Here is a 57,671-nt window from a genome sequence, read left to right on the forward strand (position 1 = left end):
TCGGATTGTGCTTCACAATGTATGGCCACATTGCTTTTGTACCATAAAAACGCAAGGAAACCCTAGTTAAAGTTTCTCCTTCTTTGATTGTATATTTTGTTTTGGTTCCTGTAATTTTATAAGATGCTGAATCCAAATAAGCAGATGTAGCGGGTTGCTGTGGAGCTGTCTGGGGTTCTGCTTTGGCAGGAGCAGTTTCTTCTTTTTGGGCAACAGGTGGTGTGGGCGTAACAACTTTAGGTACATCAGGAGTTATTTCCTTTATGGTATCCTTCTGTTCAATTGTATCGGAAAGTTGTGTTTCCGGTTGAACGGGTTGAGTTGTCACAGGTGGCATATCCAGCGCATTCTTGTCAGATGAAGAAGAAAATAAATCCGGGTAATAAATAAACAGGATAACCCCTCCACATAATAACAAAACGATTACAATAACAGCTATTAAATAAGGTACAGGAGATTTTTCCTTCACTGGAGCTGTTTTTTTAGAAGCCGGTTGGGATACATGTTCTGATTTGACCGGTTTTATCGTTTCTTTTTTAGCAGGAGGTATTATAGGAGCCACAGGTTGCAGATTTGCTTTCATAAGCTCTTGTTCTATAATTTTCTCGGCAGTGATCTCCTCTTTTTCTTCTATTATAGGTGCTGCTGGTTGTTGTTCTACCATTGCGACTTCCTCTTCCGGGACTTCTTCATCTTCCAGCTGTTCGACTTTCTCTTCAATATTAGTTTCTGTGCTGGTCCTTTTAGGTTCTACATGAGAGGATGGCTCAATAGATTCTTCTACTGTAGATACATTTTCAACGATAACAGGTTCTTCAATGGAGTCTTCCACAGATGGTTGAGCAGTTATTTGCTCTTCCTGAATCAACTCTTTTTCTGAAAGCTCATCATCAGTGCTTTCATATTCCTCCGTTACAAGGGGGGGCGTATTCTCACCAATCTCATTCAATACAGTTTGTGCTGATGCTTCCTCACCTGCTTCTTCTTCCTCTGTATCTTCTATCGGAGTATCTTCCAAAATTGTATTTTCATTCAATACAACAGTCTCAAAGTGTGCGAAAGGCTTATTTATTGTATCTCTTAGATTGGCATCCGGAGAAAATGAGACTTTTGTATGTCCCTTTATCTGGAAACGTTCTCCTGTGTTGACATTGACACTTTCCCGGCTATCTACATCAATAAGTTTGAAAGTTCCCAATCCTTTGATTTTTACAGTCTTTTCGTTCTCCAAAGCTTGTTCTATCAAGAGAAAAAACTCTTTAACAAACGCTTCGGCGTCTTTCTTGGTCATGCTATGTTTGGCTGCCAATAAGTCAGTAAGGTCTTGAATTGTTAGTCTTTCATTCATAACGGGAAATTATTTATTTAAACTTATCTTTCAATGTATTGCTAGGTCTATAAGATAGCACTAATTTGGGTGGAACCAACATGCGTTGTTTACTTGCCGGGTTGATTGAAATTCGTTCCGCTTTCTTTTTAACTTCAAAAGAGCCGAATCCTTGAACTGCAATCACATTACCTTCTTCCAATTCTTGTGTCATGCTGGACAACAAAGAACCTATCAATTCGGAAGTATCCTTGATTGTGTATCCCAATCTTTCCGCTAGTTCGGATGTAAATTCCTTATTATTCATAGTCATTTATAATCTTTGCATATAAATCAAAATCGTCTGCATTCGTCACTTCCACCTGATAAAACTGTCCGATCTTAAGTTCTCTCTCTGAACGCTTAACCAGCACTTCCGGATCTACTTCCGGTGAATCAAATTCTGTTCGTCCAATATAATAATCTCCTTCCAAACGGTCGATGATAATTTTCATCTGTTTACCGATTTTTTCCGCACTTAATTCTGCCGAGATACCTTGCTGGATGTCCATCAATTCATCAAGTCTGGCTTGTTTAACCTCTTGTGGAATAGAATCTTCGTATGCTTTTGCAGCATAAGTTCCCTCTTCTTCGGAATATGCGAAAGCTCCCATCCGATCGAAACGTACTTTGCGCACAAACTCTTTAAGCTCTTCGAAGTCTTCCTCGGTTTCTCCGGGATGCCCTACCATTAAAGTTGTTCGCAGGTGAATGCCTGGCACTTCTTTACGAAATTGTTCAATCAGTCGGTAAGTATCCTCTTTGCTCACTTGCCGACGCATTAATTGCAACATATTGTCGCTGATATGCTGAAGAGCAATATCCATATATTTACATACATTATCGCGTTCACGCATAACCCGGAATAAATCCGTTGGGAAATGTGCCGGATAGGCATAATGCAACCGAATCCATTCCACGCCAGGGATATCGGAAATACGTTCAATCAGTTCCGGAAGCATTTGCTTCTTATACCGATCGATTCCATAATAAGTCAATTCCTGTGCGATCACCTGAAATTCTTTCACGCCTTGCGATACCAGGTATCGTACTTCGTCCAAAATTTCCTCCATCGGTTTGGAGATATGGCGTCCTGTAATAATGGGAATGGCACAATAAGAACATTTGCGGTCACACCCTTCTGAAATTTTCAGGTAAGCATAGTGCTGGGGAGTTGTCAATGTCCGTTCGATATATAACTCATCATGATAGACCTTTCCTAAATCTTGTAAAAGCTCCTTCCAATTGAATTTGCCATAAAATTTATCTACTTGCGGTATCTCAACAGCCAATTCCTTCAGATAACGTTCGGAAAGACAACCCATCACGAAAAGTTTCTTTAAATCCCCTTCTTCCTTTCTTTCAGCAAATTCCAGAATCATATTTATAGACTCCTCTTTGGCATCACCAATAAAGCCGCACGTATTGATTACTGCAATTTCTCCTTGTGGATTTTCAGTATCATGGGTTACGCTATATCCGACTTCTTCCAGTTGACGCATTAACTGTTCGGAGTCAACCAAATTTTTAGAGCATCCTAAAGTGATAATATCTATTCTCTTTCTTTTCATGCATTCTCTCCAAACAAGGAATCAACGAATTCATTTTTACGGAATACTTGCAGGTCTTCCATACCTTCACCTAACCCGATATATTTAACAGGAATCTTGAATTGATCGGAAATACCAATCACGACACCACCTTTAGCGGTTCCGTCAAGTTTAGTGATAGCCATGGCAGTTACTTCGGTTGCCAGGGTGAATTGTTTGGCTTGTTCGAATGCATTTTGTCCGGTGGAACCGTCCAATACCAATAAAACTTCATCCGGTGCATCGGGCACAACCTTCTTCATCACATTCTTGATTTTGGTCAGCTCGTTCATCAAGCCCACCTTATTATGCAGGCGACCGGCTGTATCGATTATAACCACATCTGCGTTGTTGGCAACGGCAGAACTAAGAGTGTCATAAGCCACAGATGCAGGGTCCGCTCCCATTTTCTGTTTAACAACAGGAACCCCTACCCGTTCTCCCCAAATCATTAACTGTTCTACGGCTGCAGCGCGGAAAGTATCGGCTGCTCCCAAATAAACCGATTTGCCTGCTTTTTTGAATTGATAAGCCAGCTTGCCGATAGTTGTAGTCTTCCCTACTCCATTCACTCCCACAACCATAATTACATAAGGTTTCCTTGTGATGGGTACGTCAAAATCAGCTACATCATCCGAGTTGTTTTCGGTAAGCAAAGCTGCTATTTCGTCACGTAATATAAGATTCAGTTCTTGAGTATTCACATACTTATCAGCCGCAGCGCGTTTCTCGATGCGTTTGATAATATTTAAAGTTGTTTCTACACCTACGTCAGATGTGATCAGTACTTCTTCCAGATTATCTAATACTTCATCGTCTACTTTTGACTTACCAGCCACAGCACGAGCAATCTTACTGAATACGCTCTCTTTGGTTTTAGATAATCCTTTATCTAAAGTTTCCTTCTTCTCCTTTGAAAAAAAACTAAAAAATCCCATATTGACACTTGTTTGTATAATACATTTGCTACAAAGATATAACAAAGGATTGGAAAAGTAAAAAAAGAAGCAATAAAAAATCCCCTCATTGTTTACCAATGAGAGGATTTTGCAGTTATAGCGTATATGCTATTTCGATTATTTTTTGAAAAAGTCTTGTACTTTTTCGTTCGGAACCATTTGCTCATCAAAAACGTATGCTCCAGTTTTCGGAGATTTTACCATTTTGATAACCTTGGTATAAGCACGACCTTCTTTTGAACCTTCGTGCAAACTTGCTACTGTTTTCTTTGCCATGGGTTATACTACTTTTATTATTTAATTTCCTTGTGTACTGTTACTCTCTTCAGAATTGGGTTGTATTTTTTCAACTCAAGTCTTTCTGTAGTATTCTTTCTGTTCTTAGTTGTGATATAACGAGATGTTCCCGGCATTCCACTGTCTTTGTGTTCTGTACATTCCAGAATCACTTGTACTCTGTTACCTTTTGCTTTCTTTGCCATTGTAAGTTTTCTCCTCTACGTTTAGCCGATTACTTTAATGCTTTTCCAATCACAATAACCTTTAGCCACTGCTTCAGTCAGCGCAGCATCCAGTCCTTTTTTGTTGATAATACGCAACCCGTTAGCGCAAAGGCTAAGGCTGATCCAACAATCCTGTTCTACATAATAGAACTTTTTGTTAAACAAGTTCAAATCAAAGGTTCTTTTAGTTCTTCTCTTTGAGTGTGAAACATTGTTGCCAATCATGGCTTTCTTTCCGGTAATTTGACAAATCTTCGACATTTCTATCTTATTTTTATAGTTTTATATCTATACTTATTTCAAACAGGACGCAAAGTAAGCACTTTTATCCGTATAAAACAAGAATTTCTTAAAATAATTCACTTTCAGGCACCTATTTTTCTTTATTTGAGTAAATCACGGAGCATTAATAGGGCATTATTGCCAGCTCTTTCAATGTTCATGCTTCTTCCGCGGTTTGTTTCTTGCTTGTAAGTATGAATTTCGTTTTTATAACCAGCAGCTATCCAAACAGTTCCCACCGGCTTTTCCGGAGTACCACCTCCAGGGCCTGCTATCCCTGAAGTAGCAACAGCGCAATCTGTTTTTAATGCTTTCATCGCACCTTTTACCATTTCAATCACAGTTTCCTCACTGACAGCTCCATATTGTTCCAAAGTTTCGGAGGAAACGTGCAAAAGCCCCATTTTCACTTCATTAGAGTAGGCCACTACACTTCCATTAAAATATTCAGAACTGCCGGCGATGGAAGTCAACCGTGCGGCAATACTGCCCCCGGTACAACTTTCTGCGGTGGAAACGGTCAATTTCTTCTTTTTTAAAAGCTCACCGACTATAACCTCCAATGGTGTATCTTCTTCACTGAAAATATCTTCACCAAGTATTTCCTCTAATTTTAACTTTTCACGTTCAAGAAGAACTTTTACTTCTTCTCTGTTTTGTCCTCGTCCGGTCAGTCTAAGACGAATAATGCCAAGTTTGGGTAGATATGCCAATTTAATGCATTCCGGTAAAGCGTTCTCCCACGATTCTAACTTTTCGGCTAATACAGATTCTGGATAGTGCTGTACGAGAAATGTTTGATGCATAATAACATCCGTTTGAAACCTATCGTGCAGCTTAGGTAACACGCTTTCTGTCATCACAGCAATCATCTCTTGTGGAACGCCCGGCATGGAAACAAGTACCTTGCCATCCCTCTCGAACCAACTGACAGAAGCACTTCCCACAGGGTTATTTATTACCATACAATCTTTCGGGACCATTGCCTGGCTTTTATTGAGTGCATTCATTGGTATTTTTCCTGCCAGTACCCGCTTTACGTTTTCGAATACTTCTTCGTTGAAAACCAGTTCCGTATGGAAGTATTTACATAAAGTCTGTTTGGTAATATCGTCTTTGGTAGGTCCGAGTCCTCCGGTTACTAAAACAATATTCACCCTTTCCATCGCATTATCAATCGCTTCCATGATTTCTTCTTCCCGGTCACGGATTGAAACAATACGAAGAACCTCAATACCTATTTTATTTAATTCCTGTCCCATCCAGGCAGAATTAGTATCGACAACCTGTCCTATCAGCAGTTCATCGCCAATGGTTATTATTTCGGCAAACATACTTCTTAGTTTTATCCTATTATATATAAGGTATACTTATTATAATGTCACACGCGAATAAGCCGGAAGATCAATAGAACAAAAATCCTTATCCAGGTATTTGAAATATCCGGTAATGGCAATCATTGCTGCATTATCGGTAGTATAACTGAATTTAGGGATGAAAATATTCCAACCATATTTCTCGGCGTGTTCTCGGAAAGCATTGCGTAATCCGTTATTTGCGGAAACTCCTCCGGCTACTGCTATTTCATTAATTTTATATTCTTTGGCAGCTTTCCGTAATTTATCCATCAGAATGTCCACTATAGTAGCTTCCAATGATGCTGCAAGATCCACTTTATGGTGCTCTATAAAATCCGGATCATCTTTTAGCCAGTCGCGTAATGAATATAAAAAGGAAGTTTTCAATCCGCTGAAACTGTAATCTAAACCGGGAATATGCGGTTTGCTAAATGTAAAAGCTTTCGGATTTCCCTGGCGTGCTAATTTGTCAATGATTGGTCCACCCGGATAGCCAAGTCCCATCACTTTAGAACATTTATCAATTGCTTCACCTGCCGCATCGTCAATAGTCTGTCCGAGGATCTCCATATCATTATAGGCTTTTACCAGTATGATTTGTGAATTTCCTCCGGATACCAGCAAGCAAAGAAATGGGAAAGCAGGCTGTCTTTCTTCCTCTCCTTCTGCTTTAATAAAATGAGCTAAAACATGTCCGGTCAAGTGATTAACGTCAATCATTGGAATGTTTAAGGAACGAGCAAATCCTTTTGCAAAGGAGACTCCGACAAGCAAAGACCCCATCAATCCTGGACCACGAGTGAAAGCTACTGCGCTCAACTCTTCTTTGGTGACACCGGCACGTTTTAATGCTTCATGTACTACCGGTACGATGTTTTGTTGGTGTGCCCGTGAAGCCAACTCGGGTACTACTCCACCGTATGCTTCATGTACGGCTTGACTTGATACCACATTTGACAGCAAATAACCATCCTTGATTACGGCTGCCGACGTATCGTCACAGGAGGATTCAATTCCTAAAATTATTGCACTCATAAGTATTTAAACTATTAAACGGTGCAAAAGTAATCATAAAACTACGATTCGTAACGAACTATTTTATATTTTTGTTCGCAAAATAAAAGTTATCGCATATCAGAACGCTGAAAAAGACTGTACGCTGGGTAGTTGGTATTGTACTGGGAGTATATATCGGGACTATTGTTTTGCTGAATATACCAAGCATTCAGCAAACAATGAGTGTATTTGTGGCTAAAGAACTTTCCGAAGTTTTAAACACAAAGGTAGTGATTGGTAGAATTAATATCGGTCTATTAAACCGTATTATTATTGATGATGTATTGCTTGACGATCAAAGTGGTCAGGAAATGCTCAAAGTCACTCGTTTATCCGCCAAGTTTGATATTATGCCTTTTTTTAAAGGAAAGATATCCATTAGCAGTGTTCAGCTCTTCGGATTTAATATCGATCTCCGGAAAGAGACTCCGGAGTCTCCTCCTAATTTTAAATTTGTTTTGGATGCTTTTGCTTCCAAAGATACAGTAAAGAGAGAAAGTTCACTTGATTTACGAATTAACTCCATCCTGATTCGTCGTGGAAGGATGTCCTATCATGTGTTATCGGAACAGGAAACACCGGGAAAATTTAACGCCAAGCATATTCAGCTTCAAAATATCATAGCCAATATATCGCTGAAAGCCTTAAGTAAGGATTCTTTAAATTTAGGAATCAAGCGATTGAGCCTTGATGAAAAGGCATCCGGCTTTTCTTTGAAAAAAATGAGTTTGAAACTGGTTGCCAATAACAAGCAGACAAACATTGATAATTTTACTATAGAGTTGCCCGAAACATCTCTTAAGCTGGATACCATTCATTTAGAGTATGATAGTTTGAAAGCTTTTGACCGTTTTACAGAACAGGTGCATTTCTCTTTCCGTACTTTGCCATCGCAAGTTACTTTAAAAGATATTTCTCCTTTTGTCCCTATCCTCTCGCATTTCAAGGAACCGGTGACGTTGGATATGGAGGTGAAGGGAACTGTGGACCAGTTGACTTGTTCGCATTTGGAAATTACGGCCGACGACCGCCAGTTTCGTCTGCGAGGAGATGTATCGCTTCAGGACTTATCGCGTCCACAAGATGCGTATGTATATGGAACTCTTTCCGAACTTTCGGCCAATACCCGCGGAGTCGGTTTTTTAGTGCGTAATTTGAGTCCTAATTATAATGGAGTTCCTCCTCTTCTCGAACGTTTGGGCAACGTGAGTTTCCAGGGAGAAATTTCGGGATACTTCACGGACTTAGTTACTTATGGACAATTACAAACGAGTCTTGGAAATGTAAAGACCGACTTAAAATTGAGTTCTGATAAGACAAAAGGATTGTTTGCGTATTCCGGAGCTGTCAAAACAGAGGATTTTCAACTAGGTAAATTATTGGATAATGAGGAATTGGGAGAAATTACTTTCAATCTGGATGTACATGGCCGGCATATTGCTGACCACTTGCCTGCCGTAGAATTGAAAGGACTGATTGCTTCGATAGATTATAGCAGATATAGATATGAAAATATCACACTGGACGGAGAATACAAACAAGGCGGATTTAATGGAAAGATTGCGTTGGATGATCCTAATGGCTCTATTTATCTGAATGGAGACGTAAATGTTGCATCCAAAGTTCCTACTTTTAATTTTCTTGCAGTAGTCAATAAAGTACGCCCACATGATTTGAATCTTACGACCAAATATCCTGATGCAGAGTTCTCTTTAAAACTGAAAGCCAATTTTACAGGTGGATCAGTGGATGAGATGATTGGAGAAATCAATGTGGATAGCTTGGAATTTACAGCTCCGGATAAAGCATATTTCATGCAGAATATGAATATCCGGGCAACCAAACAAAATGGAGAAAATCAGCTTAGATTGACTTCCGAATTCCTGAAAGCAAGCATAGAGGGAAAATTCCAATATCACACATTGCCTGCCAGTATTCTGAATATTATGCGGAAATATGTGCCGTCTTTGATATTACCTCCCAAGAAGCCGATTGAAACCCATAATAACTTTTTGTTTGATATACATATATATAATACGGACATTTTATCTACGATATTTGATATACCGTTAACGGTATATACTCATTCTACGTTGAAGGGATATTTTAATGATGCTTTACAACGCTTGCGTATAGAGGGATATTTTCCCCGTCTGCAATATAAGAACAACTATATTGAGTCAGGTATGATTCTGTGCGAGAATCCGGCAGATCATATTCGTGCACGGGTTCGTCTGACTAATTTGAAAAAGAAAGGGGCAGTCAATCTATCTCTGGATGCACAAGCTAAAGATGACAATGTCAGTACGACTTTGGATTGGGGAAATAATGCTGCAGCAACATATAGCGGGAAATTAGCAGCTGTTGCCAAATTTCTACGTACAAGCGGAGAAAAGTCATTGTTGAAAGCGATGGTGGATGTGAAGCCTACTGATGTTATTTTAAATGATACTCTCTGGAAGATACATCCTTCGCAGGTGGTGGTCGATTCCGGACGAGTGGATGTGAATAATTTCTATTTTAGTCATCAGGATAGGTATGTACGTATTAACGGCCGGCTTTCCGAGAATCCTAAAGATACTGTAAAGGTTGATCTAAAGGATATAAATATGGGATATGTATTTGATATTGCAAGTATATCCGACGATGTAAATTTTGAGGGCGATGCAACAGGAACGGCTTATGCAAGCGGAGTGTTTAAAAAGCCTATCATGAATACCCGTTTATTTATAAAGAATTTCTCACTCAATCACGGTCGTTTGGGTGAACTGGATATATATGGTGAGTGGGATAATGAAAACAGAGGTATCCGGTTGGATGCATCCATTCAGGATATATCTCCTTCTCCGTCGCGTGTCACGGGTATTATTTATCCATTAAAACCCGAGAGCGGACTTGATTTAAATATTGAAGCAAATGAATTGAATCTGAAATTCCTCGAACATTATATGAAGTCTATTGCCAATGATATTAAAGGGCGAGGAACAGGAAAAGTACATTTCTATGGAAAATTTAAAGGATTGAACCTGGATGGTGCGGTTATGACAGATGCATCCATGAATTTTGATATTTTAAACACACATTTTGCGGTAAAAGATACTATTCATTTGGCTCCTACCGGATTGACATTCAATAATATACATATCTCTGATATGGAAGGGCATTCGGGGAGAATGAATGGATATTTGCATTTCCAGCATTTTAAGAACCTAAACTATCGTTTCGAGATACAGGCAAATAATATGCTTGTGATGAACACAAAAGAATCGACAGATATGCCTTTCTATGGTACGGTATATGGTACCGGGAATGTATTGCTCTCTGGAAACGCCATACAGGGGCTCGATGTAAATGTGGCCATGACTACAAATCGAAATACTACCTTTACCTATATTAATGGTAGTGTAGCATCGGCTACTAGCAATCAGTTTATCAAATTCGTGGATAAAACACCTCGTCGTACTATCCAGGATTCTGTTCAAGTAATCTCATATTACGAACAAATACAGCAAAAACGTCAGGAGGAGGAAGAGCAGAAAACAGATATCCGTTTGAATATTCTCGTGGATGCAACTCCCGATGCCACCATGCGAATCATTATGGACCCTATTGCCGGAGATTATATCAGCGGAAAAGGTACGGGAAATATCCGGACGGAATTTTATAATAAGGGCGATGTGAAAATGTTTGGTAATTACCGGATCAATCAAGGAGTATATAAATTTAGTTTGCAGGAAGTGATTCGTAAAGACTTTATTATCAAAGATGGAAGTACAATAACGTTCAATGGTGCACCTTTGGATGCTAACATGGACATACAAGCTTCATATACAGTGAACTCTGCCTCTTTGAATGATTTGATACCGGATGCTTCGGCTATTATACAACAACCCAATGTGCGTGTAAATTGTATCATGAATCTAAGTGGTATGCTGGTACGACCGACTATCAAACTGGGTATTGAGCTTCCGAATGAAAGAGATGAAATACAAACATTGGTACGTAATTATATCAGTACGGAAGAGCAAATGAATATGCAAATTCTTTATTTGCTGGGTATTGGCAAGTTCTATACGGAAGATGCCCGTAATAATAATCAGAATTCGAATGTGATGTCATCGGTGCTCTCATCTACTCTCTCCGGCCAGTTGAACAATGCACTTTCACAGGTCTTTGAAACGAATAACTGGAATATCGGTACGAATTTGAGTACGGGTGATAAGGGTTGGACAGACATGGAAGTAGAAGGTATTTTGTCGGGACAATTATTGAATAACCGTTTATTGATAAACGGAAACTTCGGTTATCGGGATAATCCGATGGCTAATACTAACTTTGTAGGAGACTTTGAAGCAGAATGGCTGATTACCCGTTCGGGAGATATTCGTTTGAAGGCTTATAATGAGACAAATGACCGTTATTACACAAAAACAAACTTGACTACACAAGGTGTAGGTATCATGTATAAAAAGGATTTCAATAAATGGAGTGATCTATATTTCTGGAATAAATGGCGGTTACGCAATAAGCGGAAACGGGAAGAAGCTGAAAAGGTGAAACCGCAACAAACGGACAGCATCACTGATAAAACTGCTAAATCGGCAGTGAAAAGAAAACGTGTACAGGAGCAGTAAAAAATAATAAACGATGACATATCCCCCAGGAATTATGTCATCGTTTGTTGTTTGTGAGAATTATGTTTCAGAATTATGCACTTTGACCTATGAAAGGACAGTACCGTTCTCGCCTATGTTTACTACTTTATCTACATCCCCCTTCTCAAGTTCAATTCGATAATATATGCTACCATCTGCTTTTTCAATATACTCCGCTTCGTCAAAACGATATTCTCCATATTGATTATTGAGAGTATTGTTTACTGCTTCAGGCAATTCATTCTGACGTATTTCCCATGAAGTAGAATACCAATTTCCAGTCTGGTTGAACAATACATCTTTTGAGATTCCATTATGAATGATATCTACCTCTGTAAATCCAAAATCCCAATCATTTCTATCATCTTCAACGTCTACTTCCATGATTCTTGCATTCGGATACTTTTCATTGATGAAGTTTTTCATAGCTTCAGTCAATTGTACAGGAAGATGTTCGCTGTTATCATCATCAGTGTCTACAATGCTTTTAATCAGAGTTCCATCAGCAGAATAATACAAATCGACCTCCTGATTCTGCTTTTCGACTTCAATTACGAAAACAGTTTCAACGCCTGTCCGTTCCAGTTTGTCTATATCATCCCGCTTCCATGAGGCATATTCGCTGTTCTCAAAAGACATTTTTACTGCTTGTGGTAATGCATTGTAAGGAATGTCCGTTTCTGTCATTTGCCATTTACCATCTTGGGTGAACCATGCAGATGCTTCATATCCGTCATAGAAATCTGCTACATAATATCCAGACTTAGTTTCCCACTTCACATTTGCAGCATTAGGGAATTTGGATGAAAATGCACTTTGAAGTTCGGCAGGAACAGCTATTGAACCATCGTCATCGTTGTCACAACTTTGCAGACTCCATGTGACGCTTAGTGCCAGTAAAAGTGTATAAATCTTTAGTTTCATCTTTGTTCAATTTAAATAGGTTTAGAAATCAATATCAATCAAATTAAATTTCAGGTCAAACTTCAGTTCCGTACGGTTGGACAGTTTTACTTCATAATCTTTCTTATCTCTCTCAATTTTTAGAATTTTAGCATCAGGGTAATTGGTCGTTACGTATTTCTGAATAGCTGCCGGAATAATTGCTGTAGGTACAGAACTATATTTGCAGTTCACTTCTTCCCAGTTGCCTTTGTTGTCAAACTCCACTTTATCGCCATTAGTGAAAATCACTTCATAACTTTTATAAAAGAAATCACTCTCCATTTTGGCTAATGCTACTTTGCTGTCGGCAAAATGCTGTTTGATAAACTGCTGTGCCGGTTGTGGCATTTGAGTTACCTGGATTGGTTTGTCGTCATCTGCACGAGCTACTGTTTGCAAAGTGAAAAGACACACTAATAAGAATACTAACTTTTTCATAATCGTTGTTTTTTAATATTGGTTTTTACTATTATTATTAATTTGATAATGCAAAGATGAGAGGAGAATCTGAAAAGATTTGGGAATTTTGAGAATTTCCGAAAAAAAAATCGAAAAAATATAGTGACGCTATCCGGTTAACATAGCGTCACTATACATAAAGGATACCGTCACCATCCTATAGAGATAGTGTCACTATAATTTCTTCTTGAAATTAGATTCTTTAGGATTCTTTTAAAACTACTAATAGATACATCGTTTATTTTTGCACACACAAATTTGACAATATTCATATTAAACAACCATAAGAACTTTTGTATGACTATGAGAACAAATTATTTTTTATTATTAGCTATTCTATTGGGGATGATCCCTATGAGTTACACGCACGCCAATGATTCAATACCTAAGAGCGTGATTCTGTACACACCTTACACAAAAATCTCCGTATCTCCCGGAGCGTCAATTGACTACAGTATTGATCTTATCAACAACACAGACCAGTTGACGAATGCGAATCTTTCTGTCAGCGGATTGTCCTCCAGTTGGAAACACGAGATGAAATCCGGTGGCTGGAGCCTTAGCCAACTATCGGTACTTCCCAAAGAGAAAAAGACTTTCAATTTAAAAGTCGAAGTCCCATTAAAAGTGAATAAAGGTAATTATCACTTTGTGGTATATGCCGGAAACGCCAAACTTCCATTGGATGTAGTGGTTGCTCAAAAAGGAACATACCAGACTGAATTTACTACCGACCAACCCAACATGCAGGGAAATTCCAAATCAACCTTCACTTTCAGTGCCACTTTAAAGAATCAGACTGCCGACCAGCAGCTATATGCTTTGATGGCTAATGCACCCAGAGGTTGGAATGTAGTTTTTAAACCTAACTATAAGCAAGCCACTTCTGCACAAGTGGAAGCCAACAGCACTCAAAATGTAAGTATAGATATTACTCCTCCTGCCAATGTAGAAGCCGGCAGTTACAAAATTCCGGTACGCGCCGCTACAGGTACCACTTCTGCCGAATTGGAACTGGAAGTGGTTGTTACCGGCTCTTATCAAATGGAACTGACTACTCCCCGTGGGTTATTGAGTACAGATGTCACAGCAGGTGATATAAAGAAAATAGAACTGGAAGTCAGAAATACAGGTTCTTCATTACTGAAAGATATTCAGCTGTCTGCTAATAAACCTGCTGACTGGGAAGTAACTTTCGAACCTTCAAAAATCGATGCACTAAAAGCCGGAGAGACATCAACGGTTATGGCTACTTTGAAAGCTTCTAAAAAAGCATTGCCAGGCGACTATGTGACTACCATCATGGCAAAAACTCCTGAAGTAAATGCCGATGCGCAGTTCAGAGTTGCAGTAAAAACTCCGATGATATGGGGATGGGTAGGCGTTCTTATCATTATTGCCACCATCGGCGTGGTTTACTATCTGTTCCGTAAATATGGAAGGAGGTAAATTATGGGCGAACAAGTGATCGTACTTACCGATTTGACCAAACAATACGGTAATTTCACTGCTGTAGATCATATTCGCCTGAATATCCGGAAAGGAGAAATCTTCGGATTACTGGGACCGAATGGTGCTGGAAAATCAACTACTATCTTAATGATGTTGGGATTGACAGAGCCTACTTCGGGAACAGTTGAAATTTGTGGAATCAATTCTACTACACACCCCATTGAAGTAAAAAGGAAAATTGGGTATTTGCCAGAAGATGTAGGATTCTATGATGATATGACAGGACCGGAGAATTTGATCTATACAGCGCGATTAAATGGTATTTCTGATAAAGAGGCAAAAACCAAGGCTATGGAACTGATGAAGCGGGTAGGCCTTGAAGATCAGTTAGCCAAAAAGACAGGGAAATACTCTCGTGGTATGAGACAGCGGTTGGGATTGGCTGATGTACTTATTAAAAATCCGGAGATTATTATTCTCGATGAGCCGACTTCAGGGATTGACCCTGCAGGTGTTCAGGAATTTATCGAACTGATTCGCTGGTTGAGTAAAGAAGAAGGACTGACAGTGCTTTTCTCTTCCCATCATCTGGATCAGGTACAGAAAGTGTGCGACCGGGTAGGTTTGTTCAGTAATGGCCAATTACTTGCTTTGATTGATATGGCAGAATTGAAAGATAAGAAGCAGGAATTGTCTGATATTTATAACCATTATTTTGAGGAAGGAGGAGAAAGACATGAATAAAGTCAATCATCCTTTTTGGGTTATCGTCAACAAGGAAATTTCCGATCATGTCAAAAGTTGGCGTTTTATTATACTAATAGGTATTATAGCACTTACCTGTATGGGGTCGCTATATACAGCACTCACCAATATTAGTGAAGCCATCAAACCTAATGATCCGGACGGTTCGTTTCTTTTCTTGAAGTTGTTTACGGTTTCAGATGGGACTCTCCCCTCTTTTGTGCTGTTTATTAACTTCTTAGGTCCCCTATTGGGAATCGCTTTGGGATTTGATGCAGTCAATTCCGAACAAAATAAAGGAACATTGAGCCGTATGCTGTCCCAGCCTATTCATCGCGATTGCATTATCAATGCGAAGTTTGTGGCTGCTTTGATTGTGATAGGTATCATGTTGTTTGTATTGGGCTTTCTGGTGATGGGATGTGGGCTGATTGCTATTGGTATTCCTCCTACGGCAGAAGAGTTTTGGAGAATTGTTTTCTTCATCATTACCAGTATCTTTTATGTAGCATTCTGGTTGAATCTGGCTATTCTGTTCTCACTCCGTTTCCGTCAGGCAGCGACTTCTGCATTAGCATCTGTGGCCGTTTGGCTGTTTTTTAGTGTATTCTATACCATGATTGTTAATTTGGTGGCAAAAGGGTTGAGTCCGTCACAGATGGCATCACCTTATCAGATTATCAGTTATCAGAAGTTTATTCTAGGGTTGATGCGTTTGGCACCGAGTGAACTGTTTAATGAAGCTACCACCACACTATTGATGCCTTCTGTCAGAAGTTTGGGGCCATTGACTATGGAACAGGTACAGGGAGCTATCCCTAGTCCGCTCCCATTGGGACAAAGTCTTTTAGTTGTATGGCCACAGTTGACCGGATTGATTGCGGCAACGGTTATTTGCTTCGCTATTTCTTATATCATGTTTATGAGGAGAGAAATACGATCCCGATAACCTGCTCACTATAAAAGACGCAGAGGACACGGAGAAACAGGTGAATGGATATACCTGACAAATTGGTTTTATGATAACCGACAGGTCGTTCACTTAAAATCCGTGTCCTCTGTGTTTTTCAGATGAATCTTATGATTGGGAAATCTCGAAGCAATGTTCATTCTGCTCGAAGTAATATTTTATATTCAGATGTTGCAAACGACAGATGGAATCGGCTATAGCTAATCCCAGCCCTGTAGATCCTTCTTTTTTGCTACCCTGATAGAAACGTTCGAAGATATGTTCCTTGTTCAGCGGATGTTCCACTCCCGAATTTCGGAAAGTAATACCGTTCTTAGTAACGGTGATTCGGATATGTCCTCCATCAATATTATGTACAAATGCATTTTTCAGGAGGTTAGTGAGCAAAGCAACAGCCAGGGATTCGTTCATTGTCACCTTGAAAACGCCTTGTTCATCTATCGTGACTTCTATGTTGCGATAATCATAAACTTCTTCGTAATCTTGCAGATATTGTTTGAGAAGTACATTGAGTTCCAATTCTTTGGTATCCGTAAACTGACCATTATCAATCTTGGAAAGCAATAATAGGGATTTGTTTAATTTAGTAATGTATTCTAAAGTCTGATGCGTTTTCATCAGTTCTTCCAGTTGTTTTTCTGATAGCGAATCATCTTCCATCAACATTTCCAATCGATTACGGCAGATAGCAAGTGGAGTTTGTATCTCGTGTGAAGCATTTCCGATAAACTGTTTTTGTTGTTCGAACATCTGCTCCGTACGTTCCACATAACGAATGGCAGCCTCATTTAATTTCCGGAATTCCGTGATTTGAGTATCGTTACTCAAAGGTTTATTTCTTTTTCCTGTTTGATAACCGTCCAGCCAGTGTAGAAGTACATAGAGCGGTCGCATATTCCGGTAAAATACCCATACGGAAATGATAATAATGCAGAATAATAAAGCTACATATAGAAATATAATCCACATTTGGATGGCATCTCTCAAATCATCTTTTTCAATGCTGGGGGTCGATACTGTCAGTTCGTGGTATCGTCCTTCATCATCTTTAAAGATAGTAGTAAGAATACGTGCCGGCTCGGTCTCTCCTTTTTCTTCAATGTATACCATAGAGTCTTTATACTGAATATCCTCCCGGCTTTCCGCATACTCTTTGCTTACTTCCATCATATAATATTGATTGTTGGAGCCATTGGTTTTAGAAGGTAGCTCCTCTCCTGCCAATGCCCGGATAATGATGGTTTCCGAATAATCTTCCAAAGCATCATCCACTTCATCGTTGACTTCATCGATCATCGTAACATAAAAGAAGATAGCCCAGACCGTCAGTATGAGAGTCAGAGCAAGGGTAATACGAAGAATGATGTAATATATTAATTTCATGGACAATAATCTCTTTCCTTTTTATTCTACTATCATTTTATACCCAAATCCATAGACTGCTTTAATTTCAATAGTTGCACCCGAATCCTTGAGCTTTTTGCGAAGATTCTTGATTTGTGCATATATGAAGTCAAAATTATCGACCTGATCGATATGGTCTCCCCACACTGATTCGGCCAAAGTGTTTTTATTGATTAATCTCCCAGGGCGATTGATAAAATATAACAGGATATCATATTCTTTTCTATTTAGTTCCACTTCCTGCTCGTTGACAAATACACGATATTTATCCGGTTCTATCCGTACGTTGCCTTGGCGGATATCAATCTCTCCATCATGCTGATGGCGACGAATCACGCTTTTAATTCGTGCATTTAGTTCAACCAAATGAAATGGCTTTGGCAAATAATCGTCCGCTCCCAGTTCTAATCCCAAAACTTTGTCTTCCAGAGAGTCTTTCGCGGAAATAATAATCACGTTCTCCCGCTTATGGAGAGCTTTCAGTCGTTCAAGAAGATCAAGTCCGCTTCCGTCCGGTAGCATGATGTCCAATAAGATACAATCATAGTCGTAATCTTCAATTTTGCGTAGAGCAGAATTGAAGTCACTGGCTGTTTCTACAACGTAACGTTCTTTTTCAAGTGAACATTGAATCAGTTCTCTCAAAGAGGGTTCGTCTTCTACAATCAATATCTTCATAATTTTGTCTCCTTTCTTTTTTACATACTACAAAGAAAAGGGATATTTCTGAAATAAAACTGAAATGGATTGAAAAAAGAGCTTGAAATAACTATTGAATGTCTAATGAACTGTTAGGACAGGCCATAAATAATATAATATGGAAGGAAAAAAAGAAAAGGATGAAAGCGATTGAGCCGTTTCCATCCTTTTTATAATTATGTGCGAATTTTGTTTAATAAGAACGTGCAAATATCACGCGGCAAGCAGATGGTTTACCTGTTACCATACATTTACCAGGTTCTTTGTCTCCCGGAACAAATGACTCGAACGGAATACAACGAATGGTTGCTTTAGTTTCTTCCTTAATTTTTTCTTCGGTTTCAGTAGTTCCATCCCAATGAGCCAGAATAAATCCGCCTTCTTCGATTTTTTCTTTAAATTCGTCATAGGTGTCTACTGTTGTAATCTTGGAGTTACGGTAGTCCAATGCTTTCTTGTAGATATTAGCTTGCATTTCTTCAAGCAAATTCTGAACGTATGTTTCAATGCCTTCACAAGTAACCGTTTCTTTTTCCAGTGTATCACGGCGCATCACTTCCATAGTGTTGTTTTCAAGATCGCGACCACCCATAACCAAACGAACAGGTACACCCTTCAATTCATAATCAGCGAATTTGAAGCCCGGGCGTTTGTTATCTGCATTATCATATTTCACAGAGATACCCAATGCTTTCAACTTAGCTACAATGCCTTCTACTTTAGCGTCAATTTGTTTCAGTTGTTCGTCATTCTTATAGATAGGAACGATTACTACCTGAATCGGAGCCAAATGTGGAGGTAATACCAATCCGTTGTCATCCGAGTGAGTCATAATCAATGCACCCATCAAACGAGTAGAAACACCCCATGAAGTAGCCCAAACATACTCCAACTTGTTTTCCTTGTTAACGAACTGAACATCGAATGCCTTTGCAAAGTTTTGTCCCAGGAAGTGGGAAGTACCACTTTGCAATGCTTTTCCGTCCTGCATCATGGCTTCTATTGTGTAAGTGTCAAGTGCACCTGCAAAACGTTCATTGGCTGATTTCACTCCCTTTACAACGGGAACAGCCATATATTTTTCTGCAAATTCACCATATACATTCAACATTCTGATTGCTTCTTCCTCTGCTTCTTCACGGGTAGCATGAGCGGTATGTCCCTCTTGCCACAGGAATTCGGCAGTACGCAGGAAAAGACGGGTACGCATTTCCCAACGGAAAACATTCGCCCATTGGTTGCAGAGAATAGGCAGGTCACGGTATGACTGAATCCAGTTCTTATAAGTATTCCAGATGATTGTTTCTGATGTCGGACGGATAATCAATTCCTCTTCCAATTTAGCTGCAGGATCTACTACAACTCCTGAACCGTCTTCCGCATTCTTCAAACGATAATGTGTTACTACGGCACACTCTTTCGCAAACCCTTCTACGTGTTCTGCTTCGCGGCTTAAGAATGATTTCGGGATTAATAGCGGGAAGTATGCATTTACGTGTCCTGTTTCCTTGAACATGTCGTCCAATTGACGTTGCATTTTCTCCCAGATAGCGTATCCGTAAGGCTTAATCACCATACATCCGCGCACAGCAGACTGTTCTGCCAAATCAGCTTTTACCACCAAATCGTTATACCACTGTGAGTAGTTTTCACTACGTTTGGTAAGGTCTTTCAGTTCTTTTGCCATTATATTTTTCTATTTAAAGTTTTCTTGAGTGTTAAAACAGGGTGCAAAAATACGAAAAATGCATGAACTGCCCTATTCTTCATGCATTAATTTTCTAAAGTCATGTACTTCTATATTACATATCTCATTTTTCATATTCGTTATATAGTTGCATCCGCGACTGTGCTTGTTCAGCATAGCGCTTTTTTGAGAACTAAAGGCACTATGACCCGATGAAAAGGTTTTATACAAAAGAAATAAGCCTTTCCTACCCAATTATGGTATTTTACTAATGTGGTAACCTCAATCATTTGTTTTCCTGTTTCCAATGGCGTAATGAAAATATCGACATAAAACAATAAATGTTTATCGTCTTTTCTCATAATTGCTTCTTGCTTGTCTTCCTCTATAATAAGTTCTTCACTTTCAATAGCTTTAGTTTCTATACCGAAAGGTTTGACTAAACAGGCCCTTATTGCATACAACATTCGGAGCCAAGCGGGGTTATGAGCAAAGACTTTTAAAATAATATCTTTAGGAGACAAACGATTTTCTGTAACTTCTATGGAAAAACTGTCACTGTAATCTACGGGGAGATATTTCTCTATTTCCTTAGCCATATTGGTTATTCAATTAGGGTTATTCTACAATATGTTCAGTTTAGGTTTCGTCCGATAATAGATAAAACCATAGAAAAGGGGGCTTGAAAAATAAAAAATCAGGCAGTTTTTTTTAAGATAACCACCTGATTTTCAAAAGAGCGGTAAACGAGGCTCGAACTCGCGACCCCCAGCTTGGGAAGCTAGTGCTCTACCAACTGAGCTATTACCGCATATTTACTGCATTTCTCGACTCAAAAGCCTTATGAAATGGTGATGCAAAGGTAAACATAATTTTTATATCTCAAATAAAATCGCAGAAATTTTAATGCAAGAAAAAAGAGAAATTAAAGCCTCTTCAATTCTTTTGTTTTGATGAAAAACAACCGGATATGAAAAAACGCATATTAGTAGCCCGTATAATTAAAAATATACAGATTGGCGATAGTCGCTATAGAAAAAATTCCAGGATTTCCGGTTAATAAGATTCAGATATAAACTATTTTAGTGAATAATCTATCACTAGGTTCTAAATAGAGAATGAATATTGAATATGTGAGAACAAAGTTGCTTATATTATTTCAAATTGACAGATTTAGTTTCTAGCAAAATAAATAAGATTTAGAGACAAACTGGTACTTTATGGGCTGTTTGGTAGCTTTCTTTTAAAGGGAGAACACGCTTCTCACCGACCAACGGTTGGTTCCATTTAAAGGAACAGAGCTTTTCCTTTAAAGAAACAACTCCAATATGCATTTATATTTTGTATAATCAAGTAGTTTATATCCATTAATAACACGCTTATTGCATATACTTGCATTATTTTATGCATCATTTTTTCTATCTGATAGAAATGATACAAACGTGATTCAAAGAGAAGATGAAAAATAGAACATCTTATAAAAAAGCGTTGAAACCTTCTTTTGTTGTATTGCTATATTCTTTCTGATGAACAAACCTCTCTTTTCATCTGTTAGAATATCTCAAATTCAGATATAACCTAACCAGTATGAAAAAAAATAAGCGACTTTGTATACTATTGACTTTGTATTTTTCCATCGGTCAGATAGATGCACAGATACCATTAAGTTTCGAAGAATCACTGCATCTGTTGAATCAAGGAAATCAGAGTCTGAAAATAGCGGATAAGAGTATTGAGATTGCGAAGGCTGAACGTGATAAGTTGAATGCTTTTTGGTATCCCAGTCTTCAGTCTACAGGTGCGTTTGTACACATGTCGGAGAAGATCGAAGTTAAACAGCCTTTATCGCAGTTTACCGATCCGGCTAAAGACTTTGTACATTCCATTATTCCGGATGACCAGATCATTTCGTCTATACTGGATCAAATTGGGGCAAATACCCTTATATTTCCTTTGACTCCAAGAAATTTGACAACTGTTGATTTATCAGCCGAGTGGGTACTCTTTTCCGGTGGTAAGCGTTTTCATGCCACCAACATCGGAAGAACGATGGTTGATCTGGCACGGGAAAGTCGGGCACAGGTATCGGCCAATCAGCAAAGTTTATTGGTTGAAAGCTATTACGGGCTTCGACTGGCACAACAAATTGTGACGGTTCGTGAAGAAACCTACAACGGATTGAAGAAACATTATGAAAATGCCTTGAAGTTAGAGGCAGCAGGAATGATTGACAAAGCAGGAAGGCTTTTTGCCCAGGTAAATATGGATGAAGCCAAACGTGCATTGGAAGCTGCGCGAAAAGAAGAAACAGTAGTGCAAAGTGCCTTAAAGGTTTTGCTGAATAAAAAGGATGCAGATGCCAATATCATTCCTACCTCTCCCCTTTTTATGAATGATTCATTGCCACCTAAAATGCTATTTGATCTTTCAGTAAACAGTGGGAACTATACACTCAACCAATTACAGCTGCAGCAGCATATTGCCAAACAAGAAGTGCGGATTGCTCAAAGCGGCTATTTGCCGAATATAGCCCTTTTTGGAAAACAGACCTTGTATTCGCATGGTATTCAGAGTAATTTATTACCGCGTACCATGGTAGGCATTGGTTTTACATGGAACCTCTTTGACGGACTGGATCGTGAAAAAAGAGTGCGGCAATCAAAATTAACGGAACAAACTCTGGCTTTAGGCCAGATGAAGGCCCGTGATGATCTGGCTGTTGGGGTAGATAAGCTTTATACGCAGCTGGAAAAGGCACAGGATAATGTAAAAGCTTTAAATGCAACGATTGCTTTAAGTGAAGAATTGGTACGCATCCGAAAGAAATCATTTACAGAAGGGATGGCAACTTCTACCGAAGTTATTGATGCTGAAACCATGCTTGCCAGTGTAAAAGTGGCTCGCCTGGCAGCATATTATGAATATGATGTGGCACTAATGAATCTACTCTCGCTTTGTGGCACACCGGAACAATTTGCAAACTATCAACCTAAACCGTAACAAACAATGAAACCAACTAGTAAAACCCTATCATGGGCTTTTGTCATCATTCTTCTGGCTGTCGGTATTTTCACCGGCTTGGGAGTTATATTAATGCATAAACAGCCGCTGGTCTTGCAAGGACAAGCTGAAGCAACAGAAATCCGTATCAGTGGGAAACTTCCCGGCCGTATCGACACTTTCTTCGTTCAGGAGGGAGACTGGGTACACCGGGGAGATACTCTTGTCGTCATTAATAGCCCTGAAGTACATGCCAAGTATCAACAAGTGAATGCCTTGGAACAGGTGGCAGTACAACAGAACAAGAAAATAGATGCCGGAACCCGTCGTCAGATCGTGGCTACTGCACTGCAATTATGGAATAAAACGAAGAGCGATCTTACTCTCGCCCAGACAACTTACAACCGTATTCTTACTTTATATAAGGACAGTGTCATTACTTCTCAAAGAAAGGATGAAGTAGAAGCTATGTATAAAGCGGCTGTAGCAGCCGAACGTGCTGCCTATGAACAGTATCAGATGGCTGTAGATGGTGCACAAAAAGAAGATAAAGCGTCTGCTGCCAGCATGGTGGATGCTGCTCGAAGCACAGTGGATGAAGTCTCGGCTTTGCTGGTCGATGCTCGGTTGACCGCTCCGGAAAACGGTCAGATAGCAACAATCTTCCCTAAACGTGGAGAGTTGGTTGCACCGGGAACTCCCATTATGAATTTGGTGGTGGTGGATGATATACATGTTGTTCTTAACGTGCGGGAAGATCTGATGCCGCAATTTAAAATGGACGAAACATTTGTTGCGGATGTGCCCGCTATCGGTAAAAAAAATATTGAATTCAAAATCTATTATATTAGTCCGCTAGGCAGTTTTGCTACCTGGAAATCAACCAAGCAAACCGGAAGTTATGACTTACGTACCTTTGAGATTCATGCCCGTCCAACCCAAAAGGTGGATGACTTGCGTCCCGGCATGTCCGTGTTATTGACTTTAGATTAATCGACATCAAATAAACCAGAGAATGGATGAATCACAAACATATTCCCCTTTTCGTTCCGTACTGCTCAGAGAGTGGTGGCGAATGACTTCACGGCGCCTTTATTTTGGTGTCTGCATTGTCTTGCCATTGTTCACCCTTTTCTTTATGGCTACGATCTTTGGTAACGGACAGATGGAAAACATTCCTATTGGTATTGTCGATCAGGATAATACTGCTACTTCCCGGACGATAGTCAGGAATATTTCTGCCGTACCAACTTTTAAAGTGACAAAGCATTTTGTAAATGAAGCAGCTGCCCGTGAATCTGTGCAAAAGAAAGAGATTTATGGATATCTTTCCATACCTCCCCAATTTGAACAGAATGCGATTACCGGAAAGAATGCAACACTCTCCTACTATTATCATTATGCATTAATGTCGGTAGGTGGTGAGTTGATGGCGGCATTCGAAACTTCCTTAGCTCCGGTGGCTCTTTCTCCTGTGGTGATGCAAGCGATGGCACTCGGAGTAGAACAGGATCAGATTACCACCTTTTTATTACCCGTACAAGCTAATAACCATCCGATATATAACCCTAGTCTGGATTATTCGGTATATTTAAGTCAGCCCTTTTTCTTTGTGCTGTTTCAGGTTTTGATTCTGTTGATTACCGTGTATGCGGTTGGCATTGAAATCAAGTTCCGCACAGCAGATGATTGGCTGGCGACTGCAAAAGGCAATATAGTGACAGCTGTTTTAGGTAAATTATTACCTTATACCATTATATATATACTGATAGGATGGTTGGCTAATTACGTCATGTTTGGTATTTTGCATATTCCTTTTCAGGGGAGTTGGTGGTTAATGAATATCATGACTGTGCTTTTCATCATTGCAACACAGGCTTTAGGGCTGTTTTTATTCTCGCTGTTTCCGGCAATATCGTTGGTTATAAGTGTAGTTTCTATGGTAGGTTCTCTGGGGGCTACTTTGTCCGGAGTAACCTTTCCGGTTCCCAATATGTATCCGTTGGTGAGGGATGCTTCCAATTTGTTCCCTGTCCGTCATTTTACGGAAATGATGCAAACCATGCTCTATGGAGGCGGTGGGTTTATCCATCTTTGGCCGTCGGCTGTGATACTCTGTATCTTCCCGTTGCTGGCCCTGTCGCTGCTTCCTCATTTAAAACGAGCTATAGAAAGTCATAAGTATGAAAACATTAAGTAAGTTACAACAGTTGTCATTCATCATTCGTCGTGAATTTCTAGCTATCAGTACCAGTTATGCGGTTTTACTGGTGTTGATGGGAGGAATCTTCGTTTACGGGTTGCTCTACAATTATATGTATGCACCGAATATTGTAACCGATGTACCTGTTGCCGTAGTCGACAATTCGCACAGTGAATTGAGCCGTGATTTTATCCGTTGGCTGGATGCTACTCCCCAAGCAGAGATTTTTAGTCAGGCTATGGACTATCACGAAGCAAAAGAATGGATGAAAGAAGGCAAAGTACAGGGAATACTCTACCTGCCTCATGATTTTGAGGAACGGGTGTTCCGGGGAGATGAAGCCGTATTTTCCCTTTATGCAACTACTGATGCCTTCTTGTATTTCGAAGCTTTGCAAGGTGCTTCTTCACGTGTCATGCTGGCTATTAATGATAAATACCGGCCAGATGAAGCAGTGTTTCTTCCACCACAAGGATTGCTCGCCGTAGCTATGGCGAAACCGATCAATGTGGAAGGCACTGCACTCTACAATTATACCGAAGGATATGGTTCCTATCTTATTCCGGCAGTCATGATGATTATAATTTTCCAGACCTTGCTGATGGTTATTGGTATGGTGACCGGAGAAGAATACAGTAGTAAAGGAATCCGTGCATATACTCCTTTGGGGTATGGCTGGGGAGTTGCTATTCGTATAGTGGCAGGAAAAACGTCCGTATACTGTACTCTTTATGCCATCTTTGCCTTTTTTCTATTAGGCTTGCTCCCTCACTTTTTCAGCATCCCCAATATTGGAAACGGATTGTACATCGTACTATTATTGATTCCATATTTGATGGCAACTTCTTTCTTGGGATTGGCTGCATCCAGGTATTTTACGGATTCTGAAGCTCCCCTACTCATGATCGCCTTCTTCTCCGTAGGATTAATCTTTCTTTCCGGCGTTTCCTATCCAATGGAACTAATGCCCTGGTATTGGAAAGTAGTCCATTACATTTTCCCAGCTGCACCAGGCACACTCGCTTTTGTGAAACTGAATTCTATGGGAGCCAGTATGGCTGATATCAGACCGGAATATATAACTCTCTGGATACAGGCACTTATTTATTTTACAATAAGTATATGGGTCTATAAGAAGAAACTGGAATCAAATCTGATTAGTTAAATTAACAAAAACAAAACATGCGCTAATTATAACATATAGCAAAAGAACACTTTCAGATAAATCAACTTCGCAAAGTAAATAATCAACTTTGGAAATAAAAATGTTTCTAAATAGATGTTTTCTTGTAGAATCTCTCCTATTTCTTTGCATTTGTCATTGTTTTTGTCTAGTTTCGTTAACTGTTATGTTTATATGATCGTTAGAAGTAGTTTAAAAAACAACTATTTATATGAAATACATTGTATATATTCTTCTCTTTTTTCCTGTTTGGGTTACAGCACAAACATACAAATATATAGGAATAGAAGATGGCTTGAGCAATCGCCGGATATTCAATATTCAGAAAGATGCTCAGGGCTATATGTGGTTTCTTACAAATGAAGGGATGGACCGATACAACGGTAAAGATATAAAACACTATAAATTAAATAAAGAAGGCACTATTTTGGATGCTCCCATACGTTTGGAATGGTTATATACAGAACCACATATCGGTATATGGGTGGTTGGCAAACAAGGACGAGTCTTTCAATACGAAGCCGACAGAGACGATTTCAAAATGGTATATAAATTACCGGATACCTCTGAAGCAATAAGTTGTGGTTATCTGGATCGCAATGATAATATCTGGATATGTCGTAAAGATACTGTATTGCTGTATAATATTAAAGATGCTCATATAGTTCGATTTCCCAATGTATTGCATAGTAGTATTACGGCAATAGAACAAGTAGATGAGCACCATTTCTTTATAGCAACGGAGACGGGCGTACGATATGTCAAACTGGAGAATGGTATTTTAGAGACCATGCCTGTTGAAACACTGGACTATTTTCATGCACAGGTGAGTGAACTGTATTTTCATCGGCAATTAAAAAGATTGTTCATTGGTTCATTTGAAAGAGGAGTTTTTGTGTACGATATGAATACACAGGAAATTATACGTCCGGACGCTGATCTTAGTGATGTAAACATAGCTCGTATCAGCCCATTGAATGAAACAGAGTTACTGATTGCAACGGAAGGAATGGGGGTGTATAAAGTTAACGTAAATACCTGTGAACTGGAAGATTACATTATTGCTAATTATCAGAGTTATAATGAAATGAATGGAAATAATATCAATGATGTTTTTGTAGATGAAGAAAAGCGGATATGGCTTGCTAATTATCCAACAGGAATTACAGTGATTGATAATCGCTATGAAAATTATCATTGGATGAAACATGCTATGGGTAATGCACAGTCATTAATCAATGATCAGGTACAAGCGGTTATCGAAGATCATGAAGGTGATCTGTGGTTTGGAACTAGTAATGGTATTAGTCTTTATAATTCAAAAACAGGTCAGTGGCATTCATTTCTAAGCTCTTTTAATCATCAACTAAAGGACAAGAATCATATATTTATTACTTTATGTGAAGTGGCTCCTGGCATTATATGGGCAGGAGGATATACTTCCGGCATTTATAAAATAAATAAAGAAACGCTATCAGTTGAATACTTCTCTCCTTACCTTCTTTCTCACGTCAATATGCGTCCGGATAAATATATTCGTGATATAGTTAAAGATTCAAGAGGACATATCTGGTCGGGAGGCTATTATAATCTAAAATGTTTTGATTTGGAGACTAACAGTGCACGTCTATATCCGGGACTGAATTCCATAACATCAATTGTTGAAAAAGACAAAGATAATATGTGGATCGGAACTGCTGCTGGCTTGTATTTATTGAATCGAAATACTGGTGAATATCAGTATATTGAAATGGAGATAGGAATCACTTATATTAATACGCTTTATCAGGCAGATAATGGGTTGTTATATATCGGGACAAATGGTATGGGAGTATTTATCTATAATCCTCAAGATAAGACTTTCGAACATTATTTTTCTGATAATTCTGCTTTAGTTTCAAATAGAATATTTACAATATTGCCGGAAGTAGATGGACGTATAATGATGAGTACAGAGAACGGAATAACCTGTTTTCATACTAAAGAAAAGATATTTCGTAATTGGACTAGAGGAGAAGGCTTGTTGCCTGCATACTTTAACGCAGCGGCAGGAACGGTGCGTAAAAATAAAAACTTTGTATTCGGTAGTACGGATGGAGCAATTGAACTTCCGATGAATATGAAATTCCCGGATTATAAGTTCTCCAGATTGGTATTTAGCGACTTTCATCTGTCTTATCAACCTGTTTATCCGGGTGTCAAGGATTCTCCTTTACAGAAAAGTATCGATGAGACAGATGTATTAGAGCTGGCTTATGATGAGAATACGTTTTCATTTGAAGTTTCTACAATCAATTATGATTCTCCCGGAAATGCACTATATTCATGGAAATTAGAAGGCTTTTATGAGAAATGGACTCAACCGGGAGCAAATAATTTGATTCGTTTTACCAATTTGCCTCCAGGTAGATATATTCTTCATGTACGTGCTATATCCAGAGAAGAACATGACATTGTTTTTCAGGAACGTGCTATGAAAATTATCATCACGCAACCTTTTTGGTCGAGTTGGTGGGCTATCTTGTGTTATATTCTGTTGGTAATAGGGGGATTTTATTTTGTTCTACGTGTGATAAATCTAAGAAAACAAAAGAATATATCTGATGAAAAAACGCAGTTCTTCATCAATACGGCCCATGATATACGTACTCCATTAACTTTAATAAAAGCACCTTTGGAGGAATTATTGGAAGAAGAGACGCTTACCGACAATGGAATAACTCGTACGAACATTGCATTGAGGAATGTGGAAGTTCTTTTACGACTGGTCAGCAATCTGATTAATTTTGAGCGAACGGATGTATATTCCTCTAAAATGAGTGTTTCCGAGTATGAGTTGAATACCTATATGAATGAAATATATAATTCATTCTCTTCTTATGCTGCCATTAGGCGTATTGAATATACATACGAGAGTACTTTCAGCTATATGAATGTATCGTTTGATAAGGAGAAGATGGATTCTATTTTGAAGAATATAATATCGAACTCGCTAAAATATACTCCGGAAAATGGAAAGGTCAGCATTTCCGTGTCCGATACGAATGATTCATGGAAAGTGATAATCAAGGATACAGGTATAGGTATTCCTGCCAGTGAACAAAGTAAGTTGTTCAAGCTTCATTTCCGTGCCAGCAATGCTATTAACTCTAAAGTGACGGGTAGTGGTATCGGATTAATGTTGGTAGGAAAACTGGTGAGCCTTCATGGAGGTAAAATTAGTGTAGATAGTGTCGAACATCAAGGTACGACAATCAAAATTGTTTTTCCGAAAAAGAATAAGACTTCTCAAAGTATCAGTGACGAAGCATCTTCTAAATTTGAGGCGTTGGCTCCTGTACTGCCCGCTCCGAATGTACCGGCAAAGACAACCGCTACGATAGATGATCCAAATTTACGACGGATTCTTGTTGTAGAAGACAATGATGAGCTACGCTCCTATCTGGTCAGTTCATTGTCTTCTATATATAATGTACAAGCTTGCGCTAACGGAAAGGAAGCATTGATTATTATCAAAGAATATTGGCCGGAACTGGTTCTTTCTGATATCATGATGCCAGAGATGCGGGGAGATGAATTGTGTGTGGCTATCAAAAGTGATATTGAAATTTCACATATTCCTGTGTTGTTGCTCACTGCTTTGGGAGAAGAAAATAATATTCTGGATGGACTGTCGATTGGTGCGGACGAATATCTCATCAAACCTTTCAGCGTGAAAATATTACGGGCGAATATCGCTAATCTGTTGGCAAACCGGGAACTGTTGCGCATGAGATATGCCAATCTGGATATAGAAGCGAAATCAATGGTTCCATCTGCAAACGGTACTAACAGCCTCGATTGGAAGTTTATATCAAATGTAAAGAAAATCGTGGATGAGAATATAAACAACCCTGAATTTTCCGTTAATGTGCTCTGTGAATCAAGTGGCATGAGCCGTACCAGTTTCTATTGTAAATTGAAAGCATTGACGGGACAGTCTCCGACAGAGTTTATTCGGGGGATGCGTTTGAAACGTGCTACCGAGTTATTGAAAGAGGGTGAATATGCTATTAATGAGATTTCAGACATGGTTGGATTCTCTGAAACTAAATATTTTCGGGAAGTATTCAAAAAATACTATAAGATGAGTCCGAGCAGGTATGCTAAAGAAGGAGGCAATCCCTCTGCTGAACTGGAAGATGACGAAGAAGATTGATAAATAAAAAGCGAATAGATACGTTGTATTTAAAAAAGTTCTCCTCTGTTATGGGTATCTATAACAGAGGAGAACTTTCTTTTTCAAGGCTTATAACTCTTTTCAGGGAAAAGCGGTTATTGATAAGGAAGTTATTTGCGAATCAAATATCTAATGAATAAATAACCTCCGAATACTTGCAGGCACATTCCGGGAATTCCAATGCGGAAATCCTGAATGGCATTGTAGAAATTTCCTATATACATCCACTCTCCCAATGTCCCTACAACTTGATAGGTAAGTACTACGCCAACCAATACCGGGATGGAGATACGTCCGAAACGTTGTGCGGCCCAACCGGCAGCAATGGCGAGCAATACGGACTTTAATAAAATAGCAGGCAGCACCACCGGCATCGGCATACCAAAAAGTGAGGAGTTGATAATAGGGGAAAGAACAGCAGTCAGCAGACCGACTTTCCATCCGTACTTATAAGCTCCGATCAGTGTGAAGAAATAGATAGGCAGCCAGGTTATTCCTCCTTGCGGTATGAGATGAAAAAATTGGGGAAAAAGGATGTTGCCAACGATGAATAACGAGGCTGCCAGATAAGTTCTCACATTGCCGTAATTCAGCGAATAGAGTTTTACAGTAGTTGATTCCATATCATTTTATTATTTAAAAGTTCAAATTAATACCACCCATAAACGTAGCTTTGGGCATGGGATAACCTGCATTTATTTCATAACGCTGTGCCAGCAGGTTCTCTCCTTTTATGAAGAGGTTAGCGAAACGGCAGACACGATAATTCCCACGAAGATTCCATAAAACAAAATGATCCTGTTGCTCGCTACCCTTTACAACAGAAGTATAAAGTCCTTTCACATATTGTACTCCAGTCGATATACTCCAACGTCCGGAAGTATAGTCCGCCCCTGCATACAATTTATGTTCGGGGGCAGCAAGAACGGGATTCTCCATGTGCAACCAGCTATAATTGGCGTTCACATTCCAGTGTGAATTGATGTGGTAGCCTATATTCGTTTCAACTCCCCAATTCTCTATCTCTCCGGAATTGATATTCAATGGAGGAAAGAGTCCGTTTGACATAATCAGATTGTCGCCATTGATATAGTAAAGGCTGATTCCGTAGGACAATGCCCCTTCCAGCAGACGTTGTGAATAGGAAAGTTCATAGTTGATTAGTTTTTCCGGTTTCAATTCCGGGTTGGCAGGAGGAAACATATACATCTCACGAATGGTTGGATTACGGTATCCTTTGCTGACCATTGCTTTAAGTTCTGCATTCTTGGGTAAATGAAAAGCCAGTCCGCCTTGTGGAATCCATTCTGTACCTACGTGTGAATGGTGGTCTACACGAATACCTGCGTCCAGTGAGAACCAACTGCTGATATCCTGACGGAAATCAACGTATCCGGCAAACTCATCCATTTGCTTGTCTACTCCCGGAGTATGTTCACCCGTAGCCAGTACTTTGTTCCATGATTCACCTCCGAAGTGTTGATAATCAAATCCTACGGTCAAACGATTACCGGTAAAGAAAGTGGCACTCTGATACCATGATACACCCAGCATTTTGTCTTTAGAGTTGAAATGTGATTTTTGCGGTTCTTTTCCTATCTGATAGCCATCATTGATTTTATGCCGTCCCCAGTTATAGAAAAAGCTCAAACCTCCTGAAGTCTTTTCATAATGATTTTCCAAAGCGAACGATGTCATTCCACGAGTGATACGAGAATCGTTGTCAATCAGTGGTACTTGGATAGTCCCCGGATTGGAAGCATTAAAATGGGTTACATTCACATCTCCCCATACTTTCCAGAAAGAACTGATATCATAACCTAACTTTGCGTATCCACCATATTGCTCGAATCCCATATCGGGACGATGTCCATCTGTACGATTATATGATCCGGTTACGACGCTACTGAAACGTCCCTTCTTGACACGGTTGGAAAATTCAGTCTGCAACGTGTTATATGAACCGTACCCAACTTGCATATTCGTCTTCACACCTTCTTCCTGTTGCCGACGGGTAACAATATTAATCACACCACCCATGGCATTCGAACCATAAAGTACAGATGCAGGACCACGTAAAACTTCCACTTTCTCTGCCATCATAGATTGATAAGCATCCGCTATCGGATGTCCCATCAACCCCATGTACTGGGGATGACCGTCAATCAGTACCAATAATCCCGCTGTCGGACTACCACCGATACCACGCAAGCTCATGCCACCTGCAGCTCCGGTAGATACGCCATATCCCATGATGCCACGACTGGTAGTGAATAATCCCGGTACCTGCTCCGTTAACAACGGCAAAAGAGAAGGCTCATATCTTTTCTCAATTTGTTGCCTGCCGACTACGGAAATGGTCATCGGAAGATGACGCACATCGGTTTCATTACGTGTTCCGGTGACTACGACTTCATCAATCATATAATTTCTTCCGGCCTGTATGCTATCCTTTTTAGTATGTGTCATTCCCGAGAGGGAAAGCAAGCTACCGAACAGGAATAAACAAGCTGTATTTCTTCTCATACTTTATTTCGTGTTTCAAGTTTCTTCTTTTTACTTCTTATTTCTGATCTTTTCCAGAAAATCGCGGATCAGTGGTAATATTTCTTCTGCTGATTCCACTTCACTGCACATTGTCTCTACAGGACATCCTCCTGTATGGTTACGGTTCCAGATAAAAGCAACTTCCTGCGCAAAATCGACTTTCACATCTGATTTCCGGAATAGCTCCAAAGCCTTGGTACTGATAATATCCGTATATAATTCTTTTATACCACCCAGAATCATCAGGGCGGCAGCTCCCTTGCCAACCACTTTATCAGCAATCAAAGCTCCTTTAAGAAACTCCGGTTCCTGTGTTAGCAAATCATAGAGATCGGCTACGCCACGTTGAGTGAAAGTGCGGATTTTTCCTCCGTTGGCAATGGTACAGGAGTATCCTCCCGTATGTAATAGATTGATTAATTTTTCCATCGTTTCTTTTATAAAGTACCTTGTTTCAATTGTTCTACAAACTGGTCGATCCGGTGCAGTTCTTTCGGAATATCAATATTTTGCGGGCAATGAGCCACACACTGATTACAACCGATGCAATGGCTTGCCTGTCGAAGTTTGGGCACGCTACGGTCATATCCGACAAGAAAAGCGCGCCGGGCTTTCGCATAATTTTCATCCTGTCCGCTTCTGGCGACATTACCTTCATTGACACAACGGTTGTAATGTAACAATACAGCAGGTATATCCAGTCCATACGGACATGGCATACAGTATTTGCAGTCGTTGCAAGGGATGGTAGGATATTTCAGCATTAATTGTGCCGTTTCTTCGAGGAATTCTTTTTCTTCATCTGTCAATGGCTCCAAAGGAGAATAAGTGCGAAGATTATCCTGCAGATGCTCCATATAAGTCATGCCGCTTAATACAGTCAGAATATCCGGGAATGAACCGGCAAAACGGAAAGCCCAGGAAGCGACACTGCTTTCCGGACGACGTTGTTTGAGCCGTGCCACCAGATTATCGTTCAATTTGGATAGACGTCCTCCCAAAAGTGGTTCCATAATGATGGCAGGAATCCCCCGTTTGGCCAGTTCGCCATAGAGATATTCCGCATCCGTATTTCGAGTATTGGTCTCTTTGGCATGTTTCCAGTCTACATAATTGAGCTGTATTTGTACAAAATCCCATTTAAATTCATCGTGTCGTGAGAGCAGATAATCATATACTTCAATGTCACCATGGTAAGAAAATCCGAGATTCCGGATGCGTCCGGCTTCACGCTCTTTAACCAGAAAATCAAGTATTCCGTTATCCAGGTAGCGTCCTTTAAGGGCTTCCATTCCTCCCATGCCGATGCCGTGGAGCAACATATAATCAATGTAGTCGACTTGTAGCTCCGTGAATGATTTGTGGTACATTTTGAGTGAGGCTTCGCGAGACCACGTATCAGGAGAGAAATTAGACAATTTGGTAGCGATGTAATATTTATCACGGGGATGGCGACTCAATGCAATACCTGTTGCCTTTTCGGAAAAGCCTTGTACATATGCCGGAGATGTATCGAAATAGTTCACTCCATGAGCGATTGCATAATCTACCAATCCGTTTACGGCATCCTGGTCGATAACTTCACCATTACCATCGGGAGCAGGTTTGAGCGGCCAACGCATACAACCATATCCCAAAAGTGAAACACGGTCACCGGTGGTTGGAGATGTGCGGTAAGTCATTTTATCGGTGGGCACCTCTCCTTCTCCTGTTGCGCTACTTGCAGAAGTAGTCCCCTTTGAAGAGCATCCGTATAACAGACCTGTCGATGTGGCTGCACTGATACCTACAATCTTAATAAAATCTCTTCTATTTATATCTTTCTTATTTTTATCTTCCATAATCTTATACTGATTTAGATCAAATAATTCTATGCATCTGATGTCCTGTCACATAAATGGCGCTGAAAGGACGGGACGGACAAAGGTTCTCACACGCCCCACAACCGATACATTTTTCTACATTTACTACCGGAATCTTTGGAGAATCTGTTTTTTCAGGATCGGAAGCTACCATCTGTATGGCACCTGTCGGACAATGGCGGGCACAGTTGCCACATTCCATTCCATCTGTCAAAGGTACACAGTTCTCTTTAATCCATACGGCATGTCCGATCTGAATAGCTGATTTCTCGGCAAGACTGGTGAGATGAATAGCACCGGCAGGACAAACTTCCGAACATTTAGTACATTCGGGACGGCAATATCCACGTTCGTATGATATTTCCGGTTGCATCAATGTCAATAGGTTGTCCGATGGGCGCAATACCTGGTTGGGACAAACAGAGACACATAATTGGCAGGCTGTGCAATGTTGAGTGAAATTGCGTGCGCTTAAAGCACCGGGAGGATAGATAGGGTTTTCTCTTTGGGGAATCTTTTTATCTTCGATAGTAGCCAATCCTCCGTCTACTTTTTTCTCTTGTGCTTTCAGTACAGAAGTTGTTGCAAAAATGGCCGATGCTGAAAGGAAGCTACGACGGGCATTGTCTACCTGTTCAGTAGTGACAGACTTTGCTTTCGTATCTTCGCTCGTAGCTATTTCGTTCTTAGGTTTCCGTCTTGTGTATGTAATGGCTCCATGCTTACACTTTCCGATGCAATCCATACAAGTCACACAACGGCTATAATCTATTTCATGAGCTTTCGGATTAATACACGATGCTTTGCAATTGCGGGCACACAAACCGCAACTATTGCATTTGGAAGTATCAATTACCGGTTTGAATATCGCATATTTGGATATAAACCCTAATACAGTACCTACGGGGCAGATCGTATTACAATAGGTTCGTCCGTTGCGCCACGCCAGAATGAAAAGAACAACAAGGGTAACAATGGCAATCAGCATCGTCGAAAGACTCTTTATCCATACATCTACCTCATAAAAAGCATAACTATCCATTCGTTCGGCGAAGTACGCCAACAGGTTGTTTCCCCATTGCCAGACCGGTGCAAAAAGACTGGAAGCTATCCGGCCATAAGCACTATACGGTGCCAGCAAGATAGCCAAAGAGTTCAATCCTGCAACCATCATAATAATGAATACTCCTAAAACGCCATACCGCAACCATTTCATTGCTGGTGAATAACGGAACCGGTTTTTCTTTTGTTTGCCGGATACCCACGAAACAATGTCCTGAAACACTCCCAACGGACAAATAACAGAGCAGTAGATACGTCCGAACAGGAATGTAAGTACAACTAAAAACAATACGACACCTATGTTCAAGGCTAATAAAGCCGGCAGAAATTGAATTTTCGCCAACCATCCGAACCATGTGTGCAATGTACCCGTGAAGTCGAGAAAGAGCAGGGTAATAAGTGTAAAGCACACAATGGCGGTTGTAAGTCTGATAGTACGTAGCATAAACTAATTAATTTTCAATTTATAGTAGTTATATCTAAATGTCTAAAACTGTCAGGATTGAACCATCTATATTTCAACTTTGCAAAGTTAATCAGGGAAATTTGTTTTTCAACTATACAAATTACAGAATGTTTTACCAATTTCACTGATAACAGACGGGAAAACCTTTAGCCGATTGGGTAAAGCACTATTTTTCTAATGCCACGACCTCTCCAATCTCCGGAATCAATACATTCAGAGAATCTTTATTCTTCATCTCTTCTGCATTTTTGAGAGGTTCATCCCAACGATGTTTGGCCAACGCATATTTAGAATGATGTACGGTCAGAACTCTTTTCGCTTTTAAATCTCTGGCCGTCTGTGCCATATATTGGGGCATCAGATGAATTAAGCTCCACTCTTCGTTGTATTGCCCGTTTTCAAGAATTGCGAGGTCGATGCCGGGGAACCGGTTGCCTATTTCTGCATAATGCGTATCATATCCTCCGTCTCCGCCAATGTATATCTTTTGTGAAGGAGCTTCTAGCAGGAAAGAAGCCCAAAGTGACTGGTTGGCAGTAAGTCTGCGACCGGAGAAATGACGGGCAGGCAAACAATGTATCATAAAGCCCGGAGCGAGGTTTGCGTCTTCATTCCAGTCAAGTTCTATCAGACGCTCTTTATCAAATCCCCAATATTCGAAATGTTCGCCAACACCCAACGGACAAATCACTGCTCCAATCCGGTCTTTTAATTTTTTGACTGTGTTGTAATCCAAATGATCCCAATGATCGTGACTAATCACGAGATAATCAATGTCCGGCATATCATCCGGTGTATAAAGTTCCGTACCTTTGAATGGCTTGTTGACAAAAGATACGGGAGAAGCCATACAAAATACCGGGTCAACCAATATTCGCTTTCCTCCCGTTTGAATCAGGTAAGATGAATGTCCGAACCATACCAATATTTCTTCATTACGGCCAATCTTGCGTAAATCCGTTTTTATTGCTTTGACAGCCTGTTCGGGGCGCAAACCGTCTATCTTTCTGAAAATGAACTCCCAGATTCCGCTAAAACGTCCCCTGTCGGAAGTCATCAATAGAGTTTCATGCTGATTTTTAAATTCTCCGTTTCTGTAATTAGGAGATTTCATGACTCTTTCCAGCCGTTCCCCACGGGGAGTTCTGCCGAAACTGGCTTGATTGATAAAAACAATGACTGACACCGCCAGTAATGCTATTACAGCTAATATACATCCTACAATCATACGTGCTTTGAATTTCTTGAATATGATACGCATATAATTCATAACTAAATTATTTCACGCAGCAAATATACAGGTATTCAGAGAGCTTATTAGTATATATATTACAGATTGTTATACCATAATTACTGAAAGCAGTTGCCTGTTGGGTGTCAGTCTATTGTGTGAACAAACCCTTTTCTTGTTCAGTTATTTAGAAATAAATTTTGTAGCTGATGTTCGGAATCAGCCCCACTCCGTCTTTTTCTTCTACTACGCTTGTTCTTTCATTGTATTGATAGAAATGCATTCCGGTGCGCATACCCACATTCAGTATTTTCAGAGAAAACTCGTGGGATACTCTTTTCTTATTGATCCGGAAGCTGATGGAAACATCACCGTTTATAGATGGATTGAATCGTTTAGTATAGGCTTTGCTCTCGTCAAAGACGATGTCTTTTTCTTCCTGACTTTTTCCTTCATCCACAGGTGTATAGCGTCCTCCTCCCTGAAAGAACAGACGGCCGTTTACACTTAATACATTCTGTTTGAGTCTGCCAACCATCCATTCTTTTCCGGCGAGCAGGTTCACTAAAAAACTTTTATCCAGTCTCGTATTTCGCCAGATACGGTCTCCTCCCCTATATTTCGATTTGAATAATGAAGCTGTAATCATATAGTAGAAGCCGTTTTTCATGTATTGTTCCAGTGTTATATCTATTCCATAGTTTTTGGCTATTCCGGTGTTTGTCAATATGCGGTCTAAATAGAATTCTTCATAATTGATAATAGAAAAGGAGGAGTTTTCCTCAACCGGTATGTGGAACAAGTATTGATAATAGGGTTCTATTTTCAGATGTAGGCTCTGATTGATATTCCAGTCATAAGTGAATCCGAAATGATGTGCCTTTGAGAAGTCCAGGTACCGGTTTGATTCCTTTTTACCATTGATTATCTGTTCAACAAAGTAATAGTCGAGCCTTTCCCGGCGGCTATGCAAGCCGTAAGCTGCTGCTAAAGAATGTGCAGGATTTATTTTCCATTTAAGGGCAACTCTCGGTTCTATCGACCAATTCTTGTTTAAAGTAAAATATTGTCCGGTAACCCCTAAACTAGTTGTCAGATTGTTGCTCAAGTTTATTACGGAACTACTATATGCCGAGAGGACTGTACTTTCTCCACTGCCTTTCGATATTTGTTCCATAGGTTTGTTTAATCCCAAATAAGGGCTGACTTTGTAATCAAGATCATATTTAAGTTCCGTAATGGTAATCCCTGTTCTGTTGGTATGCCTCGGACTGAATTTCTTATTCAGATATGAATTGAATACTAAATTCCATCTGCTATTCTGAATATCTGCTACATTAATAATAGCGTCGTCGGTATGTAAGTCCGCCAATGAACGGTCTTTGGAATAGGTAGCGGATAGAGAAGAACAGATATAAGTATTTTCATCCAGTACATATTTGTGCGCTAAGCCACCTGCCAGTTTATCCAGTTTATTATATCCCGACGACCGGTCTCCCATCGTTTCCCATTCGGAACGTTCCAAAACATCTGCTTTATTTCTGTCTATCAATCCTAATCCCCAGATCGAAAAGGTTCCGGCTTTACGTGTGGGAAAATTTAGTTTGAAGGCTAAATCCTGATATTTCAGGTTGATGTCATTACCCGATGCCAGTGAAGTAGTAGAAAAGCGGTAATTAATCAGGTAGGAACTTCCCCGCTTTTTATTGATAGGTCCTTCCGAGGCCAAATCTATCCCCATGAGCCCGACTTGAAAAGCGTGTTCGTACTTCTGATTATTACCATTTCGCAGATGCATATCGAAAACTCCTGATAAGGCATTGCTGTATTCCGCCGGGAAAGCTCCGTTGTAGAAATCGGAGTTGCCGATGACTTGCGTACTCAAAGCGGACAGGAATCCTCCTCCCAAGCCTGATAAATCAGCAAAGTGAGTAGGATTAGGTATTTCAATTCCCTCCAGTCTCCATTGTGTAAATTGCGGGGCATTTCCCCGGATGGCAACCGCATTAGTACCGACATCTCCTGCTACACCTGCAAATGCAGAACTTAACCGTGCAGGATCGTCAAAACCATTGGCAAATCGGGACGCTTCTTCAATACTAATCATACGTCCTCCTGTGATAGCCATTGGGTTGATAGTCCGGTCTTTTTTTATTTCCGGCTTGACAAGTACTTCAGCCAAATCTTGTACATTCTCATCCATAGGAATCTCTACAAATACTTCTTTGGATGAAGTGACAGATACTTCGCTGATGATACTTGGGCGATACCCCATAAAAGATGCCTGAATATTATAACGACCCACCGGGATATTATTAATCCGGAAATTTCCCCGTCCGTCAGTCGAACCTCCCCGTGAGGGATCTTCTATTATACAGACAGAGGCATATTCTATGGGTGTATTGGTTTTGGAATCAACAACGATTCCTCTTATGGTTTGAGTCAGTTTTTGTGTATCATTGCTAGTAGTCTTTTGTTTGATATCCTGCAAAGAAATTATAATATGATATCCTTTTATCTTATATACATATCCGGTTTCCTTCAATAGTTGAGCCATAGCTTTGTCAATGGTTACATTTTTGAATGATAAAGAGTGCTTCTTTTCGATATTCAGGTTCGATTGTTCATAAGCGATGCTATATCCGGTTTGTGTTTCAATTTGTGCAAAAGCCTCTTTTAATGAGATATTTTTATTTTGTATGGTAATCTTTTTATCTTTATTCTGTGCAATAGTTGTAAGAGATAGAAAAGTAAAAAATAAAAAAATGGCGAGCTTACCTGCCTGTTTATTTGTATTTATTCGATTCATTATTCTATATTTGTATGTTGATACTTCATTTTACGTCACTTGTTGAATGAGGGTAGACATTTCAGAACTGGGAAGAGGGTCTCAAGCTGCTTCCCGGTTCTTTTTATTCATAGGCTGTTTCTTTTTATTGTCGGGTTAATACTATTTTCTTTTCATATTGCTGATAATCAAAGCCGATGATATCTTTCAATATATTTAGTATTTCATTCAGACTTTCATCTTTCAGAAATTTAACCGTATATCGTTTGGATGCGGGGATAATTGCTGTATTATCAATAGTGGTGTTATAGTGCCTTTCCAAGGTTCGGAATATTTCTCCGGCGCTGGCATTGGTAAATACTAGTTTTCCCGCCATCCAACAATTTGTATCATTCGTATCTATCACTGATATGTGAATATCTGATGATTTTTTGTCGTATGTAAGCTGCTCATCGGGCTTTAGTATATGGGGAGGTTGAGACCGGACACTCACTTCCACTTTACCGCTAGTCAATGTAGTCGTTATTTTCTCATCATTAGGATAGGCTTTCACATTGAACCTGGTTCCAAGAACTTTCACAGAGAGTTGGGAGGTTTCTACAATAAAAGGACTTGCGGTATCTTTTTTGACAGAGAAATAAGCTTCACCGTTGAGAATGACCTGACGTTTATCTTTGGCAAAAGTCTCCGGGTATAAAATGGAACTTCCCGCATTCAACCATACTTCCGAACTGTCCGGCAAGATTAGACGCTTCTGTTCTCCATAGGCAACAGATACCTCTATCATTTCGTTTCGGGGAGAAAGATAGTAGAACATTCCTCCTGCCAATAAAAACAAAGGAACAATAACGGCGGCAACACGGGCAAACTTCTGATAAGAAGCTACGTTGGTCAGATGCTCCTTATTATATCCTGTTCTTAAGTTTACCCGTTCCAATGAGACATAAGTGCTCGAATCGGCTTCTACGTCCAATTCATTCCAATAATCCAATGAAGCTTTTGCTTTCGCCTGCTGATTTTGGTCTTTAATGATCCACTTCTGCACTTTCTCTTCCGTTTCGGATGGAAAGCGTGCGGAGAGGAACATTTTGATGATTTTACTGATATTACTTTTCTTCATTTTTGCTGCACTTTACTATATATACAGTTTAGTGGCAAAAAGCTCAATAAGAAAGTGGAAGCTTTTTTATAAAGCAGAATGAAAAAAAATATAATGCTATAATAGTGATACCAGGAAACATGAAATAACCTTCCGTATTTCTTTCAAAGCAAGACTTAGCTGGCTTTCAACATTTCTTTTGGTAGTATTCAGGCGTTCGGCAATTTCGGCATTGGATAATCCTTCGTTACGACTCAATGTATAAATCATTCTCCGTTGTTCGGGCATTCCTCCGACAAGTTCGTCAATCAGCATTTCCAATTCCTTGGCAATAAGGTCTTCTTCGGAAGTAGAGCTATATCCTGTTTCTTGATTATTGTTCAGATAGGCATCACACACATATTTATGTTTCAGAAAGTTGATTGCTGCATTTCTTGCAATGGTGTGCAAATAAGAATTGAATGATCTGGACGTATCAATCGAATGACGGTTGATCCAAAGATTGACAAATAAATCCTCTGTCAGCTCTTCCGCATCAGGTTCTGATTTTATATATCCGTCAATGAATGTTTTGGTTTTGTTGTAGTATGCTATAAAAATAGTCTCAAAGGCCTTGTGATTCCCATCCTGAAAGGCCTCCAGCGTTTTTATATCAATGTTGTTATTCATACTATCTCCCAATTTTCATTTCATTAGGACAAAAGAAGCAATAATTTATTTTAGATAGATGGTCTTTTTTGAAATATTAATGATATTAGAAAGATTTATTCTATTTTCAAGATTCTCTTCATCTCCGGACGAAAGCTATCACCCCAGATTTCCAGTTGCTCAATCAGAGGAATCAGCGTCTTTCCCAATTCGGTGATAGCATATTCCGAATGGGGAGGAAGCTCCATGAATATCTTTTTGCTGATAATGCCGTGCATCTCCAATTCTTTCAGTTGTTGATTGATGACCCGGGGACTTGCCTCGGTAAATAAACGATGCAGCTCGCTGGGACGTTTCGGACCAGTGCATAATTCCTGAATGATGCAACTTTTCCATTTTCCCCCGATCACTTCCATCGTAATCTTTATCCCACAATCAATATCAAAAGGAATTTTCTTCTTATACATAGTTTTCTGCTTTTCTGCAAAAATAAGGATATCACTACAAAAACAAAAATAATAATCCCCAAATGTAGTATAGGGCTAAATTTATCAGTATATGAATAATTCGTCCCTACTTGCCGATGTTTCAGGTATTCCCTACTTTTGCTTCAAAAAGATGAGAAAGTATTTATTATCACTTGCATTAGTCGTTGGAGTCGTTTCAATGAATGCACAAGAAAAAGTAACAAACAATGTAAATATGGAAAATAAAAAATCAACTCTTCGTTTTATCTATCCTCAATGGCAAGGAGGAATTGTAGATCATTGGATGCCTGATATTCCGGCGGAAGATTCATCCAGAGGCTACTATCTGGGAGCACAGTTATTGAACTATTTAGCCCCACAGACCGGTCAGAATACGGTCGAAGTTCCGGTTTCACTGGATATAAATGACAGAGCGACGGAAAAAGGTATCAGTGCACGCAGTGTCATACTGAAACAAACTAAAGCTGCGCTTGATCTGCTTAAAGAGAATCATCCGGATCGGATTGTCACTTTAGGAGGAGAATGTTCCGTTAGTGTTGTTCCGTTTACTTATTTAATCAATAGATACCCGGATGATGTAGCTATCGTCTGGATAGACGCACATCCCGACATCAATCTGCCTTATGATGAATATAAGGGTTATCATGCAATGGCACTAACAGCTTGTTTGGGAATGGGAGATGAAGAAATAATGGAATTACTTCCGGGAAAAACGGATGCTTCCAAAGCCCTGATTGTCGGACTCCGCTCATGGGATGAGGGTATGCAGGAACGACAAAGAAAGCTGGGAATTAAAGGATTATCTCCACAGGAAGTTGCCAATGATCGTACAAAGATTATGGAATGGCTGAAAAGTACCGGGGTTTCGAAGGTGGTTATACATTTCGATATGGATGTATTGGACCCGGCAGAGATAATCGCTGCCGTAGGCGTTGAGCCTAACGGCATGAAGATTGAAGAAGTAGTTCGTATCATTAATGATATATCCTCCGAATATGATCTGGTAGGACTTACAGTTGCCGAACCTATGCCACGAGTGGCAATCAAACTTAGAAATATGCTCAATCAGTTACCTCTATTGAAAGATTAAATCCCCTTTGACGAGGACGGTAAAGAATACCGAATACATTCAGTAGATACCCCAATAAACACAATAATGGGGCAATACGTATGCGTGTTCCACTAAATATATCGGGATTATAGGCGGCAAGGGTACTCCCCTCGCCGCTCATTAATATATATCCTATGATAATCAATATAGAGCCGATAATTAAGATGACGTAATTTCTTTTGCCCAATACTGTTTTTATTTCTTCTTCTCTTATTCTTTTCGATTTCATATTCTTTGAGTTTAGTTGTGATAATTCATTAGTTGAGTAAAGCGCATATATTTCTTTTCAAATTGCTGATTACTCTGTTCATATCTCTCTTTATCCATACTCTTCAGTAATTCATTACACTGATTCCATTGCCAGAACCTATACAAACAATCCTGTTGAACCATCCCTATCCGGTTATCTCCCAATGAGAAAGCCCAGTCGATATAATTTTCCGATTCTGCTATCAGATGATTCAATAGATCGGTCGCTTTCTGCGTTTCTCCTATGGAAGCATAAGCGGTGGCTATATCATACGAACCACTCTCGTATACTTCAGGAACATTATATGCCGGAATAGCTTGTCCAGCATACTCCAATACTTTTCTGGCACGGATGTCGTCTCCTTGTTTCACCAATTCTTTAGCCAGTTGCGCAAAAAGCCTTCGATGAGAATGACAGATGCGCAGGGTTGTTTCGTCCAGATAAAGTCCGGGAGTATCCAATCCTCCGTATTTATATCTGTTCATCACATTCTCGTAGAGCTTCTCCGTATCTATGGCATATCCATTGCCTTCTTCTACGTCTCCCCATTCTTTATAGTTGAAAGGAGTAAACCGGAATGCTAACCCTTCCTGAACAAAGTAGTCATCAAACTTCAGTTTACTGGAGTTGCCTACCGAGATAGCCATGTACAAGGGACGTTCCCAGTTACAGTTAGCCAATATCTCGAGTATGAGCAAGTCCACTTTAGTCAATAGACGTATATCTTTTAGAGAAATAGACAGTTTATCCGGTATTGCATCTTTTAGTTCTTCCCCTCTTAAATGATGAATGGCTTCAGGCAACATCATTCCCGAACGGAGTACTGCATTCTTATCAATATGGATATTTATTGTATCGGTAGGTATCACATGAAATTCCTGTTTCTCCGCGAACACCCAATATTTCAGGATATTTTTTATTTCATACGGATCGTCTCCAAAACTGTCACGGGCTTCTTCAGGATGTTTCTGATACAATTCTTCTATCTGTTTCTTCAACTCCGGACGAACAGCCACATATTCGTTCTTACCTTCCTGGTATTGATTTTGGTCCCAACTGATCGGCAGTCCGGGAGCATCGTACAGAGGACATTGTTGCTGATAAATGTACCAGTCGGTCTGCGTATAACTTAAATTGCAGATACGTACATCTCTGCGTACTTCTTCCGTATCCTGATTATACCACAAGGGGAACGTATCATTATCCCCGTTACAGAATATGATCGGATTTCCTTTGTCGGGAAGTGTCATCAGATAATTAGCTCCAAAGTCACGACAGGTATACCGGTTGCTTCGATCGTGGTCATCCCAAGTCTGGCTTGCCATTTGTATGGGGACAAACAGGCAAAGCAGCATAAGTAAGCCGACTGGGAGGATTTTTTCCTGTTTCCTGCGAAGCATGTCACAGCATCCGGCGGCTCCCATTCCAATCCAGATAGCGAACGCATAAAACGAACCTGCATACGCATAATCCCGTTCACGGGGTTGTCCGGGAGTCTGATTCAGATAGAGCACAATAGCCAATCCCGTCATAAAGAAAAGGAAAAATAAGACACTGAATTGCTGCTTGCCTTTTTTTCCACGTGTCCATTGCCAATAGATACCGAGTAATCCTAATAATAATGGTAAGCCATAGAACACATTGTGACCTTTGTTCTCACGCAAAGATTCCGGCAAAAGTTTTTGATCCCCCAGTCGCAGATTATCAAGCCAGGAAATTCCTGTAATCCAGTTACCATGTTCCGGTTCACCGCTTCCTTGAATATCATTCTGTCGTCCGACAAAATTCCATAAGAAATAGCGCCAGTACATGTAATTGAGTTGGTATGTGATAAAATAAGTCAGGTTCTCTTTTTGTGTAGGAGCCTCATTCGCACCTCCACCGGACCATCCTTTGTAAGAAGCGGCCGAACGATCATTCCACATTCGCGGAAACAACATATTTTGAGTGTAGCACACGTCTTCCTTATAGCGAATAATTTTATACTTGCCTTCTTTCTTATCCGGCCGATAGATGGCACTACCTTTTTCTGTCTTTACCTTGTAATAGTCTCCTTCGGGCACATACTCCGGTTCGGACGCATAGGTTCTCCCATAAAGTAAAGGAGCACTTTCATACTGTTCGCGATTCAGGTAGCTTTTGAGTGTGAAAATAGTATCCGGTGCATTCTCATTGAGCGGCGTATTAGCCTTGGCACGAATGAGTATGACCGCATAGGTGGTATATCCTATGGTGAGCATGAGTAAACACCACAAACCGGTATTCACGATGCGTTTTCTGAACCGATAAATGGCTCCTATCAGTAAAAACAGGACCAAACCCAGAAAGACGATCAATCCTGACTGGAAGGGTAATCCCATCACATTGACAAAGAATAATTCGAACCATCCTCCTACATCAGCCATTCCGGGTATATAAACAAAAAGAATCAATACAATAAGAATACCGGATAATGCAATGGCCCCGATAACTCCCTTGAGTGATAGAGTCTGATATTTTTGGTAATAGAACACTAATACAATGGCAGGAATACAAAGCAGATTGAGTAAATGTACTCCAATCGAAAGACCTATAATATAGGCTATCAGGATAATCCAACGGTCGCCGGACACAGAATCCGATTCATCCTGCCAGCGAAGAATCATCCAAAATACCAAGGCTGTGAGGAAAGAAGAGAAAGCATATACCTCCCCCTCTACCGCACTAAACCAGAATGTATCACTGAAAGTATAAGCTAAAGCTCCCACAAAACCTGCTCCCAGAATGATAATAACATCCATAACAGATAATTTCCGTTCATCGCCCACAAGCAAGGCTCTCACTAATCGGGTAATACTCCAGAAAAGAAACAAGATACAACCGGCACTCAATAGTGCATTTAAAAAGTTGACCATTCCCGACACTTGCGAAGCATCGGAAGCAAACTGGGTAAACAGGTTGCCGACAAGCATATAGAAAGGTGCTCCCGGCGGATGCCCTACCTGTAATTTTTCAGCACAAGAAATAAATTCGGGACAATCCCAGAAACTTGCGGTTGGTTCGATGGTCATCCCATACACAAATGCTGCTATCAGAAAGACCAGCCACCCACCGAAATCATTCCATCTTTTAAATAATAAGTTGCTCATTGTTCTGTACTTTTTTATTTGCAAAGTTACAGGACATACTGCTAAAACAGGCATTTTTTACCGGACGGATACGGACGGTCGTCAATGATAATATGTTGATAATCAATAATAATAAAAGTGAAGAGATAGACAAAAACAGACAGAGGATAAATTAGGTACAAATTAATAATGGCATAGTAAAGTAAATGGCATAAAAATGACAATGTATCAAATATGAAAAAACTATTGGGATATTAGGAAAAACAAGTGCCACTCTTGTTTTTTGCTATTTAATTTCGTATCTTTAATGACTTTCATTCTTCTAAAGACAGATAATCATATTACAGAATGACAAATATCACCTTATAAAGTGACATTTGTCACCCTATAGGATGCCCATCGTCCCGTTATAACGGGACAACTACCCGACTGCATAAAAGATTACTAATTTCTGTACCAAAAAACATTAATCTCTGCAACGAAAAGCCTTAAATGTAGTAAGGAGATAATGAATCATTACCAGATAATAATTAATTTCTTGCACAAAATGAAAGATCCCCCAATGATTTCACAATATCTTCCAGTGACTCTTTAGAATTAGCCAACATCAGTTTCTCCGTTTTTATTCTGGAGATTCTCCGGGTCAGCGTCTCTGTAGTCAGTTTCATTAAATCAGCAAAGCAAGCAGGTTGGACTCCCTCCCGCAGAAAAGCACATACCCTTAAATCCTCTTCTGTGAGCTTCGGACCTATTTCTTTCAATTTAGATACAAGTCCATAGACGTTTTCCTGAAGTCGCAGTAACTCTGTCCAGTCTTTCTCGGAGAAAGAAGGGATTTTAGAAGACAAAACATTCCGTTCTTTAAACTGTCGTACTTTTGAGACAACGGGGGAACTTTCATAGATATGTAGTTGAAGAGACTGATACTTCTCTTCGAGATGGTTACATTGCAAAATCAGCTTATCCGATTCAACATCTTTTTTCAGTATTTCTTCTTTGAAAAGATCCAATTGGGAAAGTGCGTGCCGATTTTTCTTCCAGAGTAGCCCAAGTAACAAAGACATCACACCAAACATTCCTAAAGCAGAAGAAAGAATTACTGAAGAATCGCTTTTACCGTCATTCAACATCAACTGACTGGCGTATGCCTTTCTCTCCATTTCCAGTGCTTCATCAAAGTTACCGTATTTCTGATAATAAAGACTACATCGTTTGCAGATTTTTGCCAGATAATCGTATTCCTCTGTTTCTTTTGCGAGCCTAATGGCTTCCATGAAGTGAATTTCAGCCTCCTTTTTCTGTTCCAAATCACTTTCTACACAAGCGAGATAATAATATACTTTAGATTTTTGATATTCATCACCGTGTTTCTCATAATAAGATGCCGCCTGCCTGATTTGCTTATCAGAAGAATGAGGAATACTTTTGTCCTCGTTGAGTTGGGTACACAATAAATTATACTCTGCCAGTTGAGCCTCATTCATTTGGCTTGACTGAATAGTCTCAAGAATAATGGATGCTGTATCCGGGTCCTGTGCCATGAGTTGTGCGGCTTTGTCTAACCCTTGCTTCACACTCGTTCCTTCCGGATGACATGCAGCCAATGAAAGGAGCATCATATACAATAAAATTCGAAGGTTATTCATAACTCTATTTTTGTCTTTACAAAGGATTGATTGGATTTGCAAATATAAAAAATAATCGGTATTTATCCTTCCCTAAGTCATACAAAAAGTATAGTGACGCTATCCTCTCCTTATAGCTACGCTATCCGGGTGTGATAGTGACACTATTTGGCAAGGATAGCGTCACTATGTTTTTTTGACAAATATCAAGCCGTTGTGCACTGCTAATTAAGAAGATAAGCCGTATCTTTGTAGCAAACAAAAAAATTATATATCATGATTAAAAACATTGTATTTGATTTTGGAGGGGTGATTGTAGATATTGATCGTGACAAAGCGGTTCAGGCATTTATCAAACTGGGACTGGCAGATGCTGATACCCGGCTGGATAAATATCACCAGACCGGCATCTTTCAAGAACTGGAAGAAGGAAAGCTAAGCGCGGATGAGTTTCGGAAACAACTGGGGGATTTATGTGGCCGTCCATTGACGATGGAGGAAACCAAACAGGCATGGCTGGGCTTTTTCAATGAAGTGAATCTAAATAAACTCGATTATATATTGGAATTGAGAAAGTCCTATCATGTGTATATTTTAAGTAATACCAATCCTTTTGTTATGTCGTGGGCATGCAGCCCCGATTTCTCATCGAAGAAAAAGCCGTTGAATGATTATTGTGACAAACTATATTTATCTTATCAAGTCGGTCACACGAAACCTGCACCGGAAATATTCGATTATATGGTGAACGATTGCAATATTATTCCTTCTGAAACTTTATTTGTAGATGACGGCGCCTCTAATATCCAAATCGGCAAAGAACTGGGATTTGAAACGTTCCAGCCGAAGAATGGTGCGGATTGGCGGGAAGAAATGACTGCTATCTTGGAGAAACGATAATTGAGCAGTTAGTACCATACCGTAAATAAAAAATATGCAACCACAAGTCATACTTATCACCGGAGCATCTTCCGGATTCGGCAAGATTACCGCTCAAATGTTATCGGAACGAGGACACATCGTTTATGGAACAAGCCGGAAACCTTCCGAAGACATGAATCATGTAAAAATGCTTGTTGTCGATGTAACCAATTTCCTTTCCGTTTGTCAGGCTGTAGAGCGGATTCTATCAGAGCAGGGGCGGATTGATGTATTGATTAATAATGCCGGAATAGGTATTGGTGGCGCATTGGAACTTGCCACTGAAGAAGAAGTGAATATACAAATGAATACAAACTTCTTCGGCGTAGTGAATATGTGTAAAGCTGTTTTGCCATCTATGCGAAAGGCACGAAAAGGTAAGATTATAAATATCAGCTCTATCGGTGGTGTAATGGGAATCCCCTATCAGGGATTTTATTCTGCTTCGAAATTTGCAGTGGAGGGATATAGCGAAGCATTGGCTTTAGAGGTTTATCCGTTCCATATAAAGGTTTGTGTAGTAGAACCGGGAGATTTCAACACCGGATTTACTGATAACCGGAATATCTCCGAACAGACAAGACTGGATGCCGATTATGGAGAAAGTTTTCTGAAATCATTGGAGATTATAGAAAAAGAAGAACGTAATGGATGCCATCCGCGGAAGTTGGGTGCTGCCATCTGTAAGATAGTGGAATGTACCAATCCTCCTTTTCGGACGAAAGTAGGTCCATGGATACAGGTATTGTTTGCGAAGAGTAAAAAATGGTTGCCTGATGCAGTGATGCAGTGTGCCTTACGGATATTCTACGCAATTAAGTAAACGATACGATATATAAAAGAAACTGTTCCCAAAGTTCCTAAAAGAAAAATCGTCCTTACTACAGTCTATCGTAGTAAGGACGATTTTATAAGATCAAGGCTTTTTTGAACGGCCTCTTTTTTTGATTTGAATATTTTATATGTTTCCGGATTAACCTTTCGGAACTAATTCCAAAAACATGGTAGTAGTCAGCAACACAGCCAGTCCGACGCAAACGCTTATCAACAGCCAATTGATATATTTTGCTTTCGGCTTGGTGTCGGCATGCAGATTGTTCAGGAAATACTCCCTAAAGAAAAGATACAGGCCGGGGATTGTGGCACTTGCCAACAAGAAATCTTCCGGAATCTGAAAGAAATAAGTTTTGGATAATCCGATCAGCGACCAGTGGCAAAGGAACAATACCAAAAACATATTGACCTTTTGCGCAAACAGCAATAACAATCCGATGGTAAACACCACTACCGAACAAGGCATGACCGGAGAAGTCATTTCCGGGAATGAAAGTCCGCGTGCCAATGAAACCAAAGGATATATAAAAGGCATTGCTAACAGCACATAAGACAGCAAATCATATTTGTGGGTACGTTCGAAGGTAGTATATCCCGTAATCGCATCCCATATCCAAATGATAGCCATCACCCCCCAAAACATAGCCATCACCCCATTATAGCTACGCTCTTCACAATAGATATAATAGTAGACCAAAGAAATCCACGTATACAGGCCTATCATATAGAACTTCATCGCCATTTTCACCCACGGACGTGGTCGGCCGATAAGCAATCCGGTCAATGCAATACCAATCAGAATAATAACTATCTGTAATAGCCAGGTAGCTGAATTATAATATGCAATTGTTCTCCAAAAAATCTCCATAAAAGTTCGTTTTAGTGTCTTGTTAATGAAAAGGCTCTATGTGGGAACAGGAACATCGGGAACGTAGCTCCTACCGCCAACATGAAAATCACTGTGCTTGCTATCAGAGTATTAGAGAAGAACATCGACATGAACTTGTCCAGCTTGTCCGGATCATTCACATTTTGCAGACACATGATAAGTGAAAATACCATGTTGTATGCAAACTTTCCCGGAATCATAGGAAGCAACGCCGGAATGTACAATACCGTCATCGGGCAATATACTTTTTTCCCTAACCACAAACTACCGAAGCCGATGACTAATCCGGCAAACAACGAACCTGTGGCAATGTCCATGCCTAAATAGTTCATCAAACAAAAACGACAGGCGTGTCCCAGTGCTGCCAGTATGGCAATCATTTTGAATGCACGCAAAGGAGGATCGGAAATTGCACCAAATCCTATACCTGCTACTGCTGCAAAAAATCCATCCGTAAGAATGTCAAGTGCTATCATATCAAATTAAACTATTTTTTACCATTAATAATGTGAAGGAAAGTCCGATAGCGATGCTGACAATCAACAAAGAAGCCTCTGTCAGACGGGCAAATCCTGTTAAAACGTATCCTTCTACTACATCAATCACGCCATTAATCAAGGGAACCCCAGGCACAAGATAAAGCACGCTGGTTGCCATGGCAATCTCCGAAGTTGTGTCGAAAATCAGCGCGGTGGAAGCACACAGGGAAGCAACAAAAGCCGAAACAATAAATACAACATAATGATTGATCTTTTTCGCCTGCATTTGTTGTTTCAGGTAGAATCCTGTAATGGTAGCCGAGAACACAATTCCCATCGAAATTAAATCACCGCCGAACAATTTGCAGAAAGACGCATTGGCAAATCCTACCAGTAGTAAAACGAAAAGCGGATGTATCCGCGGAGCAGAAATAATCTTCTTGTATTTGTCTTTCAATTCTTCCAATGACAAATGATTGTCTACTGCTTCCCAGCTTAATGCGCTTAACTCTGAATTATGTTCAAAACTGATCGGGTGTGCAGGAATGTCTATGACCTCGTTACAAGCCTCGTTTGTTTCTTTGTCTATAATAGTCAGAATGATGTTTCTATGAAATACGCTTAATTTGACATCTAGTCCGAAAGCCTCTCCAATACGCTTTGTGTTACGTACTACCCGCGAGGTGTGTACTCCGGCTCCCATTAAATGGGCTGAATATTCTGCAATAAATTTACCTATGGATAATAAAGATTCGCCTGTCTTCATGAATATGATATTTTTAAATCGGGCGCAAAAGTACAAAAAAAATAGATACCTTTGCCGCGATCAAAAATAAAAAATGCATGAATAACCAATTTACGCATCCAAAAGAGAGAATACGTTTTGCCATATTGACTTTTTTCTTTGCCCAAGGACTTTGTATGGCAAGTTGGGCCAGCCGAATCCCTGATTTTAAAGACGTTTTTGTTGCAAATTATGCTTTCTACTGGGGGCTGATTTTATTTATGATCCCTGTCGGAAAATTTGTCGCGATCCCCTTGGCTGGCTATCTTGTTTCGAAGTTAGGAAGCCGGAGCATGGTACAGGTCAGTATCCTGGGATACGCTTCATCCCTGCTTTGTGTCGGACTGGCTCATGAGGTCTATCTTTTAGGCTTTCTGCTCTTTTGCTTCGGGGTGTTCTGGAATTTATGTGATATATCATTCAATACACAAGGCATTGAAGTGGAACGTTTGTATGGTAAAACCATTATGGCCACTTTTCATGGAGGATGGAGTCTGGGGGCATGTGCAGGAGCATTTATCGGCTTCGTAATGATTTTGGCAGGAGTCTCCCCTATCTGGCATTACACACTGATATTTATAATCATCCTTATAATTGCACTTTCCGGGCGGAAATATTTGCAGGAGAGCGCACCGCAGGAAGCGGAAGTTTCTGATACAAAGACGCAGGAAAGAAATACAGCCAAAGCTCCCAATGGTTTTCGCCTGTTATTTCAAAAACCGGAAATGTTGCTTTTGCAGTTAGGACTTGTCGGACTGTTCGCGCTGATTGTAGAAAGCGCAATGTTCGACTGGAGTGCCGTTTATTTCGAATCAGTGGTTCATGTACCTAAATCATTGCAAATCGGTTTTCTTGTATTTATGATTATGATGGCAACGGGCCGTTTCCTGACTAACTATGCTTATCAGCTTTGGGGAAAGAAGAAAGTCCTGCAACTGGCGGGCAGCTTTATCTGTATCGGCTTTTTTGTTTCTGCCCTGTTAGGAGGAGTTTTCGAATCTATGGCCATGAAAGTAATTATCAATTCTTTGGGTTTCATGCTGGTCGGCTTGGGAATATCCTGCATTGTGCCTACTTTGTACAGCTTCGTGGGAGCCAAATCAAAAACACCGGTCAGTATTGCACTTACCATTCTGTCAAGCATCAGTTTTATAGGTTCGTTGATTGCTCCCCTGCTTATCGGTGCCATCTCGCAGGCGTTCGATATCCGTATCGCTTATATGCTTATCGGCATATTGGGCGGATGCATCGTATTAATTGTCAGTTTCAGTAGTGCTTTCAATATTCAGGAATCTGGCGATAAACCTGAATAGAACAAATAAAAAACGCAGCCTTTCACAGTGTTTAAAATTAAACCTCCTGTGAAAGGCCGCGTCAATCTTTTAATGCCTTAACTAACCTAACTACTTTATCTTAACTATACTAACCTATCTACAAAATACCCGAAAAATCTTTTATACTACTAATAATCCTATCTTTCAATTCGTTATTTTCAACTATTGAGAAGCCACAGTCTACATTTGCCGGAGCCAATAATACAGCTTTAGCTTCTTCTGCATCTGCCATCTCTTCCGGGTGCTCTCTGAAATAAGTTTCCCATTGGGAAGCTGATTGCGGAGTTACACCCAGCACATAGTTGATAAAATCATCATCCGTCAAAAAATCCATTACCTTTGAGCACATATCGCATCCTTTTTAAGCGTTTACATAAGTAGGACGGCGTTATCCTGTCTATGTACTCAACCCATTTACCTTTTTACTAAAATTAACTTGCCAGACTACGCAACTTTGTCAATCCGCGATGCATCAAGTTGCGTACAGACTGATAATTCATATTCATAATCTCGCAGATATCCTCGTATTTCTTTTCTTCTATATAATATAATGTAAGCGCTTCACGTTGGCGGGGAGATAATTGGTCCAACAGACGTCTAACCAATGAAAATTCATTCTTGCGTTGCTCTTCTTCCATATAATCATCTTCTACATCTGTAGGAGTGGATATGCTAACTTCTTCTACTGCCGTATCAGACATATACATACGTCTGCGAAGTTCATCACACAACTTATTCTTTAAGGAGATGAATAAATAAGATCTCAAATTATCGATTGTTCCTAATTCATCTTTCTTTGTATAGAGTTTCACGAAGATGTCATGAATACAATCTTTCAGTAACTCTTTATCAATGGTCAACTTCAATCCGTAATTAAAAAGGACATTGATGTGCAAGTTATACAGCTGTGAAAAAGCTGCCATGTTTCCCGCTTGAAAAGAAGCGAGCAAAGTGTCGGTTGAATGATTAGTCTGTTCCATCATAGCATTAATTCGATTGATTTGATGTTGCAAAACTAAGCAGTATCGACCGCAACGTTAGGTAAAATCTGGTTTGTGGATTGAAAAAACAAGTATCATGTTTTATAACACTCTTTTACTAGAAATTACCAATAAAAAGCAAAAATCCCGCTGAATGGTCTTCAACGGGATTCTCTGCTTTATAACTTATGGAACCAATAAATACCTTCTTTCTTATCTGGCACCTTTAGATTGTATAAACCATTTATTTTCAGTGATTTATTTATCGTTTCAATCTTTCCGGAAGCAGGATGAATGTACTTTAATACATACTTTCCGGACGATAATTGAACAGGAATTTCTGTTCCGGACTTGGAATAAATGATACTTCCAATATCAGATTTTACCATTTTCTTGTACTCGTCCGTATTTGTTTCTTCCACTTCCATGGCTGCTGCATCCTTCAGGAACGCTTTATCTGTGCACGGAATTACAGGACATGAACCTCCCGCCATGAATACAGCCCATCCCATAGCCGGATAATTCTGTGCGTAGAATGTCACTGCCTTTTGAGGAAATTTCTGACGATACTCATTGACAGCTTTATATGCTTCTGTGAAAGTCACCTTTCCCACTTTCATCTTACGCATGTGCTGACGTGGTGCCATATTCTTTCCACCTTCCGGCGCAAAGATTCCATCCGTCTTATAATGCCAGTATCGAATATCAATAATATCTACTACGGCAGCGCGTTTAGGATCTGCAAGGATTGCATCCTGTACGTCTTTCGTTGTACTCAATGCCACTTTTGCTTTCTTTCCGGTTTCAGTTTCCCATTCGGCTATCACGTCCAACCAAAATTGTACGAAATGCAACGGACCTGTAAATTCGGCGCTTGTCAACTGAATAACATTCGAATTGTCTGCGAAGTTATTCAGGCACTGACGGATATATTGTCTGTGCAGTTCACGACGGACAGGATGAGTAATGTCATAGAACATATCCGCCACAAAGATTCGTTTGTCTCCGGCAAATGGAGCAGGTTCAGGAAATCCGGTCTGATTGATGTTATTGCTGCTTCTCCATGGAGAATCTACCCAATGCGCACCGGCTTCCAATATATTGTGCTGGAAATAGTTTTCATGGAACAACAGCAGTCCGTCCTTATTTCCTTTTTCTGCAAATTCTTTTAAGCGGCTCCAGTACCATGCATTAGGGCGTTTCAAATCATATTTGCTCAATCCTTCCCATGCTGTTCCCTGACCGCTACGACCGAATGGCTGTTCATAGAAAGGTCCCCATACATCACCATCGCGACGGCGAATCCGTTCGTGGTCATCCCGGCGACGGTCATACCAAAGACCGTAATTTTGATCGAAAACAAGAATGTTTTTCTGTTTCATAAAGTCGACTACAGAATCAATGCGGTCGGTTAATCCCAATCCCTCTCGTCCCGGCACAAAGCGGGTGATGGCCGGACTTGCCTTTTTCAGATAATTGGTTTTGAGCTTTCCGTTCCACCAAGGGGTGGTATGACTGCCTCCCACCAATAGAGCACCGTTCATCTGAATACGTCCATTAGTTACAGTTACTTCCGGTTGGGTTAATAATTTAGCAGCAGCAGAAGAAGAAGAAGAAGAAGAAGAAGATTTTGCAAGTGCAGCGCTCTTTTTCTCTTTAATGTCATCGATTGATTTTACTCCGGTTGATACCACCGAAGGAGCAAACTTGTTATCGCCGATCCAATGTTCCAACGTCAACCGTGGTTTATATGCTTCTTTAGCGAGTTCCATAGCTACTTCCACTGTGGGACTACTGGTTGCACTTGTATTTCTGGGAAGAATACGTGCACGCTCTGCACATTCTTTGTTCAACCGTTCTTCCAATTGAGCATAAAAAATGCTGCGAGGTTGTACATGATTGTTGGATTGTGCCCATTCACCGTCACCGGAGAATTGTGCCCAACAACCGTATGCACGGTTCATCACATCTTTTGCCGGGGCATAACATTCGATTTCCGCTGCGGTACATTGCCAAAACAAGCTGTTTGCCGTATTCCAACCGGCTCCGTTTTTATCTTGTCCCAAATTCTTGAAAGTCAGGTTATGCCCGTCGATATTTACTACGTCAAACAACAGTCCGCACGCCCAGGCATCAATAGAACCACTGAATCCCAAAGATTCGTACGAATCACATTGTACAAAAGCATTGGGACCGGCTGCGCAATATCCGGCAGCAAAGTCATGAATACCCTGTTCCGAATAGCAGCGTTGAAATAAGGTTTGTTGTCCCAACGTATGGAAAGTGCAACGACGCATCCCTCCGATTTCTGAAACAGGTTCTTTCGAGATACAGTCTTCAACGGTAATTTTGGAACCTGTGCGCTGAACAATCACAGCGCTTCCTGCAAAATGCTTGAAGTTAACCAGTCTCACCCAACAGTTTTCCGCATCT

The 57,671-nt window shown here is 40.0% G+C and carries 47 protein-coding genes and 1 tRNA gene (1 of these 48 running past the window's edge); 13 read left to right on the forward strand and 35 right to left on the reverse strand.

The window, feature by feature from the left end; genetic code table 11:
• From KFO40_RS13055 to tsaD, 9 genes are all read right to left on the reverse strand, one after another.
• On the reverse strand, positions 1-1,348 hold a 1,348-nt coding region (locus KFO40_RS13055), incomplete at its 3' end, for an HU family DNA-binding protein (RefSeq protein ID WP_211146443.1).
• Positions 1,349-1,361: 13 nt separating this feature from the next.
• The gene (locus KFO40_RS13060; RefSeq protein ID WP_004314362.1) at positions 1,362-1,634 is read right to left on the reverse strand and encodes an HU family DNA-binding protein; all 273 of its coding nucleotides are present in this window, start codon (positions 1,632-1,634) and stop codon (positions 1,362-1,364) included.
• Complete coding sequence (gene rimO, locus KFO40_RS13065) at positions 1,627-2,937, reverse strand: 30S ribosomal protein S12 methylthiotransferase RimO (protein WP_120068411.1); 1,311 nt, start codon at positions 2,935-2,937, stop codon at positions 1,627-1,629. Before rimO ends, KFO40_RS13060 begins: the two co-directional genes overlap by 8 nt.
• The gene (gene ftsY, locus KFO40_RS13070) at positions 2,934-3,893 is read right to left on the reverse strand and encodes a signal recognition particle-docking protein FtsY (protein WP_009041129.1); all 960 of its coding nucleotides are present in this window, start codon (positions 3,891-3,893) and stop codon (positions 2,934-2,936) included. The genes rimO and ftsY overlap by 4 nt, the downstream gene beginning before the upstream one ends.
• A 138-nt stretch (positions 3,894-4,031) precedes the next feature.
• Positions 4,032-4,190, reverse strand: coding sequence for a DUF4295 domain-containing protein (locus KFO40_RS13075; RefSeq protein WP_004295982.1), 159 nt, complete (start codon positions 4,188-4,190; stop codon positions 4,032-4,034).
• Positions 4,191-4,207: 17 nt separating this feature from the next.
• A complete protein-coding gene (gene rpmG / locus KFO40_RS13080) occupies positions 4,208-4,396 on the reverse strand; it encodes a 50S ribosomal protein L33 (protein WP_002560155.1) in 189 nt (62 codons plus the stop codon).
• A gap of 21 nt (positions 4,397-4,417) precedes the next feature.
• On the reverse strand, positions 4,418-4,678 hold the full coding sequence (gene rpmB, locus KFO40_RS13085; protein ID WP_004314359.1) for a 50S ribosomal protein L28: 261 nt from the start codon (positions 4,676-4,678) through the stop codon (positions 4,418-4,420).
• Between the two features lie 122 nt (positions 4,679-4,800).
• Positions 4,801-6,033, reverse strand: coding sequence for a competence/damage-inducible protein A (locus KFO40_RS13090; protein WP_008775676.1), 1,233 nt, complete (start codon positions 6,031-6,033; stop codon positions 4,801-4,803).
• A 39-nt stretch (positions 6,034-6,072) separates the two neighbouring features.
• On the reverse strand, positions 6,073-7,092 hold the full coding sequence (gene tsaD / locus KFO40_RS13095) for a tRNA (adenosine(37)-N6)-threonylcarbamoyltransferase complex transferase subunit TsaD (RefSeq protein ID WP_128859235.1): 1,020 nt from the start codon (positions 7,090-7,092) through the stop codon (positions 6,073-6,075).
• 200 nt (positions 7,093-7,292) lie between these two features.
• Between tsaD and KFO40_RS13100 the strand changes: the two genes are divergently transcribed.
• Positions 7,293-11,747 carry a translocation/assembly module TamB gene (locus KFO40_RS13100; RefSeq protein ID WP_128859234.1) on the forward strand — a complete coding sequence of 1,485 codons (4,455 nt, stop codon included), beginning with the start codon at positions 7,293-7,295 and terminating at the stop codon, positions 11,745-11,747.
• 87 nt (positions 11,748-11,834) lie between these two features.
• On the opposite strand, the gene KFO40_RS13105 is transcribed toward KFO40_RS13100, so the two are convergent.
• Both KFO40_RS13105 and KFO40_RS13110 read right to left on the reverse strand, forming a co-directional pair.
• The gene (locus KFO40_RS13105) at positions 11,835-12,692 is read right to left on the reverse strand and encodes a PepSY-like domain-containing protein (RefSeq protein WP_004318250.1); all 858 of its coding nucleotides are present in this window, start codon (positions 12,690-12,692) and stop codon (positions 11,835-11,837) included.
• Between the two features lie 21 nt (positions 12,693-12,713).
• On the reverse strand, positions 12,714-13,151 hold the full coding sequence (locus KFO40_RS13110; RefSeq protein ID WP_004306079.1) for a PepSY-like domain-containing protein: 438 nt from the start codon (positions 13,149-13,151) through the stop codon (positions 12,714-12,716).
• Between the two features lie 318 nt (positions 13,152-13,469).
• On the opposite strand from KFO40_RS13110, the gene KFO40_RS13115 reads away from it, so the two are divergent.
• Genes KFO40_RS13115 through KFO40_RS13125 form a run of 3 tightly spaced genes read left to right on the forward strand, consistent with a single transcriptional unit; the run spans position 13,470 to position 16,317 of the window.
• Positions 13,470-14,621, forward strand: a complete 1,152-nt coding sequence (locus KFO40_RS13115; RefSeq protein WP_009041127.1) for an NEW3 domain-containing protein — start codon at positions 13,470-13,472, stop codon at positions 14,619-14,621.
• A 3-nt stretch (positions 14,622-14,624) separates the two neighbouring features.
• Positions 14,625-15,368, forward strand: a complete 744-nt coding sequence (locus KFO40_RS13120) for an ABC transporter ATP-binding protein (protein ID WP_004295990.1) — start codon at positions 14,625-14,627, stop codon at positions 15,366-15,368.
• Complete coding sequence (locus KFO40_RS13125) at positions 15,361-16,317, forward strand: ABC transporter permease (protein WP_004295992.1); 957 nt, start codon at positions 15,361-15,363, stop codon at positions 16,315-16,317. Before KFO40_RS13120 ends, KFO40_RS13125 begins: the two co-directional genes overlap by 8 nt.
• A gap of 129 nt (positions 16,318-16,446) precedes the next feature.
• Here KFO40_RS13125 and KFO40_RS13130 read toward each other — a convergent pair whose 3' ends face one another.
• From KFO40_RS13130 to KFO40_RS13150, 5 genes are all read right to left on the reverse strand, one after another.
• Positions 16,447-17,721, reverse strand: coding sequence for a sensor histidine kinase (locus tag KFO40_RS13130; RefSeq protein ID WP_004312440.1), 1,275 nt, complete (start codon positions 17,719-17,721; stop codon positions 16,447-16,449).
• 21 nt (positions 17,722-17,742) lie between these two features.
• Entirely contained in the window at positions 17,743-18,420 is a 678-nt protein-coding gene (locus KFO40_RS13135) for a response regulator transcription factor (RefSeq protein ID WP_004295994.1), read from the reverse strand.
• Positions 18,421-18,634: 214 nt separating this feature from the next.
• Positions 18,635-20,128 carry a proline--tRNA ligase gene (proS, locus tag KFO40_RS13140; protein ID WP_004312439.1) on the reverse strand — a complete coding sequence of 498 codons (1,494 nt, stop codon included), beginning with the start codon at positions 20,126-20,128 and terminating at the stop codon, positions 18,635-18,637.
• 170 nt (positions 20,129-20,298) lie between these two features.
• A complete protein-coding gene (locus KFO40_RS13145; protein WP_004312438.1) occupies positions 20,299-20,727 on the reverse strand; it encodes a DUF2867 domain-containing protein in 429 nt (142 codons plus the stop codon).
• A gap of 139 nt (positions 20,728-20,866) precedes the next feature.
• Positions 20,867-20,939 (reverse strand) — tRNA-Gly (locus KFO40_RS13150).
• 776 nt (positions 20,940-21,715) lie between these two features.
• On the opposite strand from KFO40_RS13150, the gene KFO40_RS13155 reads away from it, so the two are divergent.
• From KFO40_RS13155 to KFO40_RS13175, 5 genes are all read left to right on the forward strand, one after another.
• Positions 21,716-23,128, forward strand: a complete 1,413-nt coding sequence (locus KFO40_RS13155) for a TolC family protein (protein WP_009041125.1) — start codon at positions 21,716-21,718, stop codon at positions 23,126-23,128.
• A gap of 6 nt (positions 23,129-23,134) precedes the next feature.
• Entirely contained in the window at positions 23,135-24,121 is a 987-nt protein-coding gene (locus KFO40_RS13160; protein WP_004312436.1) for an HlyD family secretion protein, read from the forward strand.
• A gap of 22 nt (positions 24,122-24,143) precedes the next feature.
• The gene (locus KFO40_RS13165) at positions 24,144-25,328 is read left to right on the forward strand and encodes an ABC transporter permease (RefSeq protein WP_004312435.1); all 1,185 of its coding nucleotides are present in this window, start codon (positions 24,144-24,146) and stop codon (positions 25,326-25,328) included.
• The gene (locus KFO40_RS13170; RefSeq protein ID WP_004296002.1) at positions 25,312-26,496 is read left to right on the forward strand and encodes an ABC transporter permease; all 1,185 of its coding nucleotides are present in this window, start codon (positions 25,312-25,314) and stop codon (positions 26,494-26,496) included. The genes KFO40_RS13165 and KFO40_RS13170 overlap by 17 nt, the downstream gene beginning before the upstream one ends.
• A 229-nt stretch (positions 26,497-26,725) precedes the next feature.
• On the forward strand, positions 26,726-30,712 hold the full coding sequence (locus KFO40_RS13175) for a two-component regulator propeller domain-containing protein (RefSeq protein ID WP_211146444.1): 3,987 nt from the start codon (positions 26,726-26,728) through the stop codon (positions 30,710-30,712).
• A 131-nt stretch (positions 30,713-30,843) separates the two neighbouring features.
• On the opposite strand, the gene KFO40_RS13180 is transcribed toward KFO40_RS13175, so the two are convergent.
• The 10 genes from KFO40_RS13180 to KFO40_RS13225 form a co-directional block, all read right to left on the reverse strand.
• Complete coding sequence (locus KFO40_RS13180; protein ID WP_004296005.1) at positions 30,844-31,356, reverse strand: hypothetical protein; 513 nt, start codon at positions 31,354-31,356, stop codon at positions 30,844-30,846.
• Between the two features lie 13 nt (positions 31,357-31,369).
• Positions 31,370-33,259, reverse strand: a complete 1,890-nt coding sequence (locus tag KFO40_RS13185) for a TonB-dependent receptor (RefSeq protein ID WP_211146445.1) — start codon at positions 33,257-33,259, stop codon at positions 31,370-31,372.
• 30 nt (positions 33,260-33,289) lie between these two features.
• Entirely contained in the window at positions 33,290-33,709 is a 420-nt protein-coding gene (locus KFO40_RS13190; protein WP_004296007.1) for a DUF1893 domain-containing protein, read from the reverse strand.
• 8 nt (positions 33,710-33,717) lie between these two features.
• Positions 33,718-35,121 (reverse strand): aldo/keto reductase, encoded by a 1,404-nt coding sequence (locus tag KFO40_RS13195; protein WP_004296008.1) that lies wholly within the window; start codon positions 35,119-35,121, stop codon positions 33,718-33,720.
• 19 nt (positions 35,122-35,140) lie between these two features.
• Positions 35,141-36,649: a 4Fe-4S binding protein gene (locus KFO40_RS13200; RefSeq protein ID WP_004325936.1), complete on the reverse strand. Its 1,509-nt coding sequence runs from the start codon at positions 36,647-36,649 to the stop codon at positions 35,141-35,143.
• Between the two features lie 187 nt (positions 36,650-36,836).
• On the reverse strand, positions 36,837-37,940 hold the full coding sequence (locus KFO40_RS13205; protein ID WP_004318262.1) for an MBL fold metallo-hydrolase: 1,104 nt from the start codon (positions 37,938-37,940) through the stop codon (positions 36,837-36,839).
• A gap of 148 nt (positions 37,941-38,088) precedes the next feature.
• On the reverse strand, positions 38,089-40,710 hold the full coding sequence (locus KFO40_RS13210) for a carboxypeptidase-like regulatory domain-containing protein (protein WP_149944731.1): 2,622 nt from the start codon (positions 40,708-40,710) through the stop codon (positions 38,089-38,091).
• Positions 40,711-40,834: 124 nt separating this feature from the next.
• Positions 40,835-41,809 (reverse strand): FecR family protein, encoded by a 975-nt coding sequence (locus KFO40_RS13215; RefSeq protein WP_004309739.1) that lies wholly within the window; start codon positions 41,807-41,809, stop codon positions 40,835-40,837.
• Positions 41,810-41,905: 96 nt separating this feature from the next.
• The gene (locus KFO40_RS13220) at positions 41,906-42,457 is read right to left on the reverse strand and encodes an RNA polymerase sigma-70 factor (RefSeq protein WP_004296013.1); all 552 of its coding nucleotides are present in this window, start codon (positions 42,455-42,457) and stop codon (positions 41,906-41,908) included.
• A 95-nt stretch (positions 42,458-42,552) separates the two neighbouring features.
• Complete coding sequence (locus KFO40_RS13225; RefSeq protein WP_004296014.1) at positions 42,553-42,903, reverse strand: winged helix-turn-helix transcriptional regulator; 351 nt, start codon at positions 42,901-42,903, stop codon at positions 42,553-42,555.
• Between the two features lie 91 nt (positions 42,904-42,994).
• On the opposite strand from KFO40_RS13225, the gene KFO40_RS13230 reads away from it, so the two are divergent.
• Entirely contained in the window at positions 42,995-44,014 is a 1,020-nt protein-coding gene (locus tag KFO40_RS13230) for an arginase family protein (RefSeq protein WP_004296015.1), read from the forward strand.
• Here KFO40_RS13230 and KFO40_RS13235 read toward each other — a convergent pair.
• From KFO40_RS13235 to KFO40_RS13245, 3 genes are all read right to left on the reverse strand, one after another.
• The gene (locus tag KFO40_RS13235) at positions 43,986-44,264 is read right to left on the reverse strand and encodes a DUF3098 domain-containing protein (RefSeq protein ID WP_004296016.1); all 279 of its coding nucleotides are present in this window, start codon (positions 44,262-44,264) and stop codon (positions 43,986-43,988) included. The two genes, KFO40_RS13230 and KFO40_RS13235, sit on opposite strands and share 29 nt — an antisense overlap.
• Positions 44,265-44,275: 11 nt before the next feature.
• The gene (locus tag KFO40_RS13240; RefSeq protein WP_211146446.1) at positions 44,276-47,413 is read right to left on the reverse strand and encodes a DUF2723 domain-containing protein; all 3,138 of its coding nucleotides are present in this window, start codon (positions 47,411-47,413) and stop codon (positions 44,276-44,278) included.
• 509 nt (positions 47,414-47,922) lie between these two features.
• Positions 47,923-49,038 carry a hypothetical protein gene (locus KFO40_RS13245; RefSeq protein ID WP_004325941.1) on the reverse strand — a complete coding sequence of 372 codons (1,116 nt, stop codon included), beginning with the start codon at positions 49,036-49,038 and terminating at the stop codon, positions 47,923-47,925.
• A gap of 255 nt (positions 49,039-49,293) precedes the next feature.
• Between KFO40_RS13245 and KFO40_RS13250 the strand changes: the two genes are divergently transcribed.
• Together KFO40_RS13250 and KFO40_RS13255 are read left to right on the forward strand one after the other, a co-directional pair.
• Positions 49,294-49,917: an HAD family hydrolase gene (locus tag KFO40_RS13250; protein WP_004325942.1), complete on the forward strand. Its 624-nt coding sequence runs from the start codon at positions 49,294-49,296 to the stop codon at positions 49,915-49,917.
• 34 nt (positions 49,918-49,951) lie between these two features.
• Positions 49,952-50,761, forward strand: coding sequence for an SDR family oxidoreductase (locus tag KFO40_RS13255; protein WP_004325943.1), 810 nt, complete (start codon positions 49,952-49,954; stop codon positions 50,759-50,761).
• A 150-nt stretch (positions 50,762-50,911) separates the two neighbouring features.
• Here KFO40_RS13255 and KFO40_RS13260 read toward each other — a convergent pair whose 3' ends face one another.
• The 3 genes from KFO40_RS13260 to KFO40_RS13270 are packed head-to-tail and all read right to left on the reverse strand — an operon-like array spanning position 50,912 to position 52,906.
• Positions 50,912-51,640 carry a DUF6064 family protein gene (locus tag KFO40_RS13260; RefSeq protein WP_004296021.1) on the reverse strand — a complete coding sequence of 243 codons (729 nt, stop codon included), beginning with the start codon at positions 51,638-51,640 and terminating at the stop codon, positions 50,912-50,914.
• Between the two features lie 11 nt (positions 51,641-51,651).
• Complete coding sequence (locus KFO40_RS13265) at positions 51,652-52,137, reverse strand: threonine/serine exporter family protein (RefSeq protein WP_004306108.1); 486 nt, start codon at positions 52,135-52,137, stop codon at positions 51,652-51,654.
• 1 nt (position 52,138) lies between these two features.
• Positions 52,139-52,906 (reverse strand): threonine/serine exporter family protein, encoded by a 768-nt coding sequence (locus KFO40_RS13270; protein WP_004296023.1) that lies wholly within the window; start codon positions 52,904-52,906, stop codon positions 52,139-52,141.
• A gap of 77 nt (positions 52,907-52,983) precedes the next feature.
• On the opposite strand from KFO40_RS13270, the gene KFO40_RS13275 reads away from it, so the two are divergent.
• Complete coding sequence (locus tag KFO40_RS13275; RefSeq protein WP_211146447.1) at positions 52,984-54,237, forward strand: MFS transporter; 1,254 nt, start codon at positions 52,984-52,986, stop codon at positions 54,235-54,237.
• Positions 54,238-54,355: 118 nt separating this feature from the next.
• Here KFO40_RS13275 and KFO40_RS13280 read toward each other — a convergent pair whose 3' ends face one another.
• From KFO40_RS13280 to KFO40_RS13290, 3 genes are all read right to left on the reverse strand, one after another.
• A complete protein-coding gene (locus KFO40_RS13280; protein ID WP_004309749.1) occupies positions 54,356-54,607 on the reverse strand; it encodes a hypothetical protein in 252 nt (83 codons plus the stop codon).
• Positions 54,608-54,689: 82 nt separating this feature from the next.
• A complete protein-coding gene (locus KFO40_RS13285) occupies positions 54,690-55,241 on the reverse strand; it encodes an RNA polymerase sigma factor (protein WP_004296026.1) in 552 nt (183 codons plus the stop codon).
• Positions 55,242-55,417: 176 nt separating this feature from the next.
• Positions 55,418-57,671, reverse strand: the 3' portion of a protein-coding gene (locus KFO40_RS13290; protein ID WP_211146450.1) for a DUF6298 domain-containing protein. Its footprint extends 884 nt past the window's final position; the window shows 2,254 of its 3,138 coding nt (coding positions 885-3,138); its start codon lies beyond the right edge, outside the window; its stop codon occupies positions 55,418-55,420.

Source organism: Bacteroides sp. 1001302B_160321_D4, from assembly GCF_015667765.1.
GTDB classification, from domain to species: domain Bacteria; phylum Bacteroidota; class Bacteroidia; order Bacteroidales; family Bacteroidaceae; genus Bacteroides; species Bacteroides xylanisolvens.

Bases quoted from the DNA above. Each gene is read 5' to 3' on its own strand.
- KFO40_RS13060 (WP_004314362.1), bottom strand. From the start codon at position 1,634: ATGAATAATAAGGAATTTACATCCGAACTAGCGGAAAGATTGGGATAC.
- rimO (WP_120068411.1), bottom strand. From the start codon at position 2,937: ATGAAAAGAAAGAGAATAGATATTATCACTTTAGGATGCTCTAAAAAT.
- ftsY (WP_009041129.1), bottom strand. From the start codon at position 3,893: ATGGGATTTTTTAGTTTTTTTTCAAAGGAGAAGAAGGAAACTTTAGAT.
- KFO40_RS13075 (WP_004295982.1), bottom strand. From the start codon at position 4,190: ATGGCAAAGAAAACAGTAGCAAGTTTGCACGAAGGTTCAAAAGAAGGT.
- rpmG (WP_002560155.1), bottom strand. From the start codon at position 4,396: ATGGCAAAGAAAGCAAAAGGTAACAGAGTACAAGTGATTCTGGAATGT.
- rpmB (WP_004314359.1), bottom strand. From the start codon at position 4,678: ATGTCGAAGATTTGTCAAATTACCGGAAAGAAAGCCATGATTGGCAAC.
- KFO40_RS13090 (WP_008775676.1), bottom strand. From the start codon at position 6,033: ATGTTTGCCGAAATAATAACCATTGGCGATGAACTGCTGATAGGACAG.
- tsaD (WP_128859235.1), bottom strand. From the start codon at position 7,092: ATGAGTGCAATAATTTTAGGAATTGAATCCTCCTGTGACGATACGTCG.
- KFO40_RS13100 (WP_128859234.1), top strand. From the start codon at position 7,293: ATGAGTGTATTTGTGGCTAAAGAACTTTCCGAAGTTTTAAACACAAAG.
- KFO40_RS13105 (WP_004318250.1), bottom strand. From the start codon at position 12,692: ATGAAACTAAAGATTTATACACTTTTACTGGCACTAAGCGTCACATGG.
- KFO40_RS13110 (WP_004306079.1), bottom strand. From the start codon at position 13,151: ATGAAAAAGTTAGTATTCTTATTAGTGTGTCTTTTCACTTTGCAAACA.
- KFO40_RS13115 (WP_009041127.1), top strand. From the start codon at position 13,470: ATGACTATGAGAACAAATTATTTTTTATTATTAGCTATTCTATTGGGG.
- KFO40_RS13120 (WP_004295990.1), top strand. From the start codon at position 14,625: ATGGGCGAACAAGTGATCGTACTTACCGATTTGACCAAACAATACGGT.
- KFO40_RS13125 (WP_004295992.1), top strand. From the start codon at position 15,361: ATGAATAAAGTCAATCATCCTTTTTGGGTTATCGTCAACAAGGAAATT.
- KFO40_RS13130 (WP_004312440.1), bottom strand. From the start codon at position 17,721: ATGAAATTAATATATTACATCATTCTTCGTATTACCCTTGCTCTGACT.
- KFO40_RS13135 (WP_004295994.1), bottom strand. From the start codon at position 18,420: ATGAAGATATTGATTGTAGAAGACGAACCCTCTTTGAGAGAACTGATT.
- proS (WP_004312439.1), bottom strand. From the start codon at position 20,128: ATGGCAAAAGAACTGAAAGACCTTACCAAACGTAGTGAAAACTACTCA.
- KFO40_RS13145 (WP_004312438.1), bottom strand. From the start codon at position 20,727: ATGGCTAAGGAAATAGAGAAATATCTCCCCGTAGATTACAGTGACAGT.
- KFO40_RS13155 (WP_009041125.1), top strand. From the start codon at position 21,716: ATGAAAAAAAATAAGCGACTTTGTATACTATTGACTTTGTATTTTTCC.
- KFO40_RS13160 (WP_004312436.1), top strand. From the start codon at position 23,135: ATGAAACCAACTAGTAAAACCCTATCATGGGCTTTTGTCATCATTCTT.
- KFO40_RS13165 (WP_004312435.1), top strand. From the start codon at position 24,144: ATGGATGAATCACAAACATATTCCCCTTTTCGTTCCGTACTGCTCAGA.
- KFO40_RS13170 (WP_004296002.1), top strand. From the start codon at position 25,312: ATGAAAACATTAAGTAAGTTACAACAGTTGTCATTCATCATTCGTCGT.
- KFO40_RS13175 (WP_211146444.1), top strand. From the start codon at position 26,726: ATGAAATACATTGTATATATTCTTCTCTTTTTTCCTGTTTGGGTTACA.
- KFO40_RS13180 (WP_004296005.1), bottom strand. From the start codon at position 31,356: ATGGAATCAACTACTGTAAAACTCTATTCGCTGAATTACGGCAATGTG.
- KFO40_RS13185 (WP_211146445.1), bottom strand. From the start codon at position 33,259: ATGAGAAGAAATACAGCTTGTTTATTCCTGTTCGGTAGCTTGCTTTCC.
- KFO40_RS13190 (WP_004296007.1), bottom strand. From the start codon at position 33,709: ATGGAAAAATTAATCAATCTATTACATACGGGAGGATACTCCTGTACC.
- KFO40_RS13195 (WP_004296008.1), bottom strand. From the start codon at position 35,121: ATGGAAGATAAAAATAAGAAAGATATAAATAGAAGAGATTTTATTAAG.
- KFO40_RS13200 (WP_004325936.1), bottom strand. From the start codon at position 36,649: ATGCTACGTACTATCAGACTTACAACCGCCATTGTGTGCTTTACACTT.
- KFO40_RS13205 (WP_004318262.1), bottom strand. From the start codon at position 37,940: ATGAATTATATGCGTATCATATTCAAGAAATTCAAAGCACGTATGATT.
- KFO40_RS13210 (WP_149944731.1), bottom strand. From the start codon at position 40,710: ATGAATCGAATAAATACAAATAAACAGGCAGGTAAGCTCGCCATTTTT.
- KFO40_RS13215 (WP_004309739.1), bottom strand. From the start codon at position 41,809: ATGAAGAAAAGTAATATCAGTAAAATCATCAAAATGTTCCTCTCCGCA.
- KFO40_RS13220 (WP_004296013.1), bottom strand. From the start codon at position 42,457: ATGAATAACAACATTGATATAAAAACGCTGGAGGCCTTTCAGGATGGG.
- KFO40_RS13225 (WP_004296014.1), bottom strand. From the start codon at position 42,903: ATGTATAAGAAGAAAATTCCTTTTGATATTGATTGTGGGATAAAGATT.
- KFO40_RS13230 (WP_004296015.1), top strand. From the start codon at position 42,995: ATGAATAATTCGTCCCTACTTGCCGATGTTTCAGGTATTCCCTACTTT.
- KFO40_RS13235 (WP_004296016.1), bottom strand. From the start codon at position 44,264: ATGAAATCGAAAAGAATAAGAGAAGAAGAAATAAAAACAGTATTGGGC.
- KFO40_RS13240 (WP_211146446.1), bottom strand. From the start codon at position 47,413: ATGAGCAACTTATTATTTAAAAGATGGAATGATTTCGGTGGGTGGCTG.
- KFO40_RS13245 (WP_004325941.1), bottom strand. From the start codon at position 49,038: ATGAATAACCTTCGAATTTTATTGTATATGATGCTCCTTTCATTGGCT.
- KFO40_RS13250 (WP_004325942.1), top strand. From the start codon at position 49,294: ATGATTAAAAACATTGTATTTGATTTTGGAGGGGTGATTGTAGATATT.
- KFO40_RS13255 (WP_004325943.1), top strand. From the start codon at position 49,952: ATGCAACCACAAGTCATACTTATCACCGGAGCATCTTCCGGATTCGGC.
- KFO40_RS13260 (WP_004296021.1), bottom strand. From the start codon at position 51,640: ATGGAGATTTTTTGGAGAACAATTGCATATTATAATTCAGCTACCTGG.
- KFO40_RS13265 (WP_004306108.1), bottom strand. From the start codon at position 52,137: ATGATAGCACTTGACATTCTTACGGATGGATTTTTTGCAGCAGTAGCA.
- KFO40_RS13270 (WP_004296023.1), bottom strand. From the start codon at position 52,906: ATGAAGACAGGCGAATCTTTATTATCCATAGGTAAATTTATTGCAGAA.
- KFO40_RS13275 (WP_211146447.1), top strand. From the start codon at position 52,984: ATGAATAACCAATTTACGCATCCAAAAGAGAGAATACGTTTTGCCATA.
- KFO40_RS13280 (WP_004309749.1), bottom strand. From the start codon at position 54,607: ATGTGCTCAAAGGTAATGGATTTTTTGACGGATGATGATTTTATCAAC.
- KFO40_RS13285 (WP_004296026.1), bottom strand. From the start codon at position 55,241: ATGATGGAACAGACTAATCATTCAACCGACACTTTGCTCGCTTCTTTT.